The sequence below is a fragment of the Alistipes sp. HGB5 genome (genome assembly GCF_000183485.2).
Lineage (GTDB): Bacteria > Bacteroidota > Bacteroidia > Bacteroidales > Rikenellaceae > Alistipes > Alistipes finegoldii.
Genome location: NZ_AENZ01000051.1, coordinates 1 through 57,671 on the forward strand (window position 1 = coordinate 1; position 57,671 = coordinate 57,671).

A 57,671-nucleotide genomic window follows, 5' to 3' on the forward strand; every position below is an offset into this window, starting at 1 on the left:
ACGCGTGCACGTTCCAGCGGCTTTTCACCGACGAGACGCTGCTGTCCGATTACCGGACCCGGCTGGGAATCGTCGGCTGGGGGCTTTTCGCCGGGGCGGATTACGCTTCGGAGGACAAGCGTTTCACGGCTTCGCTCGGCCTGCGCGCCGACGGGAACGACTACTCGCCGCGCATGGCCCGGCTCTGGCACCAGCTTTCGCCGCGGGCTTCGGTCGGCTATCGGCTCGGCAGGGGCTGGTCGCTGAGCGGAAGCGCGGGGCTTTATTACCAGCTGCCGCCCTATACGGCGCTCGGATTCAAGGAGGCGGATGCGTGGGTGAACAAATCCCTGCACTATATGCGCGTCGGGGCTTTCAGCGCAGGTGTCGGATGGCGGCTGCGCGACCGGCTGATCGTGTCGGTCGAGGGCTTTTACAAATTGTACGGGGATATTCCGCTTTCGGTCGCGGACGGGATTCCGCTCTCCTGCAAGGGCAACGATTACGGCGTGGTGGGCAACGAAGAGCTGCGCTCGTCGGCCGAGGGCCGCTCCTACGGCGTCGAGGCGATGGCCCGCTGGCAGATTCCCGGCAAGGTCAATCTCGTGGGTTCGGTCACGCTGTTCCGCAGCGAATACCGCCGCGATTCAGCGGCTCCCTATATCGTTTCGGCGTGGGACAGCCGTTTCGTCGTGAACCTCAGCGGTACCTACGACCTGCCGCGCAGCTGGAGCGTCGGGGCGCGCCTGAGCGCCGTGGGCGGAACGCCCTATACGTCTTACGATGTCGGAAAATCGTCGCTGGTCGAGGCGTGGAACGTGCAGGGGCGGCCTTATTACGACTATGCGCGCTATAACGACGGGCGGCTGGACGCCTTCGCCCAGCTGGACCTGCGCATCGACAAGACCTTCTATTTCCGGCACTGCATGCTGGGGCTTTATATCGACCTGCAGAACGTAACGGGCAGCAAGCTGCGCCAGCCCGACGTGCTGATGTCCACGGGCGTGGTGGAGAATCCCGAAGCGCCCGCCGCCGAACAGCGTTACCGCATGAAATACATCAGGCAGGAGAGCGGGACGCTGATCCCGACGCTGGGAATCACCGTCGAATTTTAAGCGGCGGGGCGCGAACGGCGTCGTGCCGACCGGTTTCGGCCGCCTTCGACCGCCCTTGATCGGAATTGCGGCCGGTTGGCCGGTTGGCCGGTCGGTCGGTTAGCTGGTTGGTTAGTCGGTCGGCGGGTTGGCTGGAACGGCGGGCGGCGGATTATCCGGAGCGCGTGCGTGTTTGCCGCGCGGCGATATTGGACGGAGCGGCCCAATTTTCTTCGGGCGTTGTCCGGAATGAAAAACCGCAGAAACCGGACAAAACGGTTTCTGCGGTTTTTGTCGTGTATACACTGCCGCCCGGTCAGAAGCGGAACGTGCAGACGATCGGGTAGTGGTCCGAGAGGTACTGCACGCCGTATCCCGTGCTGTCGAGCAGCTGGTAGCGCAGCGGTTCGGCGCAGCGGTAGAAGATGTGGTCGATGTGGAGCGGTTTGGCCTTGCCGAAGCCGTGATAGGTCGGCCGGGGATCGGTCAGGGGAGCCTCTTCGCAGGCCGATTTCAGCCATTTGAAATAGGGTTCGAGACATACGCCGCCCGGCGTGCCCGCCGTGGCGTTCATGTCGCCGACGATGAACTGCGGCGTGCGTTTGCCGGCGATGCTTCGCATCCGTTCGACGTTGAGCCGGGCGCCTTCGAGCCGGGCCGTTTTGCCGATGTGGTCGAGGTGCGTATCGAAAAGGCAGAATTCGCGCCCCGTGGCGCGGTCGCGCAGGCGCGCCCACACCGTCACGCGGCGGCAGCGGCCGTCCCAGCCCTGCGACACTTCGTCCGGCGTTTCGCTCAGCCAGTAGTGGCCGTGGTCGAGGAGTTCGTATCGCTCCCTGAGATACATGATCATCAGATGCTCGCCGGGATCGTCCTTGGCGCCGAAGTCGCGTCCCATTTCGATGTGGCCGTATTCGGGCAGCTGTTCGACGAGGTAGGCGACCTGTTGGCGGCGGGGTTCCTGAAAGCCGATGACATCCGGCCGCACGTCGCGGATCATGCGGATCGAAGCCTCCTTGCGGGCGTCCCACGCGAAGTCGCCTTCGTCGCCCGGCGCGCCGATGTAGCGGATGTTGTAGGAGAGCAGTTTCAGCTCCGCGGGTTCGCTGCCCGCTGCGGCGGCAGCCGCGGCGCAGAACAGAAGCGTAAACAGCAGTTTTTTCATGTTGCGGGATTTTATGCGTGCGGGACGGCCGGAGCCGCCCCGCATGCAGTGTTCATCAGAATTCCGACGTGAAGAGAATCGGGAAGTGGTCCGAGATGTAGGGAACGCCGTAGCCGTCGTTGTTGATGGTGCGGAACCGGACGGGCGTCACCTTGCGGTAGAAGATGTGGTCGATGTTCCACGTAAAGCGCGGAGTGCCTTCGCCGAAGTTGTTGTAGCTGTAAACGTCGTCGGCTTCGCCGTCGGGCGCCGTTTCGCGCGCCGACCACATGAATTCGAAGAAGCCGTCGAGGCAGGTGCGGCGGCCGTCGCCCGCGGCGTAGGAGGCGTTCATGTCGCCGGTGACGAAGATCGGAGCGTAGCGTCCCGCGATCTGCTTCATCTGTTCGACGATGAGTTTCACCGACTCGGTGCGCGCCACCTGATCGATATCGCCGCCCTCGACGGGCGACGCGCGGTGCGCGAGGTGGGTGTTGAAGAAGAAAAACTCCTTGCCGGTGCTGCGCTCGCGCAGTTTGACCCACAACGCCGTGCGGAACTGGTTGTGCCCCCAGCCCTTGATCGGCTGGGTGATGTCCTTTTCGTTGAGGAAGAAATACCCTTGGGCGAGCATCTCGAAGCGGTCTTTGCGCCACCAGACCGCATTGCGGTGCTGCGAGTCCTTGTCATCGGGGGCCAGATAGTAGTGCTCGTACTCGGTCAATTCGCCGATCAGATACTGCGCCTGCGAGAAGCGAGGCTCCTGCATGCCGATCACGTCGGGCTTGACGTCGCGGATCATCGCGACGGAAGCCTCCTTGCGGGCGTCCCACGCCGCGTCGCCCTTGTCGCTCGCATTGGCGTAGCGGATGTTGTAGCTCATGACGTTGAGTTCGCTTTTGGGGGCTGTGGATTCGCCTTCGTGGTTGGAGCATCCGGCCAAAGCGGTGAATAACAGAGCTATCGAAAATAGGAATCGTTTCATTGTTTTGGTTTTTAGATCTTGGAGTTCGGGTTATCTGTTGTAGCGTACGGCCAAGTAGTCCATCGCTCCGGCGGCGTTGTAGCCCATCGGGATCGTGCCGTCGAGGAAACCGAGTCCCGACGAGAGCCGGCTGGCGGGCTGGATGCGGAGCCAGACCTTTTCGCGGCCCATGATCTCGGCGGGCAGCGGGATTTCGACCTGTTTATAGGCCGGGAGCTGCCAGCTGCGCTGCGTGGCGAATACCGGGAAGTCGGGCTGCGTGAAGGTGTAGGCGCTGCCGTCGGGCGCGGTCTGCGCCGCTTCGACGTCGAACCACCCCTCGTCGCTCTCGTAATCGCCCGTTGCGGACCACTGCACTTTCCAGAAGTAGGGACCTGCGTTGAGTGTCGCGCGGCCGCTCTGCACGCTCATGATCAGCGATACCCGGTCGGACGAAATCCCGGCGGTCGAGAACTCCACGACCCACGCATAGGGCCGGTCGGTCGAAGCGTTCCACCAGTAGGTCGTCACCCACGCCAGCCAGTTGGCTTGGTCGGTGCCTTTGCCGTCGGTATTGACTGCCGTGCTTTTCACGGCGTAATTGGTGCCGTCTTCGAGGATGACGCCGAAACCCGAATAGCCGTCGTTGCCGATGTGGCTGCGGAACGGAGCCGTGCCGCGCGCCGTGCCGCACCAGCCCAAGTAGTGCCAGCAGGCCGCATTGTAGACGCCGTTGGGGTATGCTGACTTGGAGGCGGTCTGCGTGAAGCGTCCGTTGGTGCCCCACGTCGGATACCAGTAGGCGTAGCCGTCGGCGGCCGCGGCCTTGCCCTTGACGTAACTGTATTCGGTCAGCGTCTCCGAGAAGCTCTGCGAGCGGTCTTCGGCGAAGCGGATGTCGGCGAAGGACATGTGGCGGATCTGGTAGGAGCCGATGATGCCGTTGGCCAGATCGTCCGCCGTATCGACGTACTCGTACTGCGGGAAACGCTCGTGGACGATCACGCCCGCCAGTTCGCCCGAACCGTAGGGCAGGCGGGTGCCGTTGCGGCGGTAGGGGCAAGTGGTGTTGGTCAGCAGGTGAATCAGGCTGCCCTTGTTGTCGCGTATCAGCCGCGGGTACATGTTGAGACGTCCCTGCGCGTCGGCCAGCGTATAGCCCTCGTGCACGGGGGTGAGCGAGCCCTTGCGGACGGCGAATTCGCAGTCGCGGAGCGTCACGAAGGTGTAGATGTCTTCGTCGGTCAGCTCCGAGATGTATTTCTGCTTGACCGGAAGCACCGAGGCGTCGTTGCCCGTCACGCGCTCGACGATCATCGACGAGCGGATGCCTTTGATCATGTAGCGGTCCGGATCGGGTTCGAAGACCAGCTCGGCGTCTTTGAGCAGGATTTTCACCTTGTCGTAACGGGTGAAGGCGTTGTCCTCCGGAGTGGCCGTTTCGACGCAGAAACCGTAACGGCCGTCGGGCGATTCGAGGTAGACGGTCTTCTCGCATCCGCTGTAATCGACGCTCATGTCGGTCGGCATCGGGTTGTTGCTGGCGTTCTTCGAATCCCGGTCGCTGACGACGTAGCCTTCCAGCAGCCAGTACTCATCGACTTTCGAGACCGTGAGCGCTTTCTCGCGCAGTTCGGCGAACGAAATGTCGTGTCCCAGCATGTCGTTCTTCGTGCGCTGGATGACGTTGAGCGTCAGCTGTTCGGTCTCCTCCCAGCCGTTGACGTAGGAGACGGTGACCGTCGCCGTGCGGAGTTCGTCCGTGTCGTTGCCGGCGTAGTCGAAAGTGAAGGTGTATTCCTCCTCCCCGGCGGGTTGGAGCGCGATTTCCGAAAGCCACTCTTCGGCGGGTTCCTCCCCGGCGTCGTACTGCGTGGTGAAGGTCAGCTCGTCGGGGGCGATGTTGGTGCCGAACCGTACGGACGCCTTGCCGCCCGAACTGCCCGGTACGTTGGTCGAGGTACCGCCCTCGAACGCCATTGCGGGGACACGGGCGCCCCGCTGGCGCAGTACGACCGTGTCGGACCGTACTGCGTCGGCGCTCTGTATCAGTACGCGCGTCATGCGCGGAAAGCCCGTGTTGTCGGCGTAGTCGATGTAGAATTTTCCGTCGAGCGGCAGGCGCGTGTCGCTCAGGTCGGCCCACGAGGCCCCGTCGTCGAGGAGCGACAGCACGGCCGGCTGGTTGGAGTAGACCTGTATGTCGACGTGGCCCGCCGTGGCGTTGACGGTGAACGAATTCTCGACCGCACCCAGCTCGATCAGCGGAATATCGTCGCCGTGGTCCATGCAGGCCGTCGCGGCCAGCGCCGCGAGCAGGATGCCCGCCGAGCCGATCTTTGCCATGTATCTCTTTGCGTATTTCATGATTGCGTTTTTTACGTGGTTAGAAATATTTGACCGAAACGTCGCCGAAGCGGAAATAGACGTAGGTCTTCGTCGTCGTGCCGTTGTCCTCGCCCGTGGTGCTGCCGCACACCTTGCTGGCGGCCTGCAGCCGGATGGTGACGTCCTTCTGGCCGAAGCAGGCCGACGGCAGGTCGAAGTCAACTTCGTAAAGCCCCGGAACGTACCACTGCGGGCCGGCCCAGTAGACGAGCGTGCGGATGGGCACGGTGTCGAACCGGGTGAAGGTGCTTCCGTCGAGCGAGTAGGAGACGTCCCAGTAGAGCGGAGCGACGATCGTGGCGGCGCTCAGGTTGCCCAGTGCGGCCGAGAGGATCATCTTCATGCACGAGCCGCTGACGCCCTCGGTCGAGAAGTTGAAGGCCACCCATTCGCCCTCGTTGCGCGACGAGTTCCACCAGATGCCGTTGTAGCGCACGGCCGGGGATTTGATGCCTTTGGCGTAGTCCAAGGTGTTGTAGTCGAGCGTGCAGGAGACGCCTGCCACCGATGCCGACGTGTTGAGCTTGTTGCTCACCGACGAGAACATGCGGCCTTCGCCCAGATAGGGAACGATGCTGCCGTCCGCGTGCTGCTTGATGCCGGCGTTGGTGGTCATGCCGGGCCATGCCCAGCGTACGAGCGTCGAGTAGTTGCGGGTGCTTTCCTCGCGCGAGAAGGCGATGTCGGCCTCCTCGACCGGGCGGATCTGGTAGGTGCCCACGTCGCCCTTCACGCCGTAGCGCGGCAGTTTGGTGTGGACGATGATGCCGCTTATGGGGCCGGAGCCGGCCGGAACGCCGTCGCCCTTGCGGCGCCAGCGCACCTGCGTGTTGAGCACCATGTTGATCTTCTCGCCGCGGCTGTCGATCACGCCGCGGACGGCGCAGTCGAAGCGCGGATCAAGCACGCCCTGCGTGTTGAGGTCGGTCTTGTAGCAGTAGCCGTCGTGGACGTTGATGTAGGCGCCGCCGTTGAGCATGAATTCGCACTCCTTGAGCGTCACATAGGTGTAGATGTCGGCGTCGGTAAGCTCCGAAATGTGCTTCTCCTTCTTCGGGAGGTCGGCGGCCGTTCCGGCGTTCTGGTTGAGGACATGTTCTTTGGTGAAGCCCGTGAGCGTATAGCGTTCGGGGTTCGACTCCTTGACCAGCTTCAGCCCATTGATCGAGAGCTGTACCGAGCTGTAGCGTTTCAGGATGTTGTCGGCCGGAAGTTTGGTGACGATGCGCAGGCCGTACTGACCGTCGAGGCTCTCGATGTAGGCGGTCTTCTCGTTGACCGAGAAGTCGATCGAGGTGTCCGTCAGGTTGGGGTTGGTCTCCATGTTGTAGTTGCCGGCGTCGCTGATGACTACGGCCGAGAGCATCTTCTCGCCCGTCAGCTCCACTTCGCCTTCCGCTCCGGGGATCATGGCGCGCAGGTCGGCGATCGAGAGCTGCTTGACCTCCTGCGTCAGCCGGAGCGTCGAGCTGCACTCCACGTCGGTGTCCTTGTAGGTGATCTTCAGACTGGCCGAACGGGGCTGGTCGCCCGTGTTCTCGGCAACGATGAACGATACGGCCGATTCGCTGAAGGTCACGTCCGTGATCCACTGCGTGCCTGCGGGGTCGTACGCGATGTCGAAGGAGAAGTGCGCCGGATCGACGTCGAAGTTGGCCGTCAGCAGTGCGCTGCGGTTGTGCTGGTCGCCCGGAACGGATACGGTCGTCTCTTCGTCCTTGAAAACGACCGTCGCATTGTCGGTGGTCTGGACGACGGAGGCTTCGGCTTGGGCGAGGATCTTGCCGTCGGCATCGGGGATTTCGAGCCGGATCGCCGCCTTGCGGTCGCTGCTGCTGTCGTTGCGGTCGATTCCGAAGACCAGCACGATGTTCTCCTCGGCGTCTTTTTCGAGCCGGATCTCCTTCAGCCAGCCGGCTTCGGCGGGATTCTCCGCGTCGGTGACGTCGGTTGCCGTGATGAGGATACATTCGAGCGCCTGCGTCATGTTGGTCGTAACGCCGATCTGGACGCGTTCGCGCGGCAGACGCACGAACTCGAATTCGGTTTCGGCGAGCGCCAGCGTCGGTTCGGTGACCGCGCCGGCCTGCGTGAGGACGATCTCCTGCTCTTCGCCCTCGCCGCTGACGAGGATGCGCGCGCGGCGCGACACGCCGTTGTTGGCTTCGTACGTAAAGAGGAAGTCGCCGATGCCGTTGCCCGACACCTCGCTCACTTCGCCCCATGCGCCTTCGGCCATTTCGGCTTTCCAGCGCCCCGTGGAGTAGACCGTGACGCGCGTCGAACCGGCCGGGGAGGTGAGGTTGAGTCCGTTTTGGGTGACGGCCAGCGGCTCGTTCCATTTGAAGTCCTTCTGACAGCCCGGACCGAGCAGTGCGGCGGTCAGTGCGACGGCCAGCATGCGCAGCAGGGGATATATTTTGTTTTTCGGTTTCATGTCGGTTGATTTAGAATCCGTACTTCTTGTATTCGTTGTTGTCCAAAGCGCCGCCCGAATAGATCACCTCCGTGTCGGGGATGGGGTAGTATTCGTGGCAGGGCTGGATCGAGGTCTTGACCTTCGCATAGTCCGAAAGCGCCGCCGTGCGTTCGTACCAGATGCCCCAGCGCACCATGTCGAACTTGCGCTGGAATTCGCCCAGCAGCTCGCGGCCGCGTTCGTTCTGGATCTCGTTGAGCAGCAGCGGATAGGTGCGGAAACGCGTGTATTCGGCGATGCCCGCGCGGCGTTTGACCTTGTTGAGGTACTCCATGGCCTTGTCCTTGTCGAGCAGGGCGCAGTAGCATTCGGCGGCCATCAGCACGGCGTCGGCATAGCGGAAGACCTTGTAGTTGTTCGAGTCGTAGGCGGCCTGAAGGTCGGGGCACCAGAATTTGGGACCCATGAACGGCCGGGTGACGATCGCGTCGCCCGAAGTGAACTTCACGCCGTTCCACTCGGTGATTATCTGCATGTCGCGCCGCAGGTCTTCGCCGCCTTCGGGCATGAGGTTGCCGTAGAAGAAGCTGTTGGGGCGCAGCGGCGACCATGTCGTGGCGGCGTCGCCCAGCTCCTCGATCACCACGTTCGAGTAGATGTTGTCGCTGTTGCGCGGATAGGGCATGCAGATGCTGGCGACGTTCGAGGTGTAGATCAGTCCGCCGGCGGTATAGGTGTGCTGCACTTCGAAGATCGATTCGGGCGTGTTCTTCATCCGGAACGGAATATCCGAAACCGGGTAGACCGAGAGGTCGTCGCCGTAGATCTGTTCCAGCACGGCGATGGCTTCGAGCGCCTTGTCGTAATCCTTGTTCCACATGGCGAGTTTGGCGATGAGCATGTGGCCCATGGCGGCTCCGGCGCGGTTGCCCGCGGCTTCGCTCGTGCGGATGAGGGGCAGTGCGCCCAGACACGATTCGAGGTCCTCGATCAGCGCGGTGCGCGTCGCCTCGGCCGACATGCGCGGCAGTTTGGCCACGCGGTCGAGCACTTCGTGGTCGGAGACGTCGTCCGTGTAGAAGGGCACGTCGCCGAAGAAGCTCGTCAGCAGGTAGTAGTAGAACGCGCGCAGCACCTTGGCTTCGGCCACGAGGCTGTTGCGGTCCTTTTCGTCGATCGGCGAGTTCTCGATGCCCGTCACGGCCATGTTGCAGTACATGACGCCGCGGTAGCCGTAGGTCCACATGTCGGCGCCGAAGCGGGGCTGCGACGGCGAGATGTCGAGCTGCGCGTCCTGCGTTCCCGATGCGATGTACATCAGGTCGGTGACGCCTTCGGTGGCGATCATCATTTTGTAGGTGTAGAGATTTTTCAGGGGTATATAACACGAGTTCACCGCCGACTGACACTGGGTCTTGGTCTTATAGAAGTCGCCGGGGGTCGAGAACCCTTCGGTGTCCTCCTGCAGTGAGCACGACGCCGTGAGCCACGCCGTGAGAATCAGCAAGATGTATTTTGTTTTCATAATGTTCTCGGATTACGGTTAATAACGCAGCTGGATGCTGAACACGATGGTGCGCGGCTTGGGGTATGCGCCCAGATCGACGCGCCGCAGCGCCGAATCGCTGCTGTCGGTCGAGACGTCGGGGTCGAAGCCGTTGTACTTTTTCCAGATGTGGAGGTTTTCGGCGCTCAGGTTCAGCGTGATGTCGCGGATGAACTTCGAACGCTTGCTCAGGTCGAACGTGTAACCCACCGTGATGTTTTTCAGGCGGATGTACGATGCGTCGTAGATCATCAGGTCGCTCGGCACGTGCGCGTCCACCGCACCGGCGCGCGGCAGGTTCGACTGCGGGTTGCGCACGGGATGCCACGCTTCGAGCATGTAGCGATACTGGTTCGACATCGAACTGCCGGCCATGTAAAGCTCCGAGTAGTTGTAGATCTTGCCGCCGAGCGAATAGGTGAAGTAGATGCCGACGTTGAGCCTGCCGAAGCGGAAGTTGTTCTGCAGACCGCCGTACAGGTCGGGGTCGGCATTGCCCTGATAGACGAGGTCGTCGTTGTTGAGCGAGCCGTCGTTGTTGATGTCGTAGTAGCGGGGCATGCCCAGCGAGGCCTTGCGCGACGCGGCGTCGCTGTTGATCGCCAGCGCCGAAACGTAGGTGTTCGTCACGCTGTTGCGCTCGAACTCCTCGACGCTCTTCCACGTGCCGCCGTACTTGAATCCCCAAAGCGCGTTGAGCGGGTAGCCTTTGACGTAACCGTACATCATGTAGGGGTTGTTGCCGGGCGACGAGAGCGCCGTGACGAAATCCTCGCTGCCGATGTCGTCCACGTTCTGTTTGTTGTGGGCGATGGTGAGGTTGGTCGTCCACGAGAATTTAGGGCGGACGATATTGCGGCTCTCGATGCTCAGTTCGACGCCTTTGTTCGAGGTTTTGCCGATGTTGGCGTAACGGCTGGTGTAGCCCGTCGCCGAAGCGGTTTGCACCGTGAGCAGCAGGTCGCGCGTCTTGGAGATATAGCCTTCGGCCGTAATCATCAGGCGGTTGTTGAAGAATGCCAGATCGAGCGCCGCGTTGTAGAGGTCGGTCTTCTCCCACGTCAGGTTGGGGCTGGCCAGACGGCTGCGGTAGTAGGCGCCCGGCTGCATGCCGTCGAACAGATAGCCGCTCGTGGTGCTGGACATGGCCGCCAGCGAACGGTAGGCCGAGATGGCGTCGTTACCCGTGCGTCCGGCGCTCAGGCGGAGCGACAGCTCGTCGATCCAGCGTACGTCCTTCAGGAAATTCTCCTTGGCGGCGTTCCATTTGAGGGCCACCGAGGGGAAGAAGCCCCACTTGTTGTTGGCGGCGAAGTTCGACGAACCGTCGTAACGCCCCGTTACGGTGAGGTAGTAGCGCTGTTTGTAGTTGTAGTTGAAGCGGGCCAGCAGCGACATTTTCGTTCGCTTGGTCAGCCCCGTGGCGGCCGAATAGGTATCCTTGTCGGTCACGGCGTTCATGTTGTTCCACAGCACGTCGTCGTCCATGTAGCCCTGTCCGCTCAGCGTGAAGTTGTCGCTCTTGTAGCGGTAGGCGGTGAAACCGGCCAGCGCGTCGATGTTGTGGCCGCTTTTGGTTTCGAGCTTGTAGCTGAGGGTGTTCTCGCTCGAAAGGCTGAATTCGTGGAATTCTGCGCGGTAGGCCTGACCGCCTTCACCCTCGTTCTTGGCGGGAAGCGATCCCGGATAGTAGCGGTAGGTGTGGCGCTGGAACGAATAGTAGGAGTTCTGGCTGCGCAGTTTCAGGCCCTTGGCCAGCGCCACTTCGAGATAGGCCGTGTGGTTGAGCGAGGTCCGCTCGATGGAGTAGGTGTTCTGGTCGATCGTCGCACGCGGCGTATTGATCCGCTGGCCGTTGCCCCAAAGCGGGTTGTAGTTCTCCTGCGGGTCGATGTGGGGCGAAAGATACATGGCTGCGCGGTAGTAGGCCGTGCCGCCGATTTCGGCGAGGTTCTGGGCGTTGTCGCGCCATGTGTAGCTGCCGCGGTAGCCGACCTTCAGCCATTTGAACAGCTGGTGGTCGAGATTCAGACGCCCCGTGATGCGCTGCAGACCGCTGTTGTCGATGATACCCTGCGAATCGTTGTAACCCAGCGAGGCGTAGTAGCTGCTCTTTTTCGAGCGGCCCGAAATCGAGAGCGAATAGTTCTGGTAGGGTGCCGTGCGGGTGATTTCGTCGATCCAGTCGGTGCCTTTGCCCAGCGAGAAGGGGTCTTTGAAGGGATATTTCGACTGGGGCGTGCCCTCGCCGATGTCCTCGTAGCCGCTCTGGGTGCTGAAGTAGGCGAAGTCGTTGCGGTAGAGTGCGAACTCCGTGGCATTCATCACGTCGAGCTTGCGGGGCAGCTGCGAGAATCCGATGTCGGCCTTGAGCGTGATCGAAGGTTTGGTGTTGGTCTGGTTACCCCCCCCCTTGGTCGTTACGATGATTACGCCGTTGGAGCCGCGTGATCCGTAGATCGCCGTCGAGGAGGCGTCCTTGAGGATCGTGACCGATTCGATGTCGGCCATGTTCAGGTCGTTGAGGTCGCTGACGGCGTCCATCACGCCGTCCACCACGATCAGCGGTTCGTTCGAGGCCGAGATCGAGCGCGTACCGCGGATGCGGATCGAAGTCGTGGCGCCCGGTTCGCCCGTGGTGGACATGATGTCGGCGCCGGCAACGCGGCCCTGCAGCGCTTGGTCGACGGACAGCACCGGGAGGTCCTTTACGTCGGAGATTTTGATGTTGGCCACCGAACCCGTGGCGTCGCCCTTCTTCACCGTGCCGTAGCCGATGACGACCACTTCGTCCACGGCCATCGCCTTCGAAGGCTGGAGCGTGACGTCGAGCGTGGTCTGCCCGCCGACCGAGACGGCCTGCTTTTCATAGCCGAGGTACTGGAATTCGAGGATCTCGCCGTTGCGGACCTGCAGCGTATAGGCGCCCGTCGCCGAGGTGGTCGTGCCGCGCTGCGTGCCGACGACGATCACCGTGGCGCCCGTCACCGGCGCGCCGTTTTCGTCGGTCACGGTGCCCGTCAGCTTGTGCATCGGCATCGAACTCTGGTCGCTGCGGCGGCCCGTCAGGATCACCTTGTTGTTGGATACCTGCACGTTGACTTCGGGCAGGCATTCGCGGACGATGGATTCGATGGGACGCTCCTTGGCGTGCACGGTCACGATGCGCTTGAGGTCGATGTCGGCATTGTTGTAGGCGAAGGTATAGACGCCCTGTTTCTCGATGCGGATGAATAACTCGTTGATTGTGATTGCTTTTGCATTGATGCTTACGGGCGGGTTCTGGGCCCGGACGCCGGCTGCGGCCAGCAGCGTGAATAACAGCGTCAGCAAAAAGAATCTTCCGGGCGGAAGTGGAATAATTCCTTTTCCGCCGGATTTTCCGGATTTTTTCATAATTTTGTAACGATTTAAGATTCTGTCATTTCGTAATTCGGTTACATTACGAAGCACGTCGGGGTGTTTAAGTCGGAGCGGATGTTGCAGCATCCGCTTTTTTTCTCGGATTACGGAGGAGGAATTCCCATAGGCTTTCGGTTTTTCAGGTTATTTTTATCGGGTGGTTCGTGCGGTGTGGAACGTGGCCGACTCGCTGTCGAGTGTGTATTGCAGTCCCGTGATGAGCGAGATGACCTGCAGGGTCTCTTCGAGCGATTCGTGGCGGATGTGGAACGACAGACGGATGGTGCGGTCCACCGAGGCGTCGGTGCCGATCGGAACGTTGAACCAGCGTTCGAGGTTGGTGATGATGTCTTCGAGCGTCATGTCGAAGAAGGTCAGGGTGGGCTGTATCCAGCTGTTGTAGTTCGAGGCGTTCACCTGTTCGATGATCATGCTTCCGGAGGTCTCGTTGAAGACCAGCCGTTCGTCGGGCCGGAGCCGGACGGACTGCTGCGAACGCGACGTGCGGACGCAGATCGAGCCGCTGTTGAGCGTCGTTTCGGCGATGCCGCTGGTGCGCTCGTAGCGGGCGTCGAACGTGGTTCCGAGCACTTCGATCTCCATGCGGTTCATGTCGACGACGAAGGGATGCGACGTGTTGCGCGCCACTTCGAAATAGGCTTCGCCTTCGAGCGTCACGCGGCGTTCCCTGCGGTCGAATGTTTCGGGATAGGTCAGGCGGCTCGATGCGTTGAGCCATACCTTCGTGCCGTCGGGCAGCTGAAATTCGCCTTTGCTCCCGCGCGCCGTCAGCAGGCGTATTTCGGCCGGAACGGCCGACGCCGAGCGTACGTAGTAATATTCGCCGACGGCGAACAGCAGCACGGCGGCTGCGGCCGCGGCGTAGCGTATGCGGCGGAAAATGCGGCTGCGCCGCTGCTGCGCTTCACGCATGCGGATGGTGTGACGGAGCCGCTGCAGCTCTTCACTGCGGTCGGCCGCCGCAGGGCTTTCCACGACGGCGGTCCACTCCTCGCGCAGCGCGGCTTCTTTTTCGTCGCCGTCGCCGGGCTGGAGCATCCAGCGGCGGAATTGCGTCTGGAGTTCGCCGGGGACGTCGTTGTGCAGGAATCTGCCGATGAGCTCTCTTATTTGTCGTCTCTCCATCGTATGCGGTCTTTATCCGGGATATGCTTTTATAAATAAGACGGCATGGCGGGGCGCAACCCCCACCCGGCGGAGACTTTTTTTCGTATTTTTTCGGAAGGCGCCTTCGGACGGGCGTTTTCGGAGTGCCCCTTCAGACGAAGAGGGCGAGGAGCGTCAGCAGCCGGCGGAGCTGGCTCAGGGCGGCGGTCATGTGGCGTTCGACGGTTTTGACGCTGAGGTTGAGCCGCTCGGCGATCTCCTTGTTGGAAAGCTCTTCGTAACGGCTCAGGCTGAAAACCCGGCGGCGCTGTTCGGGCATGCGGTCCACGGCGACGGCGATGAGCAGGGCCAGCTCCTCGGTCTCGATTTTCTCGCTGAGCGGAGCGTCGCGCCGCTCGGCGGCCGAGTTGATATGCTCCTGCATGTATTTGTCTTCTACGATCGAGTGCGAAAAGATGTCGAATACGGCGTTGCGGGCCATCGTGTAGAGATAACTCCGCAGCGAGCGTGTGCCGCCCAGTTCGCGGCGCTTCTCCCAGACGCGCAGGAAGATGTTTTGCGTGACGTCTTCCGCTTCGCCGGGGTTTTTAAGCAGCCGGAACACGAATTCCCTGACCTTGGGAGCATAAAACAGGTAGAGGGAATCGAATGCGGATTGGTTCCCTTTGGACAGAGCGGTCAGCAGTTCTTTTTCTTTTTCCGGAGTCATAGTCTCACACAAAATTAAAAAAAAACGGAATAAAAAATATTATATTCCGGAAGAATGTGCCGAGCCGGTGAAAAACGACCTTTGCGGGGGCTTCGTTGCGGCCCGCACGGTGTCCTGCCGCCTTCTGCGGCATGCAAAAAACTTCTTCCGTCCGCGTCGCATGGGACGGGACGGAAGAAGCGTGAGGAAATTTTCCGGGGACGTGCCGGTTCCGGCGGTTCCGCTGCGGTTATCGGCCGGATGGCTTGTCCGCCGCGCCGGCGGCCCTGCGGTCCATGACGAAACTGATGACGAACGGGATGGAGAGGAAGACCGCCGTGCCGACGACCACCAGCCACGTATACATGGCGGGACTGCCGACGGGCAGTTGCGAGGGCGGGAAGAAGGTGACGATGAACGAGAAGAGCACCGCGAGGAATCCGATGCCGCCGACCAGCCACATGCCCGCATTGCCGCCCGGTATGCGGTAGCTGCGTGTCAGGTCGGGCTGCGTGTAGCGCAGGCGGATGCCCGCGGCGTACATCATCATATACATCAGCAGATAGAGACCCACGGTCAGGGCGCTCAGCAGGAAGAACGCCACGCTCACGTCGTTCATGACGATATAGAGCGACGACAGCAGGGTGACGATGCAGCCTTGGATGATGAGAATGTTGATCTGTACGCCGTTCTTGTTGGTCTTCTGCAGGAAGCAGGGCAGCACGCCCTCCTGCGCCGTCCATAGCAGGCCGCGGCTGGGGCCTGAAATCCACGACATGACTCCGGCCAGTGCGCCGAACGCTACGAGCAGTCCCATGACGTTCGTGAGCCAGCCCACATGGTAGTGTTCGAAGACGATCTGGAACGTGGTGAACAGTCCCGACTGGAGGTTGATCTGGTCATAGGGCGTGATGATCGCCACGGCCAGCGCGCCCAGCGTGAAAAGCCCGAACGAGATGAGCGCCGCGAGAAACATGGCGCGCGGAAACTGCGTCTGCGGCTTTTTGAGTTCGGGGGCGTGCACGGCGTGCACCTCGACGCCGGCGAACAGCAGCAGGATGCCCGCGAGGAAGGCGATGTCGCTCATGCCCGTAATGTGGGGGAACAGCCGCGGATGGACGTGGTGCGCGGCGTCGATATTGACGACCTGACTGACGGTGTCCGGAATATGCTCCAGCGCGACGGAGTTGCCGCCGATCATCCAGACGACCGCCATGACGATCACGACGATGCCGGGTAACACCGTGCCGATGAGGAATCCCTTGCTCGTGATGCCCGATATGGCCGAGGTGCCGCGCAGGGTGACAAGCGTGGCGCACCAGTACATGGCGATCGAAAACAGCCCGACGAAAAGTCCGTTCTGGGCGAGGTCGGGCATGCCGATCATGTAGGCGATCGACGCCGCGGCGAAGCCGAGTACGGTGGGATACCAGACGACGTTCTGTATCCATTGCAGGAAGATGGCCGTGAAGCCCATGTGTTTGTTGAAGGCCTCTTTGACCCATGTGTAGACGCCGCCGCCTTTCGAGGCGAAGGCGCTGCCCAGCTCGGCGCCTACCAGCGCCGCCGGGATCAGGAACAGGAAGGTGGCGAAGAAGATGTAGAAGAACATGGTAAGTTCCTCCTGCGCCATCATCGGAAGCCCGCGCAGACTGATGACAGCCGCCGCGGTCATCAGCGCGAGCTGCGTTGTTGTGATGTTTCTGTTTTTTGCCATAATGTGGAATTGTGGTTTACACCTGACGGCCAATCAGTTTCCGTGCCGTAACCAGACGGGCGGAATGTCGTTTCGGGCGGGTGCGTGATTCGTGCGGGCGTTTTTTTGCAGGCGAAAACACACAAAAACAGCAGGGAATCTCACGATTGCCTGCTGCCTTCCGGAGGATTGCCCTCCTGAAACTACTAACCCAAACTTAAATAAATGAAGAAACCTCACTGCGGTTGCTGTTCCGCAGTTGACAGGGTATATTGCAAAACCCGTGCCGGAGCGGCGGACCGGAAGGACGCCTATGCGGTTCGCGGGGGCGGATCGTGTGGCGCCTGCGGGCCGGGACATGAATTAACCGGGCTGCAAACTGACAGAACTGCGAACGGGGCGGGCACAAACGAGGGGCAGGATGCCCGCGAAGACATCCTGCCCGTTTCCGGCATGGCCCGAATGCCGGGCCGCATCATCATCGTTTGTCGGTCATCTCCACGTTGCCTTCGTAGGTGCCGCTGACCTTGTACCCCTTGTCGGTGGTGAAGTCGAGTACGAAACGGTAACCGCTGCCCGATTTGGTGATCGTTACGGTACCGGACGAGACGAATCCGTAGAAGGACTGGAAATTGTCGTTCCGCTCCTCGCAGTAGGTGCCGACGGGAAGCATCGTATCCATGAATTCGGTCTGGTAGCCTGCGGCGTAGGAACCCGGCGCGCCCGATGTGGAGACGCTGTAGGTCCCTTCCTGCAGCTGCATTTCCGTCGAAACGGCGGTCGAAAGATCGAGCGACACCATATGTCCTGCCTGTCCGAGGTAATCGGAGCCGTAGGAGATGGTCGGCTCGACGTCGTAAAGATTCACGATGCAGTTGTCGGCCGTCGCGGAGTCGCTGTAATATTTGCCCAGCGCGCGGATGAAGGTGAGGTTCGTTACGTCCTTGTCGAGAGTGGGAAGGTCGGGAATCTCGCTGGGTGTCTTGTTTTCGATCGTCAGCGGACCCTCGTAGCTGGCCGTGAACTCCTCGTCGTCGGTCGTGGTCAGCGTCGCGGTGATCGTATAGGTCGAGCCGGCCTTCTTGACGGAGATCGTACCTGCCTTGAAGTCGGTTCGGGTGATATTGCCTTTGCCGTCGTTGACCATACAGTAGGTTTTCACGGGGTCGAACGTCGTCAGGCCCTTGTTGGTGGCGTACCTGTAGTCGCGGGCCGGCAGGGTGATCGTCGTATTGGGATTGCTTACCGCCATCTGGTAGAGGTCGATGCTCATGGCACGGCCTGCGCCGGTGGTGGCGTAGACGCCCCCGGATTCGGTGGTTTCGCCGTCGGCGAGCACCAAGAGGAATTCACCGATGTAGCTGCTCTCGGTGGGATAGTATCCGCCTGCTGCCTGCCGGTCGAACACGATCGGGCCTTCGACGGCTTGGTCGGTGGTCATCTCGACCGTCTTGACGTCGGAGTATACCGTTTTGTTCGATGCGGCGACGGCGACGATATAGGTCGTGCCGGGTTTCAGCTCCCGGATCTCCGCTGCATCTGCCGATACGGGCAGGTCGGTGCCGTCGCGGAGAATCTCCTCGGCCGGAGGAATCGTCGGGTTGTCGGTTTTCTCGATGCAGACGTATGCGGCTTTCTCCGCGTCGGTGAGTTTGAAATGGAACGAGAGGGTCGTTTCGGTCGGAGTGCCTGCGATGACCGTGACGACGGGCGTCCGGGCGACGGTCTCCATTTCGAGGGTTTCGACCTCCGAATAGACGCCGGTGTTGGCGACTGCCGCCGCGATGAGGTAGACGGTGGCGGGTTTCAGGTTCTCGACGAGGAGCTCACCCGTCTGGGCGATGGCGGTGCCGTCGCGGAGAATCTCTTCGGCCGTGGGAACGGTCGTCCCTTCGGTCTTTTCGAGACAGACGTATGCGGCCGTTTCGGGGTCGGTCAGGGCCGCGGTGAACGAAAGGGTCGTCGAAGTGGGCGTGCCGGGCGTCAGAACGACGGCCGGGTGTACGTCGGGGGCGGAGGTGGTGTGTTCGATGGTTTCGACCTTGCCGTTGACCTTGCCGTTGGAGGCGACTGCCGAGAGGCGGTAGGTGGTGCTGGGTTCGAGGTCGCCGATCGTGATGAGACCCGATGCGGTTACGGATTTGCCGTCGGCGAGAATTTTCTCGGCCGAGGGAACGGCTTCGGAGGATTTGGTGCAGACATAGGTGCACTTGTCCGCATCGCTCAGGGTGAGCGTAAATTTCAGCGTGTTGGATGCGGCGTCACCGACAGCCAGCGTGACGGCCGGAGCAGGCGGATTCCCCCCCCCTCGTCTTTGTCGTCGCACGAGGCCAGAAGACCGGAGCATAGCACCAGCAGCGCAGTACTCCACGAAAGAATCGATCTAATCATAGATGTGATTTTTGGGATTAGTAATTAATAACAGTTTTTGTTCGGGTGCAGTCGGGACCTGCGGGAAGATCCGTTCTGCGGCAAGTGACGGGCTAAAAGTAAGGTTTCCTGCAGATAAATCCAAATATTTTTCCGCTTAAGTCGCCGCAGGACCGGATAAAACGTCAAGATGGGCGGGCCGGAGCGGAAACGGGCGCAATATATGACAAAACAGCAGGGAATCTCACGATTGCCTGCTGCCTGCGGAGGATTGCCCTCCTAAAACTACTAACCCAAACTTAAATAAATGAAGAAACCTCACTGCGGTTGCTGTTCCGCAGTTGATTGTCTGAATCGCAAAGCCCGTGCCAAAAACAAGTCCCGGTCGTGGGGACCGGGACTTGTCTGCCGTATGGAGTATCCTTCCGTCTTAGCGGAATACGCCCGTGTAGGTCGAGGGGGCGAGTGCGCGCAGCTCCTCCTTGACCGTTTCGGCCACGTCGAGCGTCTCGATGAATGCGGCGATCGACTCGTGGGTGATGTGGGCGTTGGTGCGGGTCAGGGCCTTGAGCGCCTCGTAGGGCTTGGGGTAACCCTCGCGGCGCAGAATGGTCTGGATGCCTTCGGCCACCACGGCCCAGTTGTTCTCCAGATCGCGGTCGAGCGCTTCGCGGTTGAGGATCACCTTGTTGAGTCCCTTCATCAGCGACCGCAGCGCAATGGCGGCGTGGGCCACCGGAACGCCGATGTTGCGCAGCACGGTCGAGTCGGTGAGGTCGCGCTGGAGGCGCGAGACGGGGAGCTTCGACGAGAGGTGTTCGAAGAGGGCGTTGGCGATGCCGAAGTTGCCCTCGGCGTTCTCGAAGTCGATCGGATTGACTTTGTGCGGCATGGCGCTCGATCCGACCTCGCCGGCCTTGATCTGCTGTTTGAAGTATTCCATCGAAATATAGGTCCACATGTCGCGGCAGAGGTCGATGAGGATGGTGTCGATGCGCTTCATGTTGTCGAAGATCGCGGCCAAGTTGTCGTAATGTTCGATCTGCGTGGTGTACTGCGAGCGGCAGAGCCCCAGCGTCTCGCCGACGAACCTGTTGGCGAATGCCACCCAGTCGTACTGCGGATAGGCCGCACGGTGTGCGTTGAAGTTGCCGGTCGCGCCGCCGAACTTGGCCGGAACGGCGATGTCGTGCAGCATGGCCAGCTGCTTCTCGATGCGTTCGACGAAAACCATGAACTCCTTGCCCAGCGTCGTGGGCGAAGCGGGCTGGCCGTGCGTGCGCGCCAGCATCGGCACCTCGCGCCACTCGTCGGCGAAAGCCGCCAGTTTGTCGCGCACCTCTTCGACGGCGGGGTAGTAGAAACCCGCCATCGCCTCCTTCAGCGAGAGCGGAATGGCCGTGTTGTTGATGTCCTGCGAGGTAAGCCCGAAGTGAACGAATTCCTTGTAGGCTTCCAGTCCGAGCGTGTCCATTTTTTCCTTGATGATGTACTCGATGGCTTTGACGTCGTGGTTGGTGACCGACTCGATCTGCTTGACGCGCTCGGCGTCGGCGGGCGAGAAATCGAGGTATAGGGCGCGCAGGGCGGCGAATTTGGTACGGTCGATGCCGGCCAGCTGGGGCAGGGGAATCTCGCAGAGCGCGATGAAGTATTCCACTTCGACGCGGATGCGGTAGCGGATGAGGGCCTGTTCCGAAAAATAATCGGCGAGCGTTTCCGTTGTATTACGGTAGCGGCCGTCTACGGGCGAAATGGCTGTAAGTTTGTTGAGCATATTGTGTTGTGATTTGTTTTCCGGCACCAAATTTACGACAATTAATTGAAATCCGCATATTTTTCCCTACCTTTGTAGGGTTGTAAACTTTAAATTGCAATGAATTTTCTGACCGCAATCATAAACGCTCTGGTGGGATTCGTGCAGCGCAATCCGCTGACGGTTTTGGTCATTCTCATCCTCGCCATCGCCGCTCCGGCGCTGCTGAAGGGCGTCGCACTGTTTTTTCTGTATGTCGTTATGAGTATTCTGATATTGGCCGTGGCGCTGATACTGGTGTTCCGCTGGCGGATGAACAAGGTCCGCCGCCAGATGGAGGAGCAGTTCGGCGAAGGCTTCGATCCGCGCAATTTCGGCGGACAGGGTTTCGGCTCGCCCTTTGCCGGAGAGCCTCGCAAGGGCCGCGAAGGCGAAGTGAAGGTGCGCAAAACCTCCGGGGCGCCCGAAAAACGGGTGTCGAAAGACGTCGGCGACTACGTCGAGTTCGAAGAGACGAAAGAGCCGAAACAAGAGTAGCGTATGCTGAAGATATTCGAGTTGATAGGCCGCTATTTCATTCTGATGGGGAAAGTCTTTTCCCGTCCGGAGAAGGCCGCCATCTACCGCCGCCGCATCGTTTACGAAATGGAGTCGCTGGGCATCGACTCGATCGGCCTGACCGCGATCATCTCGGTATTCATCGGCGCGGTCATCACCCTGCAGATGTGCATCAACCTCGATTCGCCCTTCATCCCCCGCTCGCTGGTGGGCTATGCCACGCGCGAGACGATGATCCTCGAATTTTCATCGACGGTCGTGGCGCTGATTCTGGCCGGCAAGGTCGGGTCGAGCATCGCCTCGGAGATCGGCACCATGCGCATCACCGAACAGATCGACGCGCTGGAGATCATGGGCGTCAATTCCGCGTCGTACCTGATCCTGCCGAAGATCGTCGCCGCGGTGGTTTTCTTCCCCTTTCTGACCATCCTGAGCATCGCGATCGGCATTATCGGCGGCTGGGCGATCGCCTACCTGACCGGCATCATGATCCCGGCCGACTACATCGACGGCCTGCTGATGGATTTCAAGCCCTATTCGATCGTCTATTCGCTGATCAAGACCGCCGTCTTCGCCTATATCATCACCTCGATTTCGGCCTTCTACGGCTATTACGCCAAGGGCAATTCGCTCGAAGTGGGCGCCGCTTCGACGCGCGCCGTGGTGGCCAGCTCCGTAGTGATCATGATCTTTAACCTTATACTGACGCAAGTCCTGCTCATATGATACGCGCCGAACATATCACCAAATCGTTCGACGGTCGCGTGGTGCTCGACGATATTTCGATCGAATTCGAGACCGGAAAGACCAACCTGATCATCGGCCGCAGCGGTTCGGGCAAGACCGTGCTGCTGAAGACGCTGGTGGGACTCCATGAACCCGATTCGGGCGACGTCTGGTACGACGACACCAACTTCACGCAGCTGGATTTCAAGCAGCGGCGCGCCATCCGCAAGGATATCGGCATGATCTTTCAGGGCGGGGCGCTGCTGGACTCTTCGACCGTCGAGGAGAACGTCAAACTGCCGCTGGACCTCTTCACCTCGCAGAGCGAGAAGGAGAAGATGGAGCGTGTGAATTTCTGCCTTCAGCGAGTGCGGCTGGAAGAGGCCAACCACCTCTATCCGGCCGAACTGTCGGGCGGCATGATCAAGCGTGTGGCCATCGCCCGCGCCATCGTGCTCAATCCGCGCTACCTCTTCTGCGACGAACCCAATTCGGGACTCGACCCGCAGACTTCGATCGTCATCGACAACCTGATTCACGAAATCACGTGCGAATACAATATCACCACCATCATCAATACGCACGATATGAACTCGGTGATGGAAATCGGCGAGAAAATTGTATACATACACGAAGGCCGCAAATGGTGGGAGGGCACCAAAGACGATATCCTGCACGCCGACAACCCCGAACTCAACGACTTCGTCTTCGCTTCGGCGATGGCCAAACGGGCCAAGAGGGCGGCGAAGTAGGCAGGAATCGGATTCCTAAAAAAATTTAATTTTTTACTTGCGTAATATACATAAAGTATGTACTTTTGTGCAGTGAAAAAATAACGCATTTTTTATTAACAAATAAATCATAACATTATGTCAAAGATCAAAGTAGGTATCAACGGTTTCGGTCGTATCGGCCGTCTGGTATTCCGTGCTGCGTGCAACAATGCAGACATTGAGGTGGTAGGTATCAACGACCTCGTTCCGGTAGACTACATGGCTTACATGCTCAAGTACGACTCGGTACACGGCCGTTTCAACGGTACGATCGACTACAACGTGGAGAAGGGCCAGCTCATCGTCAACGGCAACGTCATCCGCGTAACCGCCGAGAAGGATCCCGCAAACCTGAAGTGGAACGAAGTAGGCGCCGAGTACATCGTCGAGTCTACCGGTCTGTTCCTCACCAAGGAGAAGGCTGAGGCCCACATCGCAGCCGGTGCCAAATACGTCGTTATGTCGGCTCCCTCGAAGGACGACACCCCGATGTTCGTATGCGGCGTGAACACCGATACTTACGCAGGTCAGCAGATCGTTTCGAACGCATCGTGCACCACGAACTGCCTCGCTCCGCTGGCTAAGGTCATCAACGACAACTTCGGTATCGTCGAGGGTCTCATGACCACCGTACACGCTACCACCGCAACGCAGAAGACCGTAGACGGTCCCTCGATGAAAGACTGGCGCGGCGGCCGTGCTGCCGGCGGCAACATCATCCCCTCGTCGACCGGCGCTGCAAAGGCCGTAGGCAAGGTGATCCCCGCCCTGAACGGCAAACTGACCGGTATGGCATTCCGCGTTCCGACGCTCGACGTTTCGGTCGTAGACCTGACCTGCCGTCTGGAGAAGGGCGCTTCGTACGACGAGATCAAGGCTGCCATGAAGAAGGCTTCGGAGAACGAGTTCAAAGGCATCATCGAGTACACCGAGGACGACGTGGTTTCGACCGACTTCACGGGCGACGCCAACACTTCGATCTTCGACGCTAAGGCCGGTATCGCGCTGAACCCGAACTTCGTGAAGCTCGTGGCTTGGTACGACAACGAGTGGGGCTACTCGAACAAGGTAGTCATGCTGATCCAGAAGATGGCCGCTTACAACAACAAATAGTCGTAAGCCGACGCATAAAGCGGAGGGATTCGGGAAACCGGATCCCTCTTTTTTTGTCGTTTATTGTTATTTGTCCTGACGATCCACCCGCATTTCGACCGAAGCGCCCGACCACTGGTTGATAAGGCGTTTTTCGCTGCGGAGCACTTTGCCGCCGTATGCGATGCGGAGGGTGATTTCGAACGGCTGCGTGTCGGCGATGTCGTTGCCTGCGGGCAGCGTGTGGGGTACAATATAAATATAGAGCAGCAGGTGGTCGCACGCAGTGGTTTCGAGCCGCAGGCTGCGGTCGCCCGCCATGTCCGCGGGTTTTGCCGTCAGGTTCGCGCCGACGTCTGCGACGTGCGATTCGGCCGAGGCGAATCCGATGCGTTCGTCGCCGGCGTCGAAGCAGCCGCACATCAGCGCTGCGTTGTAACGCCACCAGCCGTCGTAACGGCTTGATATTTCGATCGAGAATCCTTCAGTTGCTGCCATACGGTGCAAATATAGCGATTTTTCGCTCTTCGGCGAATTTCGTGCCGGGAAAATCGCTCCGCCCCGCCGCAGACGGTTTGCCGGACGGGCGTCTGGAGCGCGGGGTGCTAAAACTGAGCGATTTCTTTGCAAATGTCTTATTTTTTCGTAACTTTGTGCCCTAAATGCGCTCGTATGGGGGTAACTAAAAGGTATACGATTGCTTACAAAGGGCTGAAACCCGGTTTGCATGACTTTCGTTTCGAGGTCGACGGCTCGCTGTTCGAGGAGTTCGAAAGTACGGAGATCAAGGACGGAGCGTGCGAAGTGACGGTCGCCTTGGAGCGCGGCGAAGCGATGCTTACGCTCGACGTTACGGTGGACGGAAGCGTCGTCGTGGAGTGCGACCGCTGTCTGGAAGAGTGCCGGATTCCCGTGCATTATCAGGGACGGCTGCTGGTGAAGTTCTCCGACGAGGTGCACGAATACGACGGCGAGGTGATGTGGCTGCTGCCCATGGAAGACGAAATCGACCTGAAGCAGTACATTTACGAGAGCATCGTGCTGTCATTGCCTTACCAGCGGGTGCATCCCGAAGGGGAGTGCAATCCGGAGATGCTCGAACGCTTCCGCATCGTATCCGACTCGGAACTCGCGGCCGTCGAGGCGCGGGCCGGAGCGCAGGAGCACGACGGCGGCGAATGGGCCAAGTTGGCCGCGCTCAAGGAGCGGCTGGAGGCCGAAGGGCCGCAGGAAGAGGACGGAACGCCGGAAAAATAGCGCCGGCGGCAATAAGGAGAATCGATAATACGTTAAACTTATAATTTATATTGTAAAATGGCACATCCTAAACACAAAGTCTCGTCGACGCGACGCGATAAGAGAAGAACCCACTACAAGGCTGTCGTTCCGACGGTAGTTACCTGCTCGAACTGCGGCGCAGCCACGCTGTACCACCGTGTATGCCCTGAGTGCGGTTTCTATCGCGGAAAGCTGGCGATCGAGAAAAAGGCTGCTGAATAAATCAGACGGCAAGAAGAGTGCATCCGCGAGGCTGCTCTCTTTTTAGTTTACAGAAGCTCCCTGTCTTCGCCGTGTACGGCCGGACGGTCCGTGATGCGGGCCTGCCGACGGGTACAGAGCGGGATATGAAGTTAAACCAAATCGCACGATTATGTTAAAGATTGGTGTAGATGCCATGGGCGGCGATTTCGCTCCTGAGGCGGCGGTTCAGGGCGCCGTATTGGCACTTGAAGCGATCGGGCCGGACAGCCGCATCGTATTGTTCGGCGACGAAGCGAAAATCAAAGCCGTACTCGAAGCCGAGGGCTGCTCCGCGGAGCGCTTCGACATCGTTGCGACCACGGAGGTCATCGAGATGGGCGACCATCCCGCCAAGGCCTTTCAGGCCAAGGCCGATTCGAGCATTACGGTAGGCTTCGGCTATCTGGCCAAAGGCGCCATCGACGGTTTTGCCAGCGCCGGCAGTACGGGCGCCATGATGGTCGGCTCGATGTATGCGGTAAAACCGATCGAAGGGGTCATCCGGCCCACGATCTCGTCCATCGTTCCCACGATCGCGGGGCGTCCCGCGCTTCTGCTGGACGTGGGGCTGAACGTGGACTGCAAGCCCGAAGTGCTGGCGCAGTACGGACTGATCGGTTCGATCTACGCCGAAGCCGTGCTCGGAATCGGGAAACCCCGCGTCGCCGTACTCAACATCGGCGAGGAGGAGACCAAGGGCAACGCCCAGACCAAGGCGACCTACGAACTGCTGAAGGAGGACGGACGCATCAATTTCGTGGGCAATGTCGAAGGTTCGTACATCTTTACGGGCCAAGTCGCCGACGTGATCGTCTGCGACGGTTTCGTGGGCAATACGGTGCTGAAGATGGCCGAGGGGCTTTACCGCATCAACAAGAAGCTGGGCGGCGGCAATGCGTTCTGGGACGCGATGAATTACGAAAACGTGGGCGGCACGCCCGTGCTCGGCGTCAATGCGCCCGTAATCATCGGCCACGGCATCTCGTCGGCCCGCGCGATCAAAAGCATGATCCTTTCGACGGAGCAGTGCATCAAGGCGGACCTTACCGTCAAACTGCAGCATGCTTTCAAAAATTAATCACACAATTTAGGAGAGAAAGTTAATGGGTAAAATAACAGCAGCGATAACGGGTGTAGGTGAGTATCTGCCGGATTACATCCTTACGAATGAAGAGTTGAGCACCATGGTCGATACGTCCGACGAATGGATCATGTCGCATATCGGCGTCAAGACGCGCCATATCCTCAAGGGTGAGGGCGTAGGTTCCTCCTACATGGGCGCCCGCGCGGTCATCAACCTGTTGGACAAAGCCGGAGTGGATCCGATGGAGATCGATCTGGTGATCTGCGCTACGGTGACCCCCGATATGTTTTTCCCCTCGACGGGCAACCTGATCGCCGATCAGGCGGGATGCAAGAACGCCTTTGCATACGACGTTTCGGCGGCGTGCAGCGGCTTCCTTTTCGCCCTTACGACGGGTGCGAAATTCATCGAGTCGGGTTCGTGCAAGAAGGTCGTGGTCGTCGGCGCCGACAAGATGTCGTCGATCGTGGACTACACCGACCGTTCCACCTGTCCGATCTTCGGCGACGGCGCCGCCGCCGTACTGCTGGAACCCAATGAAGAGGGATACGGCGTTCTGGACGAGATTCTCCGTTCGGACGGTTCGGGCGAGTTGCAGCTCTACATGAAGGCGGGCGGTTCGCGCTATCCGGCTTCGGTCGAGACCGTGCAGAACAACTGGCATACGATCATGTGGGACGGACACGCCGTGTTCAAGGCCGCCGTTTCGAAGATGGCCGACGTGTCGGTCGAGATCATGGAGCGCAACGGACTTACCTCTGCGGATGTGCGTTATCTGGTGCCCCATCAGGCCAACCTGCGCATCATCGACGCCACGGCGCGCCGCATGGGACTCGAACATGAGAAGTGCATGATCAACATCGACCGCAACGGCAACACGACCGCCGCGACGATTCCTTCGTGTCTTTACGATTACGAGAAAGAGCTGCGCAAGGGCGACAACCTGATTCTGTCGGCTTTCGGCGGCGGTTATACGTGGGGCGCGATCTATGTGAAGTGGGCTTACGACGGTTCGAAAGCCTGCCAGATCGATTCTTCGGAGAAATAGTTTTCCGGTGCGGGCGGATGCCCGCCGAAGAAATAGACTACAGAGAGACGGAAACCAGTGATGGTTTCCGTCTCTTTTCTGCATATTCCGGGGCGCCTTGCGTTTCGGGGAACCGGGAATTTTCGTATATTTGGCTTTCGCGGAACATGTGCGGTTTCAGTTTCTTTTCGGATTCGCGCATTAGTTTTGCATCCGGAAAAAATGCGGTTATGAAAATTCTGATTGTCGAAGACGAACCCTCCCTGCGGGAGATCATGGTGCAGACCCTGCGCCGGGAACAGTATGTGGTCGAGCAGGCCGCCGATTATGCGTCGGCGCTCGACAAGATCGCCGGATACGATTACGACTGCATCCTGCTGGACATCATGCTGCCCGACGGGAGCGGCCTGCAACTGCTCGAAGAGCTGAAGCGGCAGCGCAGGCAGGCGGGAATCATCATCATTTCGGCCCGCGACTCGCTCGACGACAAGATCGAGGGCCTCGAACTGGGGGCCGACGACTACCTGCCCAAACCCTTCCACCTCGCGGAACTGAGCGCCCGTATCCGGAGCGTCGTGCGCCGCCACCAGCGCGGCGGTCAGGAGAGTCTCGATGCCGGAAACGTGCGGCTGTTTCCCGACAGCCGCCGGGTGGAAATCGCGGGCCGGGAGGTCGAACTGCTGCGCAAGGAGTACGATATACTCTATTATTTCATGAGCCGCCCGAACCATATGATCGACAAGACGACGCTGGCCGAAGCCGTGTGGGGCGACCACATCGACCAAGCCGACAATTTCGATTTCGTCTACGCCCAGATGAAAAACCTGCGCCGCCGGCTGCACGACGCGCAAGCGGACATCGAAATCCGCGCCGTTTACGGCTTCGGCTATAAACTCGTTACGCCATGAAACTCGTTTACCGCATCCTGCTCCATATGTCTTGGGCGCTCTCGCTGCTGCTGGCGGCGTGGGCGGTGCTTTTCTATTTCACGATGATCGACGAGATCAACGACGAAGTCGACGATTCGCTCGAAAACTATGCCGAGGTGCTTGTGAAACGCAATCTTGCGGGCCGTGAGCTTCCTGCGGCGTTTTCGGGCAGCAACAACGGCTATTTCCTGCACGACGTCTCGGCTGAATACGCCGCCGCACGGCCCCATATGGTTTACAGCGACGAGGAGATTTTCATTCCGGAGAAGGACGAGGAGGAGCCGGCGCGCGTGCTGCGGATGATCTTCCGCGACCGGGAGGGAAGCTATAAGGAGCTTACCGTGATGACGCCGACCATCGAGAAGGACGATTTGCAGGAGGCGATTCTCTGGTGGATCGTCTATCTGTATCTTTTCCTGCTGCTGACCATTCTGCTGATCAACATACTGGTGCTCCACCGCACCCTGCGGCCCCTGTATGCCCTGCTGAGGTGGCTCGACGGCTACAGGGTAGGCGGAAAGAACGCTCCGCTGGCCAACGATACGAAGATCGCCGAATTCCGGCGGCTGAACGAGGCGGCGATCCGCAATGCCGAGCGGGCCGAAGTGCTGTTCGACCGCCAGAAGCAGTTCATCGGCAATGCGTCGCACGAAATGCAGACGCCGCTGGCGGTTTGCCGCAACCGGCTGGAGATGCTCGTAGGCGACGGCTCGGCGTTGAGCGAGGAGCAGTTGGGCGAGATTATGAAGGTGCAGCGGACGCTCGATTATCTGGTGCGGCTCAACCGTTCGCTGTTGTTGCTGTCGAAGATCGAGAACGGCCAGTTCCCCGAAACGGAGCAGGTCGATTTCAATGCGCTGGTCAGGCGTACGGCCGAAGATATGTCCGAGATTTACGCCGGGCGGGGCATGCGCCTCTCCCTGCGCGAAGAGGGCCGGCTTGCGGCCCGCATGAATTCGTCGCTGGGGGCCAGTCTGGTCACGAACCTGCTGAAAAACGCCTATGTCCACGGAGATGCGGGCGGCGAAGTGACGGTGACCGTTTCCGGGGATCGTCTGAGCGTCTGCAACAGCGGTGCGGGCGGTGCGCTCGATGCGGACCATATCTTCGAACGCTTTTATCAGGGGGCCAAAAAGGAGGGTTCGACGGGGCTGGGCCTTTCGATCGTCGATGCCGTGTGCCGTCTTTACGGTTTGCGGACCGAATATGCGTATATAAATAGGTGCCACTGTTTCACGGTGCATTTTCCGAAATAAAATTCAAAAAAAAGCGTATCGGGGCGTTTATTTCAAATTCGTTTCAGCTTTAGGTCGCAACTTTGCATTGTAAACGATAAACAATGTTGAACCAAAATAGCAAAACGATTATGAAAAAGCTCATGATGATTCTCGCAGGCGCAGCCCTGCTCGCAACTTCCGCTCCCGCCTTCGCAGGCAACGACCGTCCGATCGCCGTCGGCGAACTTCCGGCCGTGTCGCAGGAGTTTATCAAAACCCACTTCGCAGGCGTCGAAGTCTCCTTCTCGAAGGTGGACGAGGAGCTTTTCGACAAGGATTACAAGGTCGTATTCGTAAACGGCGCCAAAGTCGAATTCGCCAAGAACGGCGAGTGGAAAGACGTCGAATGCAAATACGGCGAGGTGCCGGCGGCAATCGTTCCGCAGCAGATCCGCGATTATGTGACCAAGAATTACCCCAAAAACAAGATCGTCGCCATCGACCGCGACCGCCGCGATTACGAGGTGGAGCTGGACAACGGACTCGACCTGAAGTTCGACCTCAAGTTCCGTCTGATCGATATCGACAATTAGTGGACAGCCCTTTATGCGAGGTATTATGAAAAAGTTCGCAGTGTTGATGCTGGCCCTCGCGTCGCTGGGTGCGATGACGGGCTGCGATGACGACGACGATTCGGTGAAGGTTCCGGCCGCAGTGCAGGATACGTTCGGACGGATGTTCCCCGGTGCGGGACATGTCGAATGGGCGGGGAAGCAGGGCTATCTGGTCGCCGAATTCCGTGAAGGCGGAACCGACATGCAGGCGTGGTTCGACGCCGCGGGCAAATGGTACATGACCGAAGAGGACGTACCTTACGCCCTGCTGCCGCAGGCGGTGCGCACCGCTTTCGAAAGCGGCGAGTACGCCGCATGGCATGTGGACGACGCGGATAAGCTGACGCGCGAAGGATTGGAGACGGTCTATGTGCTCGAAGTCGAGCAGCGCGACGCTGAGTATGAGCTTGTCTATTCGGAAGACGGCGTGTTGCTGCGCGCCGTGCCCGATGCGGACGGTGACCGCGACCACGGGGATATGCTTCCGCAGGAGCTTCCGCAGGCTGTGAAGGATTTTATCGGACGGAAATATCCGGGCGCCCGCATCGTCGATGCGGAGCGTGAAAAAGGCGGACTCGAAGTCGAAATTATCGACGGCCGTACGCCGCGCGAGGTTTATTTCGGCGCCGGCGACGCTTGGCTCCGGACCAAAACCGAAGTGCGCAGGAGCGAGGTCCCCGCAGCGGTGATGCAGGCGTTTCAGACATCGCAGTACGCGGGCTGGGAGATCGACGACATAGACCATTACGACAGCCCCGAACGCCAGTGGTATCTCTTCGAACTGGAGGACCCGCAGTCGGACCGCGAAGCGGAACTGCGCATTCAGGCCGACGGCACGATTTTCTGACGGCATACCCCGGCAGGGACGGAATCTTCACGGCGAAGGTTCCGTCTTTTTTGTTATAACCGGGGACTATTGTGTTGTAAAATAATGTGATGGGATTTCCGCACAAATCGGCGAAAACTATTGTATATTTGTATCAGGAAAGAATAACACAAACTTAAAACAATACAGCTATGTTAAGCGAGAAATTACATGATGCTCTGAACGAGCAGATCAATGCCGAGCTTTGGTCGGCCTATCTCTATCTTTCGATGTCGATGGACGCCGAGGCCAAGGGGCTGAAGGGTGTCGCCAACTGGTTCTTCGTACAGTTTCAGGAGGAGCAGGACCACGCCCGCATCCTGATGAACTACATCAATTCGCGCGACGCCAAAGTCGAGCTGAAGCCGATCGCCGAAGTGCGCACCGAGTGGACTTCGCCGCTGGACATGTTCAAGGATACGCTGGAGCATGAGAAGGTGGTGACTTCGATGATCAACAACCTTGCGTCGATCGCCGCCGAAGACAAGGATTTCGCTTCGGCCAACATGCTCGTATGGTTCGTGGACGAGCAGGTCGAGGAGGAGGAGTCGGCCCGCGACATGATCACCGCATGCGAGGCCGTCGAAGGCAACAAGTTCGGGCTTTATACGCTCGACAAGGAGTTGGCCGCGCGCGTATACCAGCAGGCTTCGCCGCTGGCCGCGAACAACGCCTGACCGCATCACATGCCGTAGTATTGAGCAAGCCGCTCCGGGGAACCGGGGCGGCTATCGTTTTACCTTGTAGTCTATTCCCGCCTTGCGGGCCTGCGCGTGCTGGAACCGGCGGCGGATGCGGTACAGCCGGCCGTCTTTGACGAGCCGTGCGCCCGTCTGGTGGTAGCAGAAGGGGATATCCGCATCGAGACACTGCCGGCGGATCGAAAGCACCCAGTCGAAGTCGCACGGACGGGCGTCGTTGCCCGATTCGCCGCCCGCGGAGACCTCCTCGATCTCGGAGGTGAGGTATTGCGCGATGTCGAGCGGTCCGAGCAGCGGTGCGCAGACGATCAGCTTGTGGCGCAGGGGCGCTCCCAGCAACAGCGGAAGCCGGCGGTCGGCCGCCGCCTGATTCTCGACTGTGCAGCCCACGATCAGATTCTCGTAGCCGTCGCCCCAGTCGGGCGGCAGGACCTGCATCAGGCGGTCTATGCGTTTGGTGATGAAGAAGAAGCGCAGGTCGCTGCGCGTGCGGATCATCTCCCACGCCTCGGCGCGCCATGCGTCGGCCTCTTCGACCAGAAAATCCGACGTGAAGCAGGTGTAGACCATCTCTCCGGCAGGAACCTTGAACCGTCCGTCGCGGCTCCGGCGCACGGGCAGGTTGAACGCCGAGGTTTTACGCACCTCGCTGCTGTCCTTGTCGTGCCGTTCGTCCTGCCGGTATACGTAGCAGTGGCGGCAGCCTTCGCTGATCTTGCGGCATCCGTGCCACGGGTTCCATCCGACCGACATGATCCGTTATCTCAGCTCCATGCGCAGGCGCACCATGTGGCGGCACTCTACGCCGTTTTCGAAAATCGGAGCGGGGTAGTGCTTCCGGAAGTAGTCTTCGTCGATGCCGCAGCGGACGAAACCGCACCGTTCGTACAGGGCGATCTGTCCCGCGCCGATGTCTCCCGTGCCGATTTCGAGCAGTCGGAACCCCGCATCGCGGGCCGTTCGTACGGCATGCTGCAATAACGCCGTGGCGATGCCGCGGCGCTGGTATTCGGGCGCGACGGCGATGTTGACCACTTCGGCCGTGAAGGGCCGCGTATGCAGCAATACGTACTGGCCGAGGATCTGTCCGCCCCGGCATGCGGCATAGGTCGTGCCGCGGCCGGCATAGTCGGCCACGGACTCTTCCGATTCGTCGGCCAGCAACAGCAGGCTGCGGTCCGGAGTGTCGGTTTTTACGATTTCGAATTCCATGCGTTGAGGATTTAGAGAAGCGATGCGGCACCTTGGAAAGTCGCCAGCACGACGATATAACGCAGTGTCTTGCCGGCGAGCATCGAGCCGCCCGTGAGCCAGACGTTGCTGCGCATCAGGCCGAGTACGATGGCGATGGCTTCGCCGATGGTGGGCAGGAACGAGAAGAAGGCCATCATCGCCCCGCGCCCTGCGAGAAACCGGCGGGCCTTGTCCAGCTGTTTCTCCTTTACGCCCAGCCGCGTGATCCATTCGCTCTTGCCGAGCGTGCCGATCCAGTAACAGCTCATGCCGCCCAGTGTATTGCCCGATGCCGCGGAGACGACGCACAGCACGGGGTCCAGCCCCATATGCACCAGTACGAGCATCACGGCCTCGGAGCTGAACGGCACGACGCTCCCGGCGATCAGCGCCGAGAAGAAAAGGCCCCAGTAGCCCCAGTCGATCAGAAATTGCGTGAGTGTCTCCATGTGTCGTGTCCGGTTTTGTGCAAGAGTAGTCCGCCTGCGGGACAAAGATAGTTTTTTTGCCCGAAAGGGGTTGCACGTGCCGGATGAAAAGCGCTAATTTTGTCTGAAACGAATTCTCACCGCTTATGTTGAAAACCGGACTTTGTATCGTATTGTTCGCCTTGGCCGCCGGGTGCGCGCCGAAGCAGAAACCCTTTACCGACTATGTGAATCCCCTGCTGGGAACCGCGACGCTCTGGGACAGCGTCGATCTGGGCTTCAAGCCCACCAAACGTACGTGGGGAGCCGAGGTCTTCCCCGGTTCGTCGCTCCCTAACGCCATGGTGCAGGTCAGCCCCGTCACCAAATTCCACAGCGGGGCGGGCTACCAGTATGAGGATAGCGTGATTTACGGCTTCACCCACACCAACAAGGGGCATTGGAACCTCTGCCATATTCCGCTGCTGCCCGTCACGGGCACGCCGCTTCCCGGAGACTACTGTTCGCCCTACAGCCATGCGCGCGAATCGGCCGCTCCGGGTTACTACCGGGTTTTTCTCGACCGCTACGGCGTCGATGCCGAGCTGACCTCGACGCTGCGTTGCGCGTTTCATAAATACACCTATCCCGCCGGGGCGCAGGCGGCTCTGCTGGCCGACCTGCAGCGTTCGAATGAACATGTTCGCGCATGGGATATCCGTAAGGAGGGCGACAACGCCTTCGCCGGATGGCAGCAGACGGGCGAGAAGATGTATTTCTATGCCGTGGCCGACCGTCCCGTGACCGGGATCGAGCCGGTTGCGGAGGGAGACCGTGAAATCCGCATCGTCCGCTTCGGCGACGGTGACGGTCCGGTCGAACTGCGGATCGGGTTCTCGTTCGTGAGCGAGGAGAACGCCCGGAAGAATCTCGAAGCCGAGATGCTCGGCAGGAGTTTCGCCGACGTGCGCTCCGAAGCGACCGCTGTATGGAACGATCTGCTGGGGCGGATCCGTGTCGAAGGAGGTACGGAGCGCGAAAAAGGATTGTTCTATTCGAGCCTTTACCGCTCGTTCCTCTGGCCCGCGCTGCGCAGCGACGTGAACGGCGAGTTTACCGATGCGGACGGCGAGGTCGTCAATACCGGGTTCCGTTATTACACCGGGCCTTCGTATTGGGACGATTACCGCAACAAGCTGATTCTGCTCGGCCTGCTGGCTCCCGATGTCGCGGCCGACGTCATCAGCTCGGACACCGACCGGGGTGAAAAACGGGGCGGATTCATGCCGACCTTCTTCCACGGCGACCACGCTTCGGCGTTCGTGGCCGGAGTGTACCTGCGCGGCATCCGCGGTTTCGACGTGCGGCGCGCCTACGAGCTGGTCCTGCGCAACGCCACCGTGCAGGGGCCGAGCCGCCCGTGGCTCGACGAGTATGTCGCCCGCGGCTATATCCCCGAAATGGATGTCGAGAATCCCGTGACGCAGACCGTATGCAAAGCCGCGGTTACGAAAACGCTCGAATACGCCTACGACGACTATGCCGTGGCGCTGCTGGCCGATGCGCTGGGAGATGGGGCGAACCGGGATATGCTGATGAAGCGCACGTCCAATTACAAGAACCTCTTCGATCCCTCGACGGGCCTGATGCGCGGACGGCTCGATGACGGCTCGTGGATCACGCCCTTCGACGACCAGTATCCCTATTACGAATACATGTACCGCGAAGCCAACGCTTGGCAGCAGGCGTTCTTCGCGCCGCACGACACCGAGGGGCTGATCGGTCTCTATCCCAGCCGCGAGGCGTTCGGGGCGCAGTTGGACAAGCTCTTCTCGATTCCGTGGAAGGGCTACGAGGTGGACAACCTTTCGGGTTTTATCGGGCAGTACTGCCACGGCAACCAGCCCGACCACAGTTTCCCCTACCTGTATTACTTCATCGGCCGTCAGGAGCGTTCGCAGGAGTTGCTCGACCACATTCTGGACCGGTTCTACGGCATGGGACCCGAAGGACTGGCGTTGTCGGGCATGGACGACGCCGGCGAGATGTCGTCGTGGTATGTCTTCAACGCCATCGGGCTTTACACCTATTCCCCGGCCGATCCCGAATATATCGTCACCGTGCCGCTGTTCGACAAGGTCGCAGTGTCGCTGGGCGACGGTTCCCGCTGGTCGATCCGCCGCGAGGGAACGGGCCGCCGGATTACGGGCATCACGTGCGGCGGAAATCCGGTCGGTGGTTGGTTCGTGTCCCACGATGCGCTGGGCAAAGGCGAGCTGGTGATTGCGACCTCGGAAAAATAGACGGTTGCGGACGCCCTGCGGATGATACGACGCGCGGGTATGCTCAGTAACCGGCCGGGATTGTCCGGACGACAGCGGCGGCGGAATCGGTTTCCGCCGCCGTTTTTTGTGCCGGAAACGCTCGATGCGGTTCGTCCGTTCGGGGCATGCGGACCGGAATCCGGACCGGGGACGGTCGCGGAAAGCGAAGGCCGGGGCGTTTGTGCTCCGGCCTTCGCGCGTTCCGGCGTTCCGCGCGGCGTTACTCCTCGGCCCAGCTGCGGATGACCTGACTCTGTACGTTTACGCCGTATGCGGCCGCCTTGGCGAGGATACGCCGGGCCAGAGCCGCCTTTTTGTTGTCGGGCGCATAGCGGAAGTAGGCTTCGGCGGCCCGTACGTGCTCGGCGTCCACGAGCGGGAATTCGCGCGTTTCGGGAATTCCGAATGCTGAGTCGGGTAGTTCGTGCCGCTCTTCGGCGGTAAGCCGGTCCGCGGTCTTGTGTTTTGTCGCTGTCGTCATTGCTTTCCCTTGTTTGGTGATCCGTTTCGGGAAGATGCAATTTTTCGGCCAGCGCGTCCGCTTGTCTTCTGAATTGCGGCCGGACTATCCGATTAGGGTGGCGACGATGCGGCGGCCCGAAGCGCGGTTGCGGAATTCGCAGAGGTAGATGCCCTGCCATGTGCCGAGGTTGAGCCGGCCCTGTGTGACGGGTATTGTCAGCTCGACGCCCGTGAGCGTCGATTTGGCATGCGCCGGCATGTCGTCGTCGCCTTCGAGCGTGTGGACGTAGTAGGATTCGCGCTCGCGGACCAGCCGGTCGAAGATGGCCGAGAGGTCCGTGCGAACGTCGGGATCGGCGTTTTCGTTGATCGAAAGACCTGCGGAGGTGTGTTTGATGAAGAGATGCACCAGCCCGGCGTCGGGCAGCGGCGGCAGGTTGGCCGTGATTTCGTCCGTGACGAGGTGAAACCCGCGGGTGCGGGGGCGTAGTGTGAATTCGGTCTGCTGGATCATGGCGATGTTGTAAATTGCTGCGGTAAAGATACGAAAAATCGGAGCATGCTCCCTTTGCCGTTGCGCGGTCCGGGGCATATCGCATGCGGATGTCCGAAATTGTGTGGCGGAGTGTTGGAAATTCCGGCATTTATTGTGATATTAGAGCATAAATTTCCAAGATTATGTATACAATACTGAGATTTCTGTTTTCGGACAAACCCTATACCGCCGGCAATTCGTGGCTGCTGCTCGCGGTCCGCATTATTTTCGGAGGATTGCTGATGTCGCACGGCATCGCCAAGTGGCAGAACTTCGATGCGCTTTCCGCCGCGTTTCCCGATCCGCTGGGTGTCGGCGGCGGTGTTTCGCTCGCGCTGGCGATCTTCGGCGAAGTCGTCTGTTCTGCCGGGTTTATCGCGGGGTTGTTCTACCGGCTGGCTCTCATCCCGATGATTTTCACGATGTGCGTGGCTTTCTTCGCCGTACACGGCGGCGATCCGTTCGCGGCGCGCGAACTGGCGCTGGCCTATCTGTCGGTTTACGTGCTGATGTACGTCGCAGGTCCCGGTCTCTATGCGGCCGATACGCTGATCGCTCGGCGTCTTCCGAAGCCGCGGCGGTAGTCGCGCCGCACCCTTATCCGGATTCCGCCCCGATACCCTCTCTTCCGGAAGAGGCGATGGACGTGTGGCGCATTTTCGCAGGCAGAATGCCTAGGGCGCATCAGGCCAATTCCTTGTCCGCTCGATAAAGCAGCGGGACCGGCATCTTCTGATCGGATGTCGGTCCCGGTTTGTTTTTGGCTATTTGCCGATGCAGAACTTCGAGAATATGGTTTTGAGGACCTCTTCCGGGACGATGTCCTGCCCGGTGACGCCGCTCAGATGGCGGATGACCTGACGGATCTCTTCGCTCAGCAGGTCGGTCGGAAGGTTGTCGCGCAGACCGTCGAGGGCGGCGCTCAGGGCTTCGGACGCCGACGTCAGGGCTTCGTAATGGCGGCTGTTGGAGATGACCGTGCCGCCGTGGTAGAGCGCTTCCGTATCGACCGCGTCGCGCAGGATCCGGCGCAGGTCGTCGATGCCGTCGCCGTTGCGTGCCGAGATGCCGACGGCGCCTTCGGGAAGTGCGAGACCGGGTGTTTTGTCGATTTTGTTGTATACCGTCAGCAGCGTTTGGTCGGGACGGAGCGGAAAGTCCGGGCTTTGGGTGTCGGCGGCCGAATCGGCGCTCGGAACCGCAGGGGCGGATTTCCGGCCCGTTTGTCCGGATGAAGGGCTTCCGCCGGATACGGGTACGGCGGGCTGCGATGCGTCGATCAGGCGGATGATGATCTGCGCCCGTTCGATGCTTGACATGGTGCGGGCGATTCCCATTTGTTCGAGGGTGTCGTTCGTGCTGCGGATGCCGGCCGTGTCGAGGAACCGGAAAACGATCCCGTCGATGTTGGCGCGCTCTTCGATGATGTCGCGCGTCGTGCCGGCGATGTCCGAGACCATGGCCCGTTCTTCGTTGAGCAGGCGGTTGAGCAAGGTGCTTTTTCCGACGTTTGGCGCTCCGACGATGGCTACGGCGACTCCCTCCTTGATGGCGTTGCCGAGCGAAAACGAGCTACGCAGGGCGTCGATCCGCTCCTTGATCTGCCGCATGGTGTCACGCAGCTGGGTGCGGTCGGCGAATTCGACCTCCTCTTCCGAGAAGTCGAGTTCGAGTTCCAGCAGCGAGGTGAGGTGCAGCAGTTTTTCGCGCAGGGTGTCGAACGCTGCGGAATAACCCCCGCGCATCTGGTTGGCGGCGAGCGCGTGCGACGCCCGCGAGGACGAGGCGATGATGTCGGCCACGGCTTCGGCCTGCGAGAGGTCGAGTTTGCCCGCAAGATAGGCCCGGATGGTGAATTCGCCCGGTTGGGCCATGCGTGCGCCGGCGGCGGTCAGCAGGCGCAGCGTTTCGGTGACGATGTACTGCGAACCGTGGCACGAGATTTCGGCGGCGTCTTCGCCCGTATAGGAACGGGGCGCCCGGAATACCGTGACCAGCACGTCGTCGAGCGTTCGCCCGTCGGCCATGATATGGCCGTAATGAACCGTATAGCCCCCGGCATCGGCCAGCGGCGCGCTTCCCCGGAAAATGCGGTCGCAGATCGTCAGCGCGTTGCCGCCGCTTACGCGGATGACGGCGAGCGCCCCTCCTGCGGCGGTGGCCGGAGCTGCAATGGTATCGTGGTCGCAGATCATCTTACCTTCCTTCGATGCGGAGCCGTTGTCCGATGCGGAGTTTGTGGGCGCTCTTGATGTTGTTCCAGCGCATGAGCTGCGCCGTGGTCACCCGGTAGCGGCGGGCGATGGCGCCCAGCGTGTCGCCCTTCTTGACGGTATAGACTGTTCCGGAACGTTCCTGACGCTTTTTGTCGAGGTTCGCCGGGTTGATGTATTCCTTGAGGTACAGCGAGTCTTTGGCCAGAATAGCAGGCTCGTTGGCGACGTACTGCGTCAGGCTGCGCTGCGGAAGCACCAGCGTATAGGGTTTGGTCGTGGCCGGGATGATGTCGAGTTTGTACTGCGGGTTGAGCTGGCGCAGGGTTTCGATCGGCACGTCGATTGTCGAGGCGATCTGCTGGAGGTGCATGATCCGGTCGATGCGGACGGTGTCGGTGGCCAGCGGAATCGGGGCTTCGGTGAGTTCGATGCCGTGCTGGCGGTGGTAGGCGTAGGCATACGACGCACCGATGAAGGCGGGGACGTAGCCGCGCGTTTCGCGGGGCAGGTAGTCGTAGATGTCCCAGAAGGTGCGGCTCTTCTCGCCTGCGCGGGCCAGCGCCTTATTGACGTTGCCCGGACCGCAGTTGTAGGCGGCGATGGCCAGCGACCAGTCTTTGTAGATGGCGTAAAGGTCTTTGAGGTAACGGCAGGCGGCCTGCGTCGAACGGACCGGGTCGCGGCGTTCGTCGACCAGCGAATTGACCTCAAGTCCGTAGCTTTTGCCCGTCGAGGGCATGAACTGCCACAGTCCTACGGCGCCCATGGGCGATACGGCCGTGACGGAGAGCGCCGATTCGATGATCGGCAGGGCCCGCAGCTCGATGGGAAGCCCCTCTTTGAGCAGCTCGTCCTCGATCAGCGGGAAATAGTACTGCGACATGCCCAGAATCCGGCTGATCGTGCCGTAGCGGGAGTCGGTGTAACGGTTGATGTAGCCCCGGACGATGCTGTTGTAGGGGAGCTGGATGGGCGATGCGAGGTCGCGCAGACGCCGGGTATAGACCGAGTCGGGAACAGCGCCGGTCTGTGTGCTGTCCACCAGAATATAGTTGTCGAAGAACTCCCTGAACGAGTCGCAGCACTGCCTTTCGCGCCATACGGCGACCAGCGAATCGGCCTGCGCGGCCGTCAGTCCCAGCGTCATGTCGTTATCCGGGAGCGGTGCGGGTGCCGGCGCGGCAGGTTCGGTTTTGCGCTCGGTGTGTGCGGGCTTTGCGGCCGGAGGAGCGGGGGCCGGTGCGGGTTCGGCGACGGCTTCGGTCCGGGCTTTTTTCTTCTCTTTCTTGCGGGGTTTGCGGTCGAGGCCCGATGCGGGCGCAGCGACGGCCATCAGCAGCACTATGGTCAGGAGGATTCTCATCGGTTAGAATTTGAAACTCAGGTTGAACCCGAATACCGCACGGTTGCCGCCGGCGGAGGGAACGTATGTATAATCGACCAGCGGTTCGAGATTCATCGACAGGTCGTCGGAGACGTCGTAGTCTTTCAGGTGGGCGTCCACATGGGCGTCCACGATCTGAAGGACGTACAGTCCGGCCGAGATGATGATGCAGAGGTCGCGGTTGCGGCGGTAGTTGTTGCGCAGGTTGCGGATGAAGTCCGCCGAGTAGCGGCCGTGGAATTCGTCGGTCGGGCCGTCGGGGTAGGCGTCCGGATTCTTTTCGTAGTCGCTCAGCAGCCGGTATGCCTTTTTGAAACGCTGGTAGCCGCGGTTGTTCCAGTCGATACAGTAGATCATCGCGGCGAAACCGCCCACGACGAAGGGGACTTTCCAATAGCTTTTGTTGTAAATCTGTCCCGCGCCGGGGAAGATGCAGGCCAGCGTGGTGGCTTTCTTGACGTCCGATACCTCGTTGGTCGAGTAGTTCACGGCGGCGTCGCCGATGAAGTAGATGTACGAGGCCACCGTAAGGCCCAGATAGACCTGCCGGCGGGTGTTGCTGCGGATCATCCTGCTTTGCAGCGCGTCCAGTTCGGGCGTGCGCGAGAGGTTTTTGTTCGTGTAGGCTTCGTATTCGCGCTTGAGGGGCTTGTAGGTCTTGTTTTCGTGGAGATAGAGGGCCAGACCCGCGCCCAAGGTGCCGTAGAGAACGGGCAGTTTCCAGTATTGTTTGTTGTAAATCTGTCCGTAACCGGGCAGTACGGTCGAGATCCAGCACACTTTCGAGAGCGACATCGAATCGCTCATCAGCCAGCCGCGTTTATGCTTGGTGGTGTCCGATTCGATCTTTATGCCGGCCATTTTGAGCCGGTAGAGCGAGTCGGCTTTGCTTATGTCGTCGGTGCGCAGCTCCGCGACGGCGGCCGAGTCGGCCGCGAAGAGTCCCGTCATCAGCGAATCCAGTTCGCGGACCAGCGAGAGGTCGGCCAGCGAGTCGGTTTTCGAGGCGAGCGAATCCCGCTGCACGAGCATGCCCCCGCGCACGATGGTGCGCGCCCCGCGGTGGAGCTGCGCTTGGGCGGGAAGCCACAACGTGAGTGCCGCGAGTATCGGCAGCAGGTGTCTGAACCGGATTCTTACCATATTTTATTTGAGGCGGCCGGAGAACCGTTCGATGAATTGTTCGATGTCCTTGTCGTCGTCGAAGCCGATGACGATCCGTCCGCCGCCGTTTTTCGAGCGTTTGATGCTGATTTCCTGCGAGAAGAACTTTTCGAGCTGTTCCACCAGCCGCGAATAGCTTTCGGGATACTCTTCGTCCTCCATGTTTTGTGCCGCTTCGGCGGGCTGCTCGGTGAGCGTGCGCACCAGCTCCTCGGCCTGACGGACCGAAAGGCTCTTCTTGAGTATCTTCTTCAGCGTGCGAAGCTGCAGCTCCTGCGGGGCGCCGGCGATGGCCTTGGCGTGTCCCATCGAAATCAGCCCCTCCTTGAGGGCCAGCTGCACCTCGTCGGGCAGTTTCAAGAGACGCATGTAGTTCGAGACGGTCGAACGTTTCTTGCCGACCTTTTCGGAGAGCGCGTCCTGCGTGAGGTTGCACTCCTCGATCAGACGCTGCATGCCCAGCGCGATTTCGATCGCGTTGAGGTCCTGCCGCTGGATATTCTCCACGAGGGCCATGGCGTGCAGGTTTTCGTCGTCCACCTCGCGGACATAGGCCGGAAGGCTCTTCAGGTCGGCGCGCTGCGCCGCCCGCCAGCGGCGTTCGCCGCTGATGATGATATATTTGCCGTCGCCCGATTTCTTGACCGTAATGGGCTGGATGATGCCCAGCTGGCGGATCGAGTCGGCCAGCTCGTCGAGGGCCTCTTCGTCGAATTGCGTACGCGGCTGCGTGGGGTTGGGAATGATTTCCGCAATGTCGATTTCGGTCATCTGGCTCATCGGCTTGAGCTTGGCGTCTACGGCGTCGGTGCCGAATATGGCGTCGAGTCCGCGCCCTAATCCCTTCGGTTGTTTCATAGCTGCGTTCTGTTATTTGCTTCGTTTACGGTTGCGTTTGAGGAACTCCCGCGCCAAGGTGAGGTAGTTCTCCGAACCCACGGCCCCGGCATCGTACAGCATGACGGGCTTTCCGTGCGAGGGGGCTTCTCCCAAACGGATATTGCGCTGAATTATTGTGTCGTAGGCCAGCTGACCGAAATGTTCGCGCACCTCGTTCACGACTTGGTTGTTGAGCCTGTTGCGCATATACATCGTCAGCAGGAAGCCCTCGATGTCCAGTGCGGGGTTCAGGCCGCTTTTGACCTTGCGGATGGTGTTGAGCAGTTTCGAAAGCCCTTCGAGGGCGAGGTACTCGCACTGCACGGGAATAAGCACCGTGTCGGCGGCCGTGAGGATATTGACGGTCGTATAGCCCAGCGAGGGGGAGCAGTCGATGAAGATGTAGTCGAAGCGGTCGCGGACGGAGTCTACGATGCGTTTCATCACGTGGTGCGCATCCTCCATTTTCGGCAGTTCGGTGTCGGCGGCCACCAGATCGATCGACGAGGGCAGCACCCATAGATTCTTCACGTCGGGGCTTTGGAGGAGCACCTCTTCGGGCTTTTTGAGTCCTGCGATACATTCGTAGACGCCCTCCAGATTGATGTCGAAGCCCAAGCCGGAGGTGGCGTTGGCCTGCGGATCGGCGTCGAGCAGCAGCACCTTCTTGCCCAGCAGGGCCAGCGAGGCCGCCAAGTTGATGGCCGTCGTGGTCTTGCCCACGCCGCCTTTCTGATTCGCTAATGCGATAACCTTTGCCATGTTTCGATCGGGTTTATAATCGGGCAAATTTAATGATTTTAAATGGAAATCCATAACCGTAACCGAAAATTGCTTATCTTTGAACTCGGAACGGATTGATAGTTACACGCTATATGACAGAAAAAAAAACAGAGGCTCCCGTGCAGGAGCCGGCGCCGGCTCCTGAGGCCGTCGGTAAAATCTGGAAACTGCAGGGGAAATTTCCCGCACTGGCCGATTATCTGGTCTTTTTCGGCATTTTCCTGCTGGCGCAGGTCGTGGGCGCCGTAACGGCGCTGCTGGTGGGTTGCAAGTGGCCCGATCAGGCGCTGCTGGCGAGCGCCGACGAAACGGTGAGCACCGCCGAACAGGTGCTCGTAGGGCATTTCAACGCCGTATCCTATTTTGTCGCCATGACCCTTACGCTCGTGGGATTTCTCTTTTACCGCAGCCGGCGCCGGGGTCCGAAAATCATCGCGCATTTCTCCTCCCGCGGACTGAATCCCGTCCTGCTGCTCTGGGGCGTGGTTTTCATGCTCGCCACGTCGGTGGTGCTCGAACCGCTGCTGAGCCTGCTGCCCGAAGTGCCCAACGCCTACGGACGCGGCGCGTGGGCGATCGTTACGGTCGTGGTGATGGCGCCGCTGTTCGAAGAGGTGATTTTCCGCGGCGTGCTGCTCGAATCGACGCGCGCAAAATACGGCGTGATGGCCGCATGGCTGGTTTCATCGGCCGTATTCGGCATCGTGCACGTGCATCCGACCGTCGCGGTGAACGCCTTCGCCATCGGTCTGGTGCTCGGATTCGTCTACATGCGGACCGACTCGCTCTGGTCTACGATCATACTCCATGCCGTCAATAACGGAATCGCCTATCTGGCGCTGGTCACCGGGCACGGCAACGCCATGCTGATCGACTTGGTCGGCAGCAGGACGCTCTATGTGCTGATTTATATCGGTGCGCTGGCTGTCTTCGCCGTTTCGGGTTACATGATGCTCCTCGCGCTGCGGCGCCTGAAAGCCGAGGATAAAAATCGGGCGGCGGCGTAATAATCTGGGCCGGGGCTGCGTTAGTTACGAGTAAAAACTGTATCTTTGTCCTCCGGATTATGAATTTGCGAGCGAAAATAGCAGTCGTGGCGGCTTCGGTTTTTCTGGCGGGCTGCCGGGAGATGCCGGGCTATTTCGCCAGCGATACCACGCTGGCGCGCGCCGGCGGCAAGCAGCTGCAGCTGCGCGATGTGGAGTCGGTGGTTCCCAAGGGAGTCACGGGCGAAGACAGCGCGGCGTTCATGAAGGTATACGTGGACCGGTGGGTGCGCAAGCAGCTCAAGCTCAAGGAGGCCGAGACGCTGTTTTCGGCTTCGGGCGACGATATCGACAAGATGGTCGAGGAGTACCGTCAGGCGCTGCTGATCCGCAAGCTGAACCAGCTGTATGTGGACCGGAGCATCGACACGACGTTCACCGACGACGAGATTACGGCCTATTACAATGCGCACAAGGCCGATTTCCGGTTGGACCGTACATTGGTCAAGGGGCGGATCGTGCAGTTCGGCGAAGGCTATCGTCAGGCCCGGAAGCTGAAGGAGCTGATGGGGGCCAAATCCGCCGCCCAGCAGCAGGATTTCCGGGATATCTGCGAGAAAAACGACTTCACGGTGACCGATTTCCGGGAACAGTGGGTCGATTTTCCGGAGTTTCTGAGTTTCCTGCCGACCCTCAGGTCGCAGAATTACGATTCGGTGCTGTCGTCGAACGCCGTGCAGGCGATGCGAGACAGCCATTCGTACTATTATTTCCAGATCGACGCCGTGCGGCGCGAGGGCGAGCCTATTCCCCTCGAACGCCTGCGGAGTACGATCCGCCGCATCCTCTTCAACCAGCGGCAGGGCGAGATCATCCGCAGCCACGAGGAGGAGCTGTACAACCGCGCCGTGGAGAACGGGGAGGCGAAGATTTTTGAAAATACAAACGATAAAGTATAACGCAATGTTGAAAAAAGGTATAATGGCGGCGGCTCTCGCCGTGCTCGCTGCGGGGGCCTTCGCCCAGAAACAGCAGGTGATGCTCGACAAGGTGGTCGCCGTCGTGGGTTCTTCCTCGATTCTCTATTCCGAGGTGGCGGATCACGCGCGCCAGCTCACGGCGCAGCGCCGCGCGGAGGGGTACACCTCCGACCGCGATCCGATGAACGAGGCGCTCGAAGCGCTGATGACCCAGAAACTGCTCTTCAATCAGGCGCAGATCGACTCGGTGAAGATCAATGCCGGCGACATCGCTTCGCACGTCGAGGAGCAGGTGCAGAACATGATCGAGGCCGAGGGATCGATTCCCCGGCTCGAAGCCAAGCACCACATGGCCATTTTCAACATCCGCGAGAACATGCGTCAGCGCTACGAGGAGCAGTCCTACGCCAGCTCCATGCAGAACGAGGTCGTGAGCAAGGTCGCGGTCATTCCGGGCGAGGTCGAGCGTTTCTACAAGTCGATCGACAAGGACAGCCTGCCGACCATCGCCGAGCAGTATGTCTATGCGCAGATCACCCGTTTCCCCAAGTCGATCACGCAGGCCAAGCAGCGTACGCGCGAGCGTCTGCTGGACATGCGCGAACGCGTCATCACGGGCAAGGCCAAGTTCGAGAATCTGGCCCGCATGTATTCGCAGGACCCCGGAACGATGATGCGCGGCGGCGAGATGGACCCTGCGCCGCTCGCCAGTCTCGACTCTTCGTTCGCCGCGGCGCTCGAAAACATGAAGCCCGGACAGATTTCGGAGGTCGTCGAATCGCAGTTCGGATTCCACATCATTCAGATGCTCGACAAGCGGGGGAGTCTCTACCATTTCCGCCATATCCTGCTGCGTCCGGTCTATACGATCGACGAGCTTACGGAGGGCACGCATTTTTTGGACAGCATCGCCAATCTGATCCGCAAGGATTCGATCACCTTCGAGAAGGCCGCGCTGCTCTATTCCGACGATGCGACGTCGAAGATGAACGGCGGTATCGTTTCGAACCACGACATTCTGGAGCGTTTCAGCGCTTTCGACGCCAAGCTGACCGTGACGAAGTTCCTGCGCGAGGATTTCGCCCACTTCAACGCGCTCAACGATTACAACGCGCTGGTGCGGCTGAAGCCCGGCGAGGTGTCGGAAGCTTTCCTGACCGAGGACATCATGGGCAACCAGCTGGCCAAGGTCGTCAAGCTGGTAGAGATCATTCCGACGCACGTGGCGTCGCTCAACGAGGACTACCTCCGGCTGGAGGAGATGGCGCTCAACGCCAAGCAGGAAAAGGTCTTCAAGGACTGGCTGTCGAAGAAGATCGACGCCATGTATGTCTATATCGATCCCGAATTCCGCGACGGAGCGTTCGAGAACAAACATTGGGTGAAGTAAAACCGTGCGCAGGCTCCTTTCCATAGCGGTCGTCGCATTGGCCGCCGGCAGTGTGATTTTCGCCCGCGGCGGGATGCAGGCGCCTGAGGCGGAGCAGCCGGCCGAGAAGAAACTCATCGACCTCAAGTCGGACAACATGGGTCCCGTGGCTCCGGGCGATTCGGTGATTTTTCTGGTGGGCAACTTCGCCGCGCAGCACAACGGCGCCGTCATTACGTGTGACAGCGCCGTCCGCTATTCGGACATGCGCATCGAATTCTTCGGCAATGTCCTGATCAACAAGAATACGACCTATATTTACGGCGACCGGGCCGAGTATAACGGCGAGGTGAACGAAGCCCGCGTATTTTCGGATATCGTCAAGGTGGTCGACGAGGATGCCACGCTCTACACCTACGAGTTCCTTTTCAACACGAAGGAGAACGTCGGCGAATTCGGCGGGGGCGGCGTGCTTGTCAACCGCGACAGCCGGCTGGAGTCGGTGCGCGGTTACTACTACGCCAACAGCAAGGAGCTGGTCTGCGTCGACCGGGTCGAAATGCGCAACGACGAATACGAACTGAAAGGCGACTCGGTGGTCTACAACATGGCTACCGACAACGCCTTTTTCTTTAGAAATACCAATATCTGGAACAAGGAAGGCGACTATCTGTATGCCGACCGCGGCGCTTACCGCAAAGCCGACTCGCTTTACAAGGTGACCAGCAACGGGTACGTGCTGACCGACAAGCAGGAGATGTGGAGCGACAGCATCGATTTCTACCGGGCCGAAGACCATATAATTTTATGGCGCGACATTCAGATCGACGATACGGAGCACAAGGTGCTCGCCTTCGGCGATTACGGCGAATACTGGAAGGAACCGGGAAACGCGTTCCTCACGCGCCGCCCGTCGATCGTGAGCTACGACCTCTCGCAGGGCGATTCGCTTTTCATGCGCGCCGATTCGATGTTCCTGTTCACGATCAACGAAAACACCGAACGCCGGGCCGCGGAGGCTGCCGCCGCTGATTCGCTGGCCCGTTCGGCCGACTCGCTGGCGCTGTCGGGGCCCGATTCGCTGGCGCTGTCGGGGCCCTATTCGCTGGCGCATGCTGCCGGAGGAGTCGACGTTCCGGCCGATTCGCTGGGGCGTCCCCGTTCCGGCCGCAGGCCGCAGGGCGTAGATGCCGCCGATTCGTTGGCAACCGCCGGTTCCGCACCCGATTCATTGGCGGCCGGCGGAGACGCGGATTCGCCGCATGCCACGTCGTCGCCTCTCGACGCGCCGGACCGACCCGCTCCCGCCGATTCTCTGGGCGGAGCGGCGCCTGCCGATTCGCTGGCCAATGCTGCGGATACGCTGACCGTCGCCCAGCGCAAGGCGTTGCTGAAAGAGGCGGCGAAGAGAGCCAAGGCCGAGGAAAAGGCGGCCGCCGCCAAGGAGAAAAAGAAGAAGCTGGACGAGATAGCGGCCCGGCGCAAGGAGAAAATGACGGCCCGGCTGCTGGAGCAGAAGGAGCGCGAGGAAGCCCGGCTCACGGCGCGCCGCCTGAAGGCGGAATCGAAGCTCAAGGCCCGTCAGGCGCGTGCGACGCGCAAAGGACGGATGATTCAGATCGATTCGACGGCCCTGCGCGAACTTGATTCGCTGATCGTGCTCAACATGGCCGAGCAGGATTCGCTGCTGAACCTGCTGGTCGATTCGCTGCTGACCGACACGGCGGCGATGGCGGTTCCGGCCGATTCGATCGACTCGCTGGCTGCGCCCCGCGACAGCATATACCGTCTGCTGAAAGGGTTCCGGAACGTGAAGATCTACCGCTCGGATTTCCAGACCGTGTGCGATTCGATGACGGCGATCAGTACCGATTCGACGATCCACCTCTACATCGATCCCGTGTTGTGGAACGAGAACAACCAGATCACCTCCGACGTGATGGACATTTTTACCGAGAACCAGCAGCTCACGCGGGCCGAGTTCATCGGCAGTCCGATGATGGTCAGCCAGCTCGATACGACGCACTACAATCAGGTGGCGGGCAAGACCATGACGGCTTACTTCTTCAACAACCAGATTTACCGCAACGATGTGAACGGCAATGCCCAGACCATCTATTACATGCAGGACGGCGAACCCGTCGAGATCACGATGATGGGCGTCATCGAAAGCGGCGAAATATCGTTCTTTATCGAAGACAAGCAGGTGGTGCAGATCACCTACCGCGGCGATCCGGTCTATAATTTCTACCCGATGGACAAGATTCCGCCGACGCAGGATATCCGTCTCAAGGGATTCAAGTGGGAGGGGGCGCGGCGGCCTTCGCAGGCCGAGGTCTTCGACCGCCGGATACGTCCTTCGGAGCGCGAGCGGCGTTCGGAGATGAAACATCCCGATTTCCCCATCATGCAGCGCATCGACGAGCACAGGAAGCGTCTGATCGAACAGCGCCGCTGGACCGACCGCAACGATCAGGTCGATGCCGCGACAGTCGAGTGGATGCACTCCCTCGGCTACGAAGTGGGCCAGCCGCGCAAGACGGAGGCGCCCGCGGAATAGCGGCGCGGAGCCGGTTCGGTTCTGCCGGATCGTTCGGTTGGTTGCGGTTCTGCCCGATTGTTTGGCCCGATCGTTCAGCCGGGGCGTTTGACCGGCCCGCTTGACCCGATTGTTTGGCCGGGCCGACCGGGATGACCATAAAAACAACAGAATGCAAAGGTGAAAGGCGAATAACTTTTCACCTTTTGTGTTATTTTTGCAGCCGGTTACGGTTAATGTAGTTCCTCTATGAAAAAGAGTCTGATAGCCTTGGCGTTCGGAACGCTTGCGCTCGGAATGTCGGAGTTCGTGATGATGGGCATTCTGCCCGATATCGCCCGCAGTCTCGGCGTCTCGATTCCGGAGGCGGGGCACCTTATTTCCGCCTATGCGCTGGGCGTCTGCTTCGGCGCGCCGCTTATGGTGCTCGTCGCCCGGAAACGTCCGCTGAAACAGATACTGCTGGCGCTTACGGCGATGATCGCGGCGGGTAATCTCTGCGCTTCGCTGGCTCCCGATTACTGGTCGCTGCTGGGCTTGCGTTTCGTTTCGGGACTTCCCCACGGCGCATTCTTCGGTGTGGGGTCGATCGTCGCCGAGCGGGTCGCCGACGCCGGGAAGCGTACGGAAGCCGTGTCGATCATGATCGTCGGCATGACCGTCGCCAATCTGTTCGGCGTGCCGCTGGGAACCTATATCAGCAACGTCCTGACGTGGCGCGCCACGTTCGGAATCGTGGCCGTGTGGGGCGTTGTGGCGCTGCTGCTGGTGCGGTTGTGGGTGCCGCGCATGGAACCGCTGCCCGATACGGGGCTGAAAGGCCAGTTTCGTTTTCTGCGCAGTCTCGCGCCGTGGCTCGTGCTGTTGTCGGTGATGCTGGGCAACGGCGGCATTTTCTGCTGGTACAGTTACGTCAGCCCGCTGATGATTCACGCTTCGGGATTCACGGCGGACGACCTGACGCTGATCATTATGCTCGCCGGGTTCGGCATGTTCGCGGGCAATATCATCGGAGGCCATTTTTCCGATCGTTTTACGCCTGAGAAGGTCGTGCGTTTCACGCTGGCCACGGCCGCGGCGACGCTCCTCGCGATTTACTTCGGGGCGCACGTCCGTTACCTCTCCGTCGCCCTGATGGTGCTCTGCACGGGATGTCTGTTCTGTGTTTCGTCGCCCCAGCAGCTGCTTATTCTGGAGAATTCGCGCGGCGGCGAGATGCTGGGGGCGGCTTTGGTGCAGGTGGCATTCAATCTGGGCAATGCGCTGGGCGCCTACTGCGGCGGCCTGCCGATTGACCACGGGCTGGGGTATCGTTATACGGCTCTCGCGGGCATGGGATTCGTCCTGCTCGGTTTGCTGACCGTCGTGATTTATATACGTAAATATCCCCGCCATGAGATGCGATAACGGTTCGGAACTTTTTCCGGTGGTCGATCCCTCCGGCGTTGTCGTGGGATCGGCTACGCGCGGCGAATGCCACGGCGGGTCGATGCTGCTGCATCCGGTGGTGCACCTGCATCTGTTCAATTCCCGCGGCGAGCTCTACCTGCAAAAGCGGCCGGAGTGGAAAGACATTCAGCCCGGACGCTGGGACACGGCCGTGGGCGGCCATGTCGATTACGGCGAGACGGTGGATGAAGCCCTGCGGCGCGAGGTGCGCGAGGAGCTGGGGGTGACCGAGTTTACGCCCGAACGGGTAGCGGTCTACGTATTCCGCTCGGAGCGGGAGCGCGAACTGGTCTATGTCCATCGTGCGGTGTACGACGGGCCGGTTGCGCCGAGCGACGAACTGGACGGCGGGCGGTTCTGGAGCCGGGCCGAGGTGCTGGAAAACCTCGGCAAAGGGGTGTTCACTCCGAATTTCGAAGGCGAAGCGAAACTGATTTTTGAATAACCGCTTTATTTCGTATCTTTGTAAACGGGGAAGCGGCTGTAAGGCAGCGGCTTAATGTGGCGGGGCCGGTTCGTGCCGCGTTTTGCCCCGATTGTGCCGCATTCGTGTTGCATCCGCGCCGTATCCGGCCGCGCTGCCGGGGAGGGCCGATGTCGGCGGAACGTATGCCGGATAGGTGCGGCACCGCCGTATCGCACATCTTTTTTTGTAAAACGACGACCTCGGAATCATTTTTCACGAACGGGTCTGATAATTGATAGGAATGCCGTATGCAGACACTCCTGAAACATTGGGCCGACGCCCTGCTCGAATGGCTGGGACTCGCGTCCGCGCAGGACAGCGGCTGGGACCGCTGGGTGGCCTTTACGCTGGTACTGCTGGCGGTGGCGCTCTTCGACTTCGTGTGCCGCACGATCCTCGTGCGCGGCATGCGGCGCATCGTCAAGCGCACCAAAGCCACGTGGGACGACGATCTGTTCAACCCCGACGTGCTGAGCCGTTTGTGCAACGTCGTCAGCGCCGTCGTGCTGGGGATCGTTCTGCCGGTGGTTTTCGAAGAGCAGTCCGAAGCCCGGACGATCGTGACGCGGCTGGTCGAGGTCTATATCGTCGTGGCGGTATTCCGCTTTATCAATGCCGTGCTCTTTGCGGTTTTCCAAATCGCTTCGGCGCGTCCCGCATGGCAGAACAAGCCGATCAAGGGGCTCAGGCAGACCGGGCAGGGCATTGCAGCGCTGATCTGCGGCATACTGATCGTTTCGATCCTGATCGACAAGTCGCCCGCCAGTCTGTTGGCCGGTCTGGGAGCGTCGGCGGCGATCATCATGCTGATTTTCCGCGACAGCATTCTGGGATTCGTCTCCGGCATCCAGCTTTCGGCCAACGACATGCTCAAGGTGGGGGACTGGATTTCGGTTCCCAAATACGGGGCCGACGGCTCGGTGATCGAGGTGTCGCTCACGACGGTGAAAGTCCGCAATTTCGACAATACGATCGTTACGCTGCCGCCCTACCTGCTGGTGAGCGATTCGTTCCAGAACTGGCGCGGCATGCAGGCGTCGGGAGGCCGCCGCGTGAAGCGCTCGGTGAGTATCGACATGACCAGCGTGCGGTTCTGTACGCCTGAGATGCTGAATAAATACCGCAGTATCGACCTGATCCGCGAATATATCGACGATACCGAACGCCGCGTCGAGGAGTACAATGCCGCGCACGGCATCAAACCCGGCGAACGCAGGATCAACGGCCTGCATCAGACCAATCTCGGCGTCTTCCGGGCCTATCTCGAACGTTATCTGCGCAACGAAGTGCCCGTGAACGCTGGGATGACGCTGATGGTGCGTCAGCTGCAGCCTACCGAGACGGGACTTCCGATGGAACTCTACTTTTTTACCGATACGGTGATATGGGTGGATTACGAGCGGATACAGTCCGATGTTTTCGACCACGTGCTGGCCGTGATTCCCGAATTCGACCTGCGGGTATTCCAGAATCCGTCGGGCAGCGATATCGCGGCGCTGCGTTATCTGAAGCCGGAGCCGGGAATGGGGCGGAAAATGGAGCAGAGAAGGGGGCCGGACCGGGCGCCGGAACCGGAGCCGGAGCAAAAACCGGAACCGACGCCTACGCAGGAACCGACGCCGAAGCAAGAGCCGGAGTCGGGGCGGAAACCGGAGCCGACGCCGTAGCCGGTCCGGGCGCCGTAGCCGAACCCGGAGCAGGCCGCAGGGCCGCAATCTACAGGAAAATCATCAGCATCACCTGAATGATGACCACTCGCAAAAACATGCAGAGGGGATAGACCGTGGCGTAGGAGACCGACGGATTGTCGCCTTCGATCGTGTCGTTGGCGTAAGTCAGCGCCATCGGGTTGGCCATGCTGCCGCACAGCATGCCCGATACCGAACCGAAATCGATGCGTAGGACGCGCAGCGCGAAGACGCCCAGCAATACGACGGGAACGAACGTCAGCAGGAATCCCAGCAGGAGCCACAACGCCCCTTCGGGGCGCATGACCGTTTCGAAGAAGTGCGCGCCGGCTTCCAGCCCCAGACAGGCGAGATACATCGACAGCCCCAATGCGCGCAGCATCAGGTTGGCGCTGTAGGTGGTGTAGGTAATCATATGCAGACGCGGACCGAACGTGCCGATCAGGATGCCGATGACGATCGGGCCGCCCGCCAGACCCAGCTTTACGGGTAGGCTGATGCCCGGAATGCTGACGGGGATGCTCCCCAGCACCAGTCCCAGAATCAGCCCGACGAAGACCGCCACGAGGTTGGGTTCGTCGAGGTTCTTGACGGCGTTGCCGAGAATCTTCTCGACGTTCTGGATCGCCGCGGCTTCGCCGACGACCGTCAGGCGGTCGCCCATCTGGAGCCGCAGATCGGGCGTTGCGAGTAGCTGCACGCCCGAACGGTAGACGCGGCTGATATTGATGCCGTAGTTGTTGCGCAGGCGCAGCGAGGAGAGTTTCCTGCCGTTGATTTCGGGCCGCGTGACCAGAATGCGCTGGGAGATCAGCTGGCTGTCCACGGCGTTCCAGTCTATGTTTTCCGCGTTCCAGTCCTTCAGTTCCTGCTCGCCGAAGATCAGCCGCAGGCCGTCGGCTTCCGAAGGGGCGGTGATGACGAGGATGATGTCGTCCTTCTGCAGCGTCTTGTCCGAGGTGGGGATCGACACCCGCCCGTTGCGCCAGATGCGCGAAATGACGAAGTGGTGGTGGCTTTGCGAGGCGATCTCGTGGACGCTTTTGCCGAAGATGGCGGGGTTGGTCAGGTGGTAGCTGGCGATGAAGACGTTCTTGCGGTGCTCGGCGTCCGGTTCGGGCATGTCCGAAGGCCGGACGAAGACCTTGCGGATGAAGACGATGGCCAGAATGACTCCTACGACGCCCAGCGGATAGGTCACGGCGCAGCTCAGGGCGGCGCCGTTGGGGTCGATGCCCATTTGCTGCAGCGTCTGCTGCGCGGCGCCGAGCGCCGGGGTGTTGGTCGTGGCTCCGCAGAGGATGCCGGCCGCGTCGGGCATGGAGACGTTCAGCGTGAAGCTCATGCCTATGGCGAGCGCGGTGCCGATCAGCACTACGGCGACCGCCGGCGACAACAGGCGCAGTCCGTCGGCGCGCAGCGAGTTGAAGAAACCGGGGCCGACCTGCAGACCGAGGGCGTAGACGAAGACGACGAGTCCGAAACTTTCGGCATAGGTCAGCATCTGCGGGTCGATCGTGAGTCCGAAATGCCCGGCCAGAATGCCGGCGAAGAAGATGAACGCCACGCCCAGCGATATGCCGAAAAAGCGGATTTTACCGAGTCCGATGCCGATCGTCGAGATGAGCGAGATCACCACGACGGCCTGCAGCGCCGAATGTTCGACGAATAAACTTTTTAGCCACTCCATCTTTACCGTTTGTAATTCAGCTGCAAAAGTAGGGCAAATTTTTCAGATAGCCATTTCTTTGCCGAACGTTTTGTTGGCTGAAAGAGACTGTGTGCAACATTTTCGTCCACTCGTGTGAATCATTTCAGCCGTAAGTTATGGCAAAAACGCTCGCGGGGTGTACAGCTTCGGAATATTTTCATATCTTTGTTTCATCCTGCTTCGCACAGGGGACGAAGAGGGTATTAGTGACGCAAAAGGGCTTCTGCGCCGGGTAGGAGCCTGAAAGCCTCTCCCGGCAGCTGTCGGAATACTTGAGGGATTGGTATTCCGGACAGCAATAGGGCGGTCGAATTTCGACCGCCCTAATTTGTTTATTCGGTGCGAGCTTGTTTACGGCTGTTTGTCATAGTTCGAGCGGCCGGCCGCGGTAGAAGTCGAGGATTTTCGACCGGAATACGAATTCGTATTTCGCCTGCACGAGTTCCGACTCGGCCTTTTCCATACGTGTTTTGGCGTCGTTGAAGTCGAAGACCGTCGAACGGCCTGCGTCGGCCTTCTGCTGTTCGTAGGCGAAGGCCACCCGTGCCGAGGTGAGGGCGGCGTCCGCCGAACGGTATTTCCCGTAGGCGGCGTCGGCGTTGTACCACGCCTGCTCGATCTCCTTGCGCAGCGATTGCTCGGCGTCGGTCACGGCCAGCTGTTGTTTGCGCATGGCTATCCGGGCCGAGAGGATGCTGTTGTGCGTGGCGCGGCGGTTGAAGATCGGAACGCTCATCGACACGCCGACGAACTCGCTGCTGTTCTTGCGGAACTGGGTGCCGAAGGCGGCCTCCTGCGTGCTGTAGATGCCCGTGCCGTAGCCTCCGCGCAGCGAAAGCGAGGGGTAGAGCGCGGATTTGGCGATCCGGACGGCATTTTCGGCGCTTTCGAGCCGCAGGCGTTCCGCCTTGATGTGGGGGCGGTTTTCCGTCGCATAGGCATAGACGTCGTCGGCCGTGCCGAGCATGTGCAGCGATGCGAGCGCCACGCTGTCGAATTGCGGCGCCACGATGTCGAATCCCGCCGCGCTCTCGCGGTTGAGGGCCTGACTCAGGTTGAGCAACGCCAGCCGCAGGTCGTTGCGGGCCTGCGTCAGATTCAGTTCGTCGTTGGCCTGCAGGGCTTCGCTTTCGTAGCGTGCCGATTCGGGCTGTTTGCCCGCGGCGACCAGCTCGCGGCTGCGGACGGCCTGCTGGGTGCTCAGTTCGAGCTGGCGTTCGGCGATCTGGGTCAGCTCCTTGTTGTAGAGAACCTGCAGGTACAGCGTCATGACGTTGATTGACAGGTCTTCGCGTGCGCGTTCCAAATCCTGCATGGCGGCGGCGAGGTCGAGCTTGCCGCCCTTGATTTCGCGGTTGATGCGGAATCCGTCGAAGAGGGGCATGCTGGCCCCGACGTCGAACGAGCCGCTCTGGATGGTTCCCGTCTTGCGGATGTTGTCGTCGGAGGTGCCGCGCCCGAAGGTGGCGTTGTAGCCCACCGATGCGCTCAGGTCGGGCAGCCGGCTGTATTTGGAGGTAGACAGTTTCACGTCGGTCTGCTCCACCTGCAGGGCCTGCTGCTGTACGCCGACGTTGTTGTGCAGGGCATACCCGATGCAGTCGTCGAGCGACCACGGCGTGCCGGGCGCCGGCGTTGCGGCCTGCGGCGCGGCCTGTACCGTCTGAGCCGCGGCGGCAGCCGTACAGAGCGTCATGGCAGCCGCGCTGAGGGCGGCGAATAGGGTGCTGGTTTTCATGCTGCGATGCATTTGTGGTTATTTCTTCTTCTCTTCCCGTGCGCCGCGGACTTTGCTCTCGGCGGTCACGCCCTCGGTCAGTTCGATGTTGATACCGTCCGACAGCCCGATCTTGACCTCGTGCTTGTCGAAGGTCTGCTCCTCGGCTCCGTCGGCGCTGGTGAGCAGGTAGACGTAGGTTTTGTCGCCCTCGAATTCGACGGTGCTTTCCGGCAGGGTCAGCACCCCTTCGCGGCTCTGGATCACGATGCTGGCGTTGGCGCTGTATCCGGCGCGCACGAAGACGTTTTCGGGAATCTTCACGGCCGCCTTCACTTCGAACATGATGACGCCGTTGTCCTCGGTCGCTTTGGGCGAAACGTACTCCAGCAGGGCGTCCAGCTCGACGTTCTGCAGGGCACCGATGGTCAGCTTGACGGGCATCGTCTCGTGGAGCTTGCCCACGTCGGTCTCGTCGACGTTGCCCCGGAAGAGCATGTTCGACATGTCGGCAACCGTGGCGATGGTCGTGCCGTCGTTGAAGGTGTTGGACTGGATCACCGAGTTTCCGACCTTGACCGGGACGTCGAGGATCATGCCGTCGATCGTCGAACGGATCTGGGTGTTGCTCAGCTCCTTGTAACGGCTGGTGATGCCGTTCTTGACGATCTCCATGTTCTCCTTGGCGTTCTGCAGCTCCTCCTGCGCTTTCCGAAGCGCGGTGCGGCCCTGCTCGTACTCCTCGTCCGACACCACGCCCTTCTTGTGCAGGGCTTCCGTGCGGTCGAATTCGCGGCGGGTCTGGTCCAGCGATATTTCGGCCACCGAGACGCGCGATTCGGCGCTCGACAGCTGACCCATTTCGGGGACGACCTTCACCGTGGCGATCACCTCGCCCTTGCGGACCATCTGCCCGGCCTCCTTGTAGACGTCGGAGACGATGCCCGAAATCTGGGGCTTGATGAGCACCTCGTCGCGCGGCTCGACCTTGCCCGTGGCGACCACGTACTGTTTGAGCGTGTCGAGTTTGGGCTGCACGATCGTGTAGACGACCTTTACGGGGCGGGTCTTCTGCCACAGGAACCAGAACGTTCCGAGAAGCAGCGCCGCAAAGAGCACTCCCAGAAAGATTTTCAGAAATTTTTTCATAGCCGTAATCTGTTTGTTTAATCGTTTATTCTTCGCGTATTGCATCCACCGCCTTGATGCTCAAGGCCCGGTATGCGGGGATGACGCCCGCCAGCAGGCTGCCTGCGATCAGGATGAAGAGGGCCAGCATGCCCGTCCCGAAGGAGATCTGCCACGACACTTCGAATCCTTCCTGCGCCACGGTGACCGCCTGATAGTAGACCGAATCCACGACCGACAGCACGCCGACGGCGGCCGTGAGCCCCAGTATTCCGGCGATGAAGGTGAGGATGAAGCTCTCGGAAAGTATCTGCGAGATGATGGCCGTAGGCGGGGCGCCCAGCGCGCGGCGGATGCCGATCTCCTGCGTGCGCTCCTTCACGAGCACCAGCATGATGTTGCTCACGCCGACGATACCTGCCAGCAGCGTGCCCAGTCCCACGATCCACGTCAGCAGGCCGATGCCCCAGAACAGGCTCATCACCTTGTCGAACATCTCTCCGGCGGACATGGTCCAAGCGGCCTTTTCGTCGTCCGGCGAGATCATGTGCCGGGCGAAGACGGCTTCGC

General features: G+C 60.3%; 49 protein-coding genes (1 of these 49 running past the window's edge). 23 read left to right on the top strand and 26 right to left on the bottom strand.

Annotated features, from left to right (window positions below; all coding sequences use genetic code 11):
* Positions 1-1,094: TonB-dependent receptor domain-containing protein (locus tag HMPREF9720_RS08000; RefSeq protein WP_009597774.1), on the top strand; the 1,094-nt coding region annotated here is incomplete at its 5' end.
* A 295-nt stretch (positions 1,095-1,389) separates the two neighbouring features.
* Here HMPREF9720_RS08000 and HMPREF9720_RS08005 read toward each other — a convergent pair.
* The 11 genes from HMPREF9720_RS08005 to purB form a co-directional block, all read right to left on the bottom strand.
* A complete protein-coding gene (locus HMPREF9720_RS08005; RefSeq protein ID WP_014774719.1) occupies positions 1,390-2,238 on the bottom strand; it encodes an endonuclease/exonuclease/phosphatase family protein in 849 nt (282 codons plus the stop codon).
* Between the two features lie 55 nt (positions 2,239-2,293).
* Positions 2,294-3,202: an endonuclease/exonuclease/phosphatase family protein gene (locus tag HMPREF9720_RS08010; protein WP_009597866.1), complete on the bottom strand. Its 909-nt coding sequence runs from the start codon at positions 3,200-3,202 to the stop codon at positions 2,294-2,296.
* Between the two features lie 30 nt (positions 3,203-3,232).
* On the bottom strand, positions 3,233-5,548 hold the full coding sequence (locus tag HMPREF9720_RS08015) for a hypothetical protein (protein WP_009597805.1): 2,316 nt from the start codon (positions 5,546-5,548) through the stop codon (positions 3,233-3,235).
* Positions 5,549-5,567: 19 nt separating this feature from the next.
* The gene (locus HMPREF9720_RS08020) at positions 5,568-8,006 is read right to left on the bottom strand and encodes a BACON domain-containing protein (RefSeq protein ID WP_009597887.1); all 2,439 of its coding nucleotides are present in this window, start codon (positions 8,004-8,006) and stop codon (positions 5,568-5,570) included.
* A 10-nt stretch (positions 8,007-8,016) separates the two neighbouring features.
* Positions 8,017-9,513: a RagB/SusD family nutrient uptake outer membrane protein gene (locus tag HMPREF9720_RS08025; protein WP_009597869.1), complete on the bottom strand. Its 1,497-nt coding sequence runs from the start codon at positions 9,511-9,513 to the stop codon at positions 8,017-8,019.
* Between the two features lie 18 nt (positions 9,514-9,531).
* A complete protein-coding gene (locus HMPREF9720_RS08030; RefSeq protein ID WP_039940224.1) occupies positions 9,532-12,930 on the bottom strand; it encodes a SusC/RagA family TonB-linked outer membrane protein in 3,399 nt (1,132 codons plus the stop codon).
* A 156-nt stretch (positions 12,931-13,086) separates the two neighbouring features.
* Positions 13,087-14,082, bottom strand: a complete 996-nt coding sequence (locus HMPREF9720_RS08035; RefSeq protein WP_009597848.1) for a FecR family protein — start codon at positions 14,080-14,082, stop codon at positions 13,087-13,089.
* A 133-nt stretch (positions 14,083-14,215) separates the two neighbouring features.
* Positions 14,216-14,773 (bottom strand): RNA polymerase sigma-70 factor, encoded by a 558-nt coding sequence (locus tag HMPREF9720_RS08040; RefSeq protein WP_009597746.1) that lies wholly within the window; start codon positions 14,771-14,773, stop codon positions 14,216-14,218.
* 229 nt (positions 14,774-15,002) lie between these two features.
* Positions 15,003-16,469: an amino acid permease gene (locus tag HMPREF9720_RS08045; protein ID WP_009597749.1), complete on the bottom strand. Its 1,467-nt coding sequence runs from the start codon at positions 16,467-16,469 to the stop codon at positions 15,003-15,005.
* A gap of 457 nt (positions 16,470-16,926) precedes the next feature.
* Positions 16,927-18,774, bottom strand: coding sequence for a hypothetical protein (locus tag HMPREF9720_RS08050; protein WP_009597807.1), 1,848 nt, complete (start codon positions 18,772-18,774; stop codon positions 16,927-16,929).
* A 474-nt stretch (positions 18,775-19,248) separates the two neighbouring features.
* Positions 19,249-20,595, bottom strand: a complete 1,347-nt coding sequence (gene purB / locus HMPREF9720_RS08055) for an adenylosuccinate lyase (RefSeq protein WP_009597786.1) — start codon at positions 20,593-20,595, stop codon at positions 19,249-19,251.
* Between the two features lie 99 nt (positions 20,596-20,694).
* Here purB and HMPREF9720_RS08060 point away from each other — a divergent pair, with 99 nt between their 5' ends.
* The 4 genes from HMPREF9720_RS08060 (at position 20,695) to gap (ending at position 23,744) form a co-directional block, all read left to right on the top strand.
* Positions 20,695-21,111: a DUF4834 family protein gene (locus HMPREF9720_RS08060; protein WP_009597842.1), complete on the top strand. Its 417-nt coding sequence runs from the start codon at positions 20,695-20,697 to the stop codon at positions 21,109-21,111.
* Between the two features lie 3 nt (positions 21,112-21,114).
* Positions 21,115-21,858, top strand: a complete 744-nt coding sequence (locus tag HMPREF9720_RS08065; RefSeq protein WP_009597759.1) for an MlaE family ABC transporter permease — start codon at positions 21,115-21,117, stop codon at positions 21,856-21,858.
* Positions 21,855-22,610, top strand: coding sequence for an ABC transporter ATP-binding protein (locus tag HMPREF9720_RS08070; protein ID WP_009597850.1), 756 nt, complete (start codon positions 21,855-21,857; stop codon positions 22,608-22,610). Before HMPREF9720_RS08065 ends, HMPREF9720_RS08070 begins: the two co-directional genes overlap by 4 nt.
* Before the next feature lie 117 nt (positions 22,611-22,727).
* Positions 22,728-23,744, top strand: coding sequence for a type I glyceraldehyde-3-phosphate dehydrogenase (gene gap, locus HMPREF9720_RS08075; RefSeq protein ID WP_009597885.1), 1,017 nt, complete (start codon positions 22,728-22,730; stop codon positions 23,742-23,744).
* Positions 23,745-23,810: 66 nt separating this feature from the next.
* On the opposite strand, the gene HMPREF9720_RS08080 is transcribed toward gap, so the two are convergent.
* On the bottom strand, positions 23,811-24,221 hold the full coding sequence (locus HMPREF9720_RS08080) for a hypothetical protein (RefSeq protein ID WP_039940226.1): 411 nt from the start codon (positions 24,219-24,221) through the stop codon (positions 23,811-23,813).
* A 174-nt stretch (positions 24,222-24,395) separates the two neighbouring features.
* Here HMPREF9720_RS08080 and HMPREF9720_RS08085 point away from each other — a divergent pair, with 174 nt between their 5' ends.
* From HMPREF9720_RS08085 to HMPREF9720_RS08120, 9 genes are all read left to right on the top strand, one after another.
* Positions 24,396-24,980: a YceD family protein gene (locus HMPREF9720_RS08085; RefSeq protein ID WP_039940228.1), complete on the top strand. Its 585-nt coding sequence runs from the start codon at positions 24,396-24,398 to the stop codon at positions 24,978-24,980.
* 57 nt (positions 24,981-25,037) lie between these two features.
* Positions 25,038-25,223 carry a 50S ribosomal protein L32 gene (rpmF, locus tag HMPREF9720_RS15130; RefSeq protein WP_014774705.1) on the top strand — a complete coding sequence of 62 codons (186 nt, stop codon included), beginning with the start codon at positions 25,038-25,040 and terminating at the stop codon, positions 25,221-25,223.
* A 151-nt stretch (positions 25,224-25,374) separates the two neighbouring features.
* The gene (plsX, locus tag HMPREF9720_RS08090; RefSeq protein ID WP_009597879.1) at positions 25,375-26,322 is read left to right on the top strand and encodes a phosphate acyltransferase PlsX; all 948 of its coding nucleotides are present in this window, start codon (positions 25,375-25,377) and stop codon (positions 26,320-26,322) included.
* Between the two features lie 25 nt (positions 26,323-26,347).
* Entirely contained in the window at positions 26,348-27,376 is a 1,029-nt protein-coding gene (locus tag HMPREF9720_RS08095) for a beta-ketoacyl-ACP synthase III (protein WP_009597846.1), read from the top strand.
* A gap of 209 nt (positions 27,377-27,585) precedes the next feature.
* Positions 27,586-28,263, top strand: coding sequence for a response regulator transcription factor (locus tag HMPREF9720_RS08100; RefSeq protein ID WP_009597895.1), 678 nt, complete (start codon positions 27,586-27,588; stop codon positions 28,261-28,263).
* Positions 28,260-29,540: a type IX secretion system histidine kinase PorY gene (locus HMPREF9720_RS08105; protein ID WP_009597788.1), complete on the top strand. Its 1,281-nt coding sequence runs from the start codon at positions 28,260-28,262 to the stop codon at positions 29,538-29,540. The genes HMPREF9720_RS08100 and HMPREF9720_RS08105 overlap by 4 nt, the downstream gene beginning before the upstream one ends.
* A 110-nt stretch (positions 29,541-29,650) precedes the next feature.
* Entirely contained in the window at positions 29,651-30,094 is a 444-nt protein-coding gene (locus HMPREF9720_RS08110) for a PepSY-like domain-containing protein (RefSeq protein ID WP_039940255.1), read from the top strand.
* 25 nt (positions 30,095-30,119) lie between these two features.
* On the top strand, positions 30,120-30,962 hold the full coding sequence (locus HMPREF9720_RS08115; protein ID WP_039940230.1) for a PepSY-like domain-containing protein: 843 nt from the start codon (positions 30,120-30,122) through the stop codon (positions 30,960-30,962).
* 170 nt (positions 30,963-31,132) lie between these two features.
* Entirely contained in the window at positions 31,133-31,657 is a 525-nt protein-coding gene (locus HMPREF9720_RS08120; protein ID WP_009597833.1) for a ferritin, read from the top strand.
* Between the two features lie 51 nt (positions 31,658-31,708).
* Here the strand turns inward: HMPREF9720_RS08120 and HMPREF9720_RS08125 are convergent, their stop codons facing one another.
* The 3 genes from HMPREF9720_RS08125 to HMPREF9720_RS08135 are packed head-to-tail and all read right to left on the bottom strand — an operon-like array spanning position 31,709 to position 33,363.
* Positions 31,709-32,434 carry a DUF5131 family protein gene (locus tag HMPREF9720_RS08125; protein ID WP_009597737.1) on the bottom strand — a complete coding sequence of 242 codons (726 nt, stop codon included), beginning with the start codon at positions 32,432-32,434 and terminating at the stop codon, positions 31,709-31,711.
* Positions 32,435-32,440: 6 nt separating this feature from the next.
* Entirely contained in the window at positions 32,441-32,893 is a 453-nt protein-coding gene (locus HMPREF9720_RS08130) for a GNAT family N-acetyltransferase (protein WP_009597819.1), read from the bottom strand.
* An 11-nt stretch (positions 32,894-32,904) separates the two neighbouring features.
* On the bottom strand, positions 32,905-33,363 hold the full coding sequence (locus HMPREF9720_RS08135; protein WP_009597736.1) for a YqaA family protein: 459 nt from the start codon (positions 33,361-33,363) through the stop codon (positions 32,905-32,907).
* A gap of 125 nt (positions 33,364-33,488) precedes the next feature.
* Between HMPREF9720_RS08135 and HMPREF9720_RS08140 the strand changes: the two genes are divergently transcribed.
* Complete coding sequence (locus HMPREF9720_RS08140) at positions 33,489-35,624, top strand: GH92 family glycosyl hydrolase (RefSeq protein ID WP_009597884.1); 2,136 nt, start codon at positions 33,489-33,491, stop codon at positions 35,622-35,624.
* Positions 35,625-35,865: 241 nt separating this feature from the next.
* Here HMPREF9720_RS08140 and HMPREF9720_RS08145 read toward each other — a convergent pair whose 3' ends face one another.
* Together HMPREF9720_RS08145 and HMPREF9720_RS08150 are read right to left on the bottom strand one after the other, a co-directional pair.
* Positions 35,866-36,126, bottom strand: coding sequence for a DUF6582 domain-containing protein (locus HMPREF9720_RS08145; RefSeq protein ID WP_009597790.1), 261 nt, complete (start codon positions 36,124-36,126; stop codon positions 35,866-35,868).
* A gap of 84 nt (positions 36,127-36,210) precedes the next feature.
* Complete coding sequence (locus HMPREF9720_RS08150) at positions 36,211-36,621, bottom strand: secondary thiamine-phosphate synthase enzyme YjbQ (RefSeq protein ID WP_009597874.1); 411 nt, start codon at positions 36,619-36,621, stop codon at positions 36,211-36,213.
* Between the two features lie 164 nt (positions 36,622-36,785).
* On the opposite strand from HMPREF9720_RS08150, the gene HMPREF9720_RS08155 reads away from it, so the two are divergent.
* Positions 36,786-37,226, top strand: a complete 441-nt coding sequence (locus HMPREF9720_RS08155) for a DoxX family protein (protein WP_009597814.1) — start codon at positions 36,786-36,788, stop codon at positions 37,224-37,226.
* A 180-nt stretch (positions 37,227-37,406) separates the two neighbouring features.
* Here HMPREF9720_RS08155 and mnmE read toward each other — a convergent pair whose 3' ends face one another.
* Genes mnmE through HMPREF9720_RS08180 form a run of 5 tightly spaced genes read right to left on the bottom strand, consistent with a single transcriptional unit; the run spans position 37,407 to position 43,047 of the window.
* Complete coding sequence (mnmE, locus tag HMPREF9720_RS08160) at positions 37,407-38,837, bottom strand: tRNA uridine-5-carboxymethylaminomethyl(34) synthesis GTPase MnmE (protein WP_009597764.1); 1,431 nt, start codon at positions 38,835-38,837, stop codon at positions 37,407-37,409.
* Position 38,838: 1 nt separating this feature from the next.
* Complete coding sequence (locus tag HMPREF9720_RS08165; protein ID WP_009597751.1) at positions 38,839-40,221, bottom strand: lytic transglycosylase domain-containing protein; 1,383 nt, start codon at positions 40,219-40,221, stop codon at positions 38,839-38,841.
* 3 nt (positions 40,222-40,224) lie between these two features.
* Positions 40,225-41,385 carry a DUF5683 domain-containing protein gene (locus HMPREF9720_RS08170; RefSeq protein ID WP_009597816.1) on the bottom strand — a complete coding sequence of 387 codons (1,161 nt, stop codon included), beginning with the start codon at positions 41,383-41,385 and terminating at the stop codon, positions 40,225-40,227.
* Positions 41,386-41,388: 3 nt separating this feature from the next.
* Entirely contained in the window at positions 41,389-42,264 is an 876-nt protein-coding gene (locus HMPREF9720_RS08175; RefSeq protein WP_009597738.1) for a ParB/RepB/Spo0J family partition protein, read from the bottom strand.
* A 12-nt stretch (positions 42,265-42,276) separates the two neighbouring features.
* Entirely contained in the window at positions 42,277-43,047 is a 771-nt protein-coding gene (locus HMPREF9720_RS08180; RefSeq protein WP_014774660.1) for a ParA family protein, read from the bottom strand.
* A gap of 113 nt (positions 43,048-43,160) precedes the next feature.
* Here HMPREF9720_RS08180 and HMPREF9720_RS08185 point away from each other — a divergent pair, with 113 nt between their 5' ends.
* From HMPREF9720_RS08185 to HMPREF9720_RS08215, 7 genes are all read left to right on the top strand, one after another.
* Entirely contained in the window at positions 43,161-44,075 is a 915-nt protein-coding gene (locus HMPREF9720_RS08185) for a CPBP family intramembrane glutamic endopeptidase (protein WP_081488068.1), read from the top strand.
* Between the two features lie 59 nt (positions 44,076-44,134).
* A complete protein-coding gene (locus HMPREF9720_RS08190; protein ID WP_014774658.1) occupies positions 44,135-45,013 on the top strand; it encodes a hypothetical protein in 879 nt (292 codons plus the stop codon).
* Between the two features lie 4 nt (positions 45,014-45,017).
* Positions 45,018-46,424 carry a peptidylprolyl isomerase gene (locus HMPREF9720_RS08195; protein WP_009597835.1) on the top strand — a complete coding sequence of 469 codons (1,407 nt, stop codon included), beginning with the start codon at positions 45,018-45,020 and terminating at the stop codon, positions 46,422-46,424.
* A gap of 4 nt (positions 46,425-46,428) precedes the next feature.
* Positions 46,429-48,963 (top strand): OstA-like protein, encoded by a 2,535-nt coding sequence (locus tag HMPREF9720_RS08200; RefSeq protein WP_009597834.1) that lies wholly within the window; start codon positions 46,429-46,431, stop codon positions 48,961-48,963.
* Positions 48,964-49,191: 228 nt separating this feature from the next.
* Positions 49,192-50,349 carry an MFS transporter AraJ gene (araJ, locus tag HMPREF9720_RS08205; RefSeq protein WP_009597892.1) on the top strand — a complete coding sequence of 386 codons (1,158 nt, stop codon included), beginning with the start codon at positions 49,192-49,194 and terminating at the stop codon, positions 50,347-50,349.
* Positions 50,336-50,836 carry an NUDIX hydrolase gene (locus HMPREF9720_RS08210; protein WP_009597837.1) on the top strand — a complete coding sequence of 167 codons (501 nt, stop codon included), beginning with the start codon at positions 50,336-50,338 and terminating at the stop codon, positions 50,834-50,836. Before araJ ends, HMPREF9720_RS08210 begins: the two co-directional genes overlap by 14 nt.
* A gap of 269 nt (positions 50,837-51,105) precedes the next feature.
* Entirely contained in the window at positions 51,106-52,524 is a 1,419-nt protein-coding gene (locus tag HMPREF9720_RS08215) for a mechanosensitive ion channel domain-containing protein (protein ID WP_009597868.1), read from the top strand.
* Between the two features lie 49 nt (positions 52,525-52,573).
* Here HMPREF9720_RS08215 and HMPREF9720_RS08220 read toward each other — a convergent pair whose 3' ends face one another.
* The 4 genes from HMPREF9720_RS08220 to HMPREF9720_RS08235 all read right to left on the bottom strand — a co-directional run.
* Entirely contained in the window at positions 52,574-54,235 is a 1,662-nt protein-coding gene (locus HMPREF9720_RS08220) for a putative transporter (protein ID WP_009597735.1), read from the bottom strand.
* A gap of 385 nt (positions 54,236-54,620) precedes the next feature.
* Positions 54,621-56,006, bottom strand: coding sequence for a TolC family protein (locus HMPREF9720_RS08225; protein ID WP_009597809.1), 1,386 nt, complete (start codon positions 56,004-56,006; stop codon positions 54,621-54,623).
* A gap of 6 nt (positions 56,007-56,012) precedes the next feature.
* Complete coding sequence (locus HMPREF9720_RS08230; RefSeq protein ID WP_014774652.1) at positions 56,013-57,122, bottom strand: efflux RND transporter periplasmic adaptor subunit; 1,110 nt, start codon at positions 57,120-57,122, stop codon at positions 56,013-56,015.
* 25 nt (positions 57,123-57,147) lie between these two features.
* Positions 57,148-57,671 carry the 3' end of an ABC transporter permease gene (locus tag HMPREF9720_RS08235; RefSeq protein ID WP_009597828.1) on the bottom strand. The gene runs 736 nt beyond the window's last position, so the window shows 524 of its 1,260 coding nt (coding positions 737-1,260); its start codon lies off the right edge, out of view; the stop codon is at positions 57,148-57,150.

Bases quoted from the DNA above. Each gene is read 5' to 3' on its own strand.
- HMPREF9720_RS08210 (WP_009597837.1), top strand. From the start codon at position 50,336: ATGAGATGCGATAACGGTTCGGAACTTTTTCCGGTGGTCGATCCCTCC.
- HMPREF9720_RS08125 (WP_009597737.1), bottom strand. From the start codon at position 32,434: ATGTCGGTCGGATGGAACCCGTGGCACGGATGCCGCAAGATCAGCGAA.
- gap (WP_009597885.1), top strand. From the start codon at position 22,728: ATGTCAAAGATCAAAGTAGGTATCAACGGTTTCGGTCGTATCGGCCGT.
- HMPREF9720_RS08140 (WP_009597884.1), top strand. From the start codon at position 33,489: ATGTTGAAAACCGGACTTTGTATCGTATTGTTCGCCTTGGCCGCCGGG.
- HMPREF9720_RS08215 (WP_009597868.1), top strand. From the start codon at position 51,106: ATGCAGACACTCCTGAAACATTGGGCCGACGCCCTGCTCGAATGGCTG.
- HMPREF9720_RS08030 (WP_039940224.1), bottom strand. From the start codon at position 12,930: ATGAAAAAATCCGGAAAATCCGGCGGAAAAGGAATTATTCCACTTCCG.
- plsX (WP_009597879.1), top strand. From the start codon at position 25,375: ATGTTAAAGATTGGTGTAGATGCCATGGGCGGCGATTTCGCTCCTGAG.
- HMPREF9720_RS08085 (WP_039940228.1), top strand. From the start codon at position 24,396: ATGGGGGTAACTAAAAGGTATACGATTGCTTACAAAGGGCTGAAACCC.
- HMPREF9720_RS08185 (WP_081488068.1), top strand. From the start codon at position 43,161: ATGACAGAAAAAAAAACAGAGGCTCCCGTGCAGGAGCCGGCGCCGGCT.
- HMPREF9720_RS08225 (WP_009597809.1), bottom strand. From the start codon at position 56,006: ATGCATCGCAGCATGAAAACCAGCACCCTATTCGCCGCCCTCAGCGCG.
- HMPREF9720_RS08230 (WP_014774652.1), bottom strand. From the start codon at position 57,122: ATGAAAAAATTTCTGAAAATCTTTCTGGGAGTGCTCTTTGCGGCGCTG.
- HMPREF9720_RS08190 (WP_014774658.1), top strand. From the start codon at position 44,135: ATGAATTTGCGAGCGAAAATAGCAGTCGTGGCGGCTTCGGTTTTTCTG.
- HMPREF9720_RS08080 (WP_039940226.1), bottom strand. From the start codon at position 24,221: ATGGCAGCAACTGAAGGATTCTCGATCGAAATATCAAGCCGTTACGAC.
- HMPREF9720_RS08145 (WP_009597790.1), bottom strand. From the start codon at position 36,126: ATGACGACAGCGACAAAACACAAGACCGCGGACCGGCTTACCGCCGAA.
- HMPREF9720_RS08040 (WP_009597746.1), bottom strand. From the start codon at position 14,773: ATGACTCCGGAAAAAGAAAAAGAACTGCTGACCGCTCTGTCCAAAGGG.
- HMPREF9720_RS08195 (WP_009597835.1), top strand. From the start codon at position 45,018: ATGTTGAAAAAAGGTATAATGGCGGCGGCTCTCGCCGTGCTCGCTGCG.
- HMPREF9720_RS08005 (WP_014774719.1), bottom strand. From the start codon at position 2,238: ATGAAAAAACTGCTGTTTACGCTTCTGTTCTGCGCCGCGGCTGCCGCC.
- HMPREF9720_RS08115 (WP_039940230.1), top strand. From the start codon at position 30,120: ATGAAAAAGTTCGCAGTGTTGATGCTGGCCCTCGCGTCGCTGGGTGCG.
- HMPREF9720_RS08070 (WP_009597850.1), top strand. From the start codon at position 21,855: ATGATACGCGCCGAACATATCACCAAATCGTTCGACGGTCGCGTGGTG.
- HMPREF9720_RS08130 (WP_009597819.1), bottom strand. From the start codon at position 32,893: ATGGAATTCGAAATCGTAAAAACCGACACTCCGGACCGCAGCCTGCTG.
- HMPREF9720_RS08100 (WP_009597895.1), top strand. From the start codon at position 27,586: ATGAAAATTCTGATTGTCGAAGACGAACCCTCCCTGCGGGAGATCATG.
- HMPREF9720_RS08095 (WP_009597846.1), top strand. From the start codon at position 26,348: ATGGGTAAAATAACAGCAGCGATAACGGGTGTAGGTGAGTATCTGCCG.
- HMPREF9720_RS08045 (WP_009597749.1), bottom strand. From the start codon at position 16,469: ATGGCAAAAAACAGAAACATCACAACAACGCAGCTCGCGCTGATGACC.
- HMPREF9720_RS08060 (WP_009597842.1), top strand. From the start codon at position 20,695: ATGAATTTTCTGACCGCAATCATAAACGCTCTGGTGGGATTCGTGCAG.
- HMPREF9720_RS08010 (WP_009597866.1), bottom strand. From the start codon at position 3,202: ATGAAACGATTCCTATTTTCGATAGCTCTGTTATTCACCGCTTTGGCC.
- HMPREF9720_RS08065 (WP_009597759.1), top strand. From the start codon at position 21,115: ATGCTGAAGATATTCGAGTTGATAGGCCGCTATTTCATTCTGATGGGG.
- HMPREF9720_RS08155 (WP_009597814.1), top strand. From the start codon at position 36,786: ATGTATACAATACTGAGATTTCTGTTTTCGGACAAACCCTATACCGCC.
- HMPREF9720_RS08165 (WP_009597751.1), bottom strand. From the start codon at position 40,221: ATGAGAATCCTCCTGACCATAGTGCTGCTGATGGCCGTCGCTGCGCCC.
- HMPREF9720_RS08020 (WP_009597887.1), bottom strand. From the start codon at position 8,006: ATGAAACCGAAAAACAAAATATATCCCCTGCTGCGCATGCTGGCCGTC.
- purB (WP_009597786.1), bottom strand. From the start codon at position 20,595: ATGCTCAACAAACTTACAGCCATTTCGCCCGTAGACGGCCGCTACCGT.
- HMPREF9720_RS08220 (WP_009597735.1), bottom strand. From the start codon at position 54,235: ATGGAGTGGCTAAAAAGTTTATTCGTCGAACATTCGGCGCTGCAGGCC.
- HMPREF9720_RS08035 (WP_009597848.1), bottom strand. From the start codon at position 14,082: ATGGAGAGACGACAAATAAGAGAGCTCATCGGCAGATTCCTGCACAAC.
- HMPREF9720_RS08120 (WP_009597833.1), top strand. From the start codon at position 31,133: ATGTTAAGCGAGAAATTACATGATGCTCTGAACGAGCAGATCAATGCC.
- HMPREF9720_RS08015 (WP_009597805.1), bottom strand. From the start codon at position 5,548: ATGAAATACGCAAAGAGATACATGGCAAAGATCGGCTCGGCGGGCATC.
- araJ (WP_009597892.1), top strand. From the start codon at position 49,192: ATGAAAAAGAGTCTGATAGCCTTGGCGTTCGGAACGCTTGCGCTCGGA.
- rpmF (WP_014774705.1), top strand. From the start codon at position 25,038: ATGGCACATCCTAAACACAAAGTCTCGTCGACGCGACGCGATAAGAGA.
- HMPREF9720_RS08150 (WP_009597874.1), bottom strand. From the start codon at position 36,621: ATGATCCAGCAGACCGAATTCACACTACGCCCCCGCACCCGCGGGTTT.
- HMPREF9720_RS08025 (WP_009597869.1), bottom strand. From the start codon at position 9,513: ATGAAAACAAAATACATCTTGCTGATTCTCACGGCGTGGCTCACGGCG.
- mnmE (WP_009597764.1), bottom strand. From the start codon at position 38,837: ATGATCTGCGACCACGATACCATTGCAGCTCCGGCCACCGCCGCAGGA.
- HMPREF9720_RS08180 (WP_014774660.1), bottom strand. From the start codon at position 43,047: ATGGCAAAGGTTATCGCATTAGCGAATCAGAAAGGCGGCGTGGGCAAG.
- HMPREF9720_RS08135 (WP_009597736.1), bottom strand. From the start codon at position 33,363: ATGGAGACACTCACGCAATTTCTGATCGACTGGGGCTACTGGGGCCTT.
- HMPREF9720_RS08175 (WP_009597738.1), bottom strand. From the start codon at position 42,264: ATGAAACAACCGAAGGGATTAGGGCGCGGACTCGACGCCATATTCGGC.
- HMPREF9720_RS08105 (WP_009597788.1), top strand. From the start codon at position 28,260: ATGAAACTCGTTTACCGCATCCTGCTCCATATGTCTTGGGCGCTCTCG.
- HMPREF9720_RS08110 (WP_039940255.1), top strand. From the start codon at position 29,651: ATGAAAAAGCTCATGATGATTCTCGCAGGCGCAGCCCTGCTCGCAACT.
- HMPREF9720_RS08170 (WP_009597816.1), bottom strand. From the start codon at position 41,385: ATGGTAAGAATCCGGTTCAGACACCTGCTGCCGATACTCGCGGCACTC.